The 56,717-nt window shown below is 61.1% G+C and carries 56 protein-coding genes (1 of these 56 running past the window's edge); 26 read left to right on the forward strand and 30 right to left on the reverse strand.

The genetic code is table 11. From position 1 onward, the window contains the following. The coding region (locus tag HX873_RS26180; RefSeq protein ID WP_177123416.1) for a YgcG family protein at positions 1–1,096 on the reverse strand (1,096 nt) is incomplete at its 3' end. Positions 1,097–1,223: 127 nt separating this feature from the next. Between HX873_RS26180 and HX873_RS26185 the strand changes: the two genes are divergently transcribed. Continuing rightward, the gene (locus HX873_RS26185) at positions 1,224–2,042 is read left to right on the forward strand and encodes an alpha/beta fold hydrolase (RefSeq protein WP_177123417.1); all 819 of its coding nucleotides are present in this window, start codon (positions 1,224–1,226) and stop codon (positions 2,040–2,042) included. Then, positions 2,029–3,204, forward strand: a complete 1,176-nt coding sequence (locus HX873_RS26190; RefSeq protein WP_177123418.1) for a PAS domain-containing sensor histidine kinase — start codon at positions 2,029–2,031, stop codon at positions 3,202–3,204. Before HX873_RS26185 ends, HX873_RS26190 begins: the two co-directional genes overlap by 14 nt. Here HX873_RS26190 and dapF read toward each other — a convergent pair. Further along, a complete protein-coding gene (gene dapF, locus HX873_RS26195) occupies positions 3,173–4,006 on the reverse strand; it encodes a diaminopimelate epimerase (RefSeq protein WP_177123419.1) in 834 nt (277 codons plus the stop codon). The genes HX873_RS26190 and dapF overlap by 32 nt on opposite strands. A gap of 130 nt (positions 4,007–4,136) precedes the next feature. Between dapF and HX873_RS26200 the strand changes: the two genes are divergently transcribed. Further along, positions 4,137–5,195 carry an alginate lyase family protein gene (locus tag HX873_RS26200; RefSeq protein WP_102368839.1) on the forward strand — a complete coding sequence of 353 codons (1,059 nt, stop codon included), beginning with the start codon at positions 4,137–4,139 and terminating at the stop codon, positions 5,193–5,195. Positions 5,196–5,240: 45 nt separating this feature from the next. Next, entirely contained in the window at positions 5,241–5,741 is a 501-nt protein-coding gene (locus HX873_RS26205) for an AAA family ATPase (protein ID WP_177123420.1), read from the forward strand. On the opposite strand, the gene HX873_RS26210 is transcribed toward HX873_RS26205, so the two are convergent. Beyond that, on the reverse strand, positions 5,738–7,300 hold the full coding sequence (locus tag HX873_RS26210; protein WP_003210192.1) for a murein L,D-transpeptidase: 1,563 nt from the start codon (positions 7,298–7,300) through the stop codon (positions 5,738–5,740). The two genes, HX873_RS26205 and HX873_RS26210, sit on opposite strands and share 4 nt — an antisense overlap. Positions 7,301–7,337: 37 nt before the next feature. Here HX873_RS26210 and HX873_RS26215 point away from each other — a divergent pair, with 37 nt between their 5' ends. After that, on the forward strand, positions 7,338–8,051 hold the full coding sequence (locus tag HX873_RS26215; protein ID WP_023658766.1) for a murein L,D-transpeptidase catalytic domain family protein: 714 nt from the start codon (positions 7,338–7,340) through the stop codon (positions 8,049–8,051). Positions 8,052–8,137: 86 nt separating this feature from the next. Continuing rightward, positions 8,138–8,887, forward strand: a complete 750-nt coding sequence (locus HX873_RS26220; protein ID WP_008435386.1) for a creatininase family protein — start codon at positions 8,138–8,140, stop codon at positions 8,885–8,887. A gap of 152 nt (positions 8,888–9,039) precedes the next feature. On the opposite strand, the gene HX873_RS26225 is transcribed toward HX873_RS26220, so the two are convergent. Then, complete coding sequence (locus HX873_RS26225; protein WP_003210199.1) at positions 9,040–9,381, reverse strand: hypothetical protein; 342 nt, start codon at positions 9,379–9,381, stop codon at positions 9,040–9,042. Positions 9,382–9,410: 29 nt separating this feature from the next. Next, the gene (locus HX873_RS26230) at positions 9,411–10,049 is read right to left on the reverse strand and encodes an ATPase (protein ID WP_177123421.1); all 639 of its coding nucleotides are present in this window, start codon (positions 10,047–10,049) and stop codon (positions 9,411–9,413) included. A 143-nt stretch (positions 10,050–10,192) separates the two neighbouring features. On the opposite strand from HX873_RS26230, the gene HX873_RS26235 reads away from it, so the two are divergent. Continuing rightward, positions 10,193–10,456, forward strand: coding sequence for a hypothetical protein (locus tag HX873_RS26235; protein WP_008435390.1), 264 nt, complete (start codon positions 10,193–10,195; stop codon positions 10,454–10,456). Positions 10,457–10,471: 15 nt separating this feature from the next. On the opposite strand, the gene HX873_RS26240 is transcribed toward HX873_RS26235, so the two are convergent. Together HX873_RS26240 and yfcF are read right to left on the reverse strand one after the other, a co-directional pair. Continuing rightward, on the reverse strand, positions 10,472–11,203 hold the full coding sequence (locus HX873_RS26240) for a GntR family transcriptional regulator (protein ID WP_003210205.1): 732 nt from the start codon (positions 11,201–11,203) through the stop codon (positions 10,472–10,474). 33 nt (positions 11,204–11,236) lie between these two features. Continuing rightward, the gene (gene yfcF, locus HX873_RS26245) at positions 11,237–11,869 is read right to left on the reverse strand and encodes a glutathione transferase (protein WP_177081444.1); all 633 of its coding nucleotides are present in this window, start codon (positions 11,867–11,869) and stop codon (positions 11,237–11,239) included. Between the two features lie 171 nt (positions 11,870–12,040). Between yfcF and HX873_RS26250 the strand changes: the two genes are divergently transcribed. Then, on the forward strand, positions 12,041–13,471 hold the full coding sequence (locus HX873_RS26250; protein WP_003210208.1) for a hypothetical protein: 1,431 nt from the start codon (positions 12,041–12,043) through the stop codon (positions 13,469–13,471). On the opposite strand, the gene HX873_RS26255 is transcribed toward HX873_RS26250, so the two are convergent. Then, on the reverse strand, positions 13,468–13,992 hold the full coding sequence (locus HX873_RS26255) for a DUF924 family protein (RefSeq protein ID WP_008435398.1): 525 nt from the start codon (positions 13,990–13,992) through the stop codon (positions 13,468–13,470). The two genes, HX873_RS26250 and HX873_RS26255, sit on opposite strands and share 4 nt — an antisense overlap. Before the next feature lie 127 nt (positions 13,993–14,119). Here HX873_RS26255 and HX873_RS26260 point away from each other — a divergent pair, with 127 nt between their 5' ends. Next, entirely contained in the window at positions 14,120–15,178 is a 1,059-nt protein-coding gene (locus HX873_RS26260; protein ID WP_177123422.1) for a HoxN/HupN/NixA family nickel/cobalt transporter, read from the forward strand. Between the two features lie 187 nt (positions 15,179–15,365). Here the strand turns inward: HX873_RS26260 and HX873_RS26265 are convergent, their stop codons facing one another. From HX873_RS26265 to HX873_RS26290, 6 genes are all read right to left on the reverse strand, one after another. After that, on the reverse strand, positions 15,366–17,807 hold the full coding sequence (locus HX873_RS26265; RefSeq protein ID WP_177123423.1) for a TonB-dependent receptor: 2,442 nt from the start codon (positions 17,805–17,807) through the stop codon (positions 15,366–15,368). Positions 17,808–17,895: 88 nt separating this feature from the next. Next, the gene (locus HX873_RS26270) at positions 17,896–18,843 is read right to left on the reverse strand and encodes a FecR domain-containing protein (protein ID WP_177081442.1); all 948 of its coding nucleotides are present in this window, start codon (positions 18,841–18,843) and stop codon (positions 17,896–17,898) included. Then, the gene (locus tag HX873_RS26275; protein WP_177123424.1) at positions 18,840–19,337 is read right to left on the reverse strand and encodes a sigma-70 family RNA polymerase sigma factor; all 498 of its coding nucleotides are present in this window, start codon (positions 19,335–19,337) and stop codon (positions 18,840–18,842) included. The genes HX873_RS26270 and HX873_RS26275 overlap by 4 nt, the downstream gene beginning before the upstream one ends. 248 nt (positions 19,338–19,585) lie before the next feature. Further along, entirely contained in the window at positions 19,586–21,874 is a 2,289-nt protein-coding gene (gene metE, locus HX873_RS26280) for a 5-methyltetrahydropteroyltriglutamate--homocysteine S-methyltransferase (protein WP_177123425.1), read from the reverse strand. 388 nt (positions 21,875–22,262) lie between these two features. Then, entirely contained in the window at positions 22,263–23,108 is an 846-nt protein-coding gene (locus HX873_RS26285) for a LysR family transcriptional regulator (protein WP_003210222.1), read from the reverse strand. 21 nt (positions 23,109–23,129) lie between these two features. Beyond that, positions 23,130–24,020 (reverse strand): LysR substrate-binding domain-containing protein, encoded by an 891-nt coding sequence (locus HX873_RS26290; RefSeq protein WP_003210225.1) that lies wholly within the window; start codon positions 24,018–24,020, stop codon positions 23,130–23,132. A 117-nt stretch (positions 24,021–24,137) separates the two neighbouring features. Between HX873_RS26290 and HX873_RS26295 the strand changes: the two genes are divergently transcribed. The 4 genes from HX873_RS26295 to HX873_RS26310 all read left to right on the forward strand — a co-directional run bounded on the left by HX873_RS26295 (position 24,138) and on the right by HX873_RS26310 (position 27,491). Then, positions 24,138–25,439, forward strand: a complete 1,302-nt coding sequence (locus HX873_RS26295) for an FAD-binding oxidoreductase (protein WP_003210227.1) — start codon at positions 24,138–24,140, stop codon at positions 25,437–25,439. 29 nt (positions 25,440–25,468) lie between these two features. Beyond that, positions 25,469–26,557, forward strand: a complete 1,089-nt coding sequence (locus HX873_RS26300; protein WP_003210229.1) for a polyamine ABC transporter substrate-binding protein — start codon at positions 25,469–25,471, stop codon at positions 26,555–26,557. A 75-nt stretch (positions 26,558–26,632) separates the two neighbouring features. After that, positions 26,633–27,025: a GFA family protein gene (locus HX873_RS26305; protein WP_003210231.1), complete on the forward strand. Its 393-nt coding sequence runs from the start codon at positions 26,633–26,635 to the stop codon at positions 27,023–27,025. Continuing rightward, positions 27,018–27,491 (forward strand): GNAT family N-acetyltransferase, encoded by a 474-nt coding sequence (locus HX873_RS26310; RefSeq protein ID WP_003210233.1) that lies wholly within the window; start codon positions 27,018–27,020, stop codon positions 27,489–27,491. Before HX873_RS26305 ends, HX873_RS26310 begins: the two co-directional genes overlap by 8 nt. A gap of 220 nt (positions 27,492–27,711) precedes the next feature. Here HX873_RS26310 and HX873_RS26315 read toward each other — a convergent pair whose 3' ends face one another. After that, the gene (locus HX873_RS26315) at positions 27,712–28,374 is read right to left on the reverse strand and encodes a DUF2268 domain-containing putative Zn-dependent protease (RefSeq protein ID WP_177067510.1); all 663 of its coding nucleotides are present in this window, start codon (positions 28,372–28,374) and stop codon (positions 27,712–27,714) included. Between the two features lie 184 nt (positions 28,375–28,558). Between HX873_RS26315 and HX873_RS26320 the strand changes: the two genes are divergently transcribed. Beyond that, the gene (locus HX873_RS26320; RefSeq protein ID WP_003211413.1) at positions 28,559–29,656 is read left to right on the forward strand and encodes a carboxynorspermidine decarboxylase; all 1,098 of its coding nucleotides are present in this window, start codon (positions 28,559–28,561) and stop codon (positions 29,654–29,656) included. Positions 29,657–29,685: 29 nt separating this feature from the next. Then, positions 29,686–30,930 carry a saccharopine dehydrogenase family protein gene (locus HX873_RS26325; protein WP_003211412.1) on the forward strand — a complete coding sequence of 415 codons (1,245 nt, stop codon included), beginning with the start codon at positions 29,686–29,688 and terminating at the stop codon, positions 30,928–30,930. Positions 30,931–31,143: 213 nt separating this feature from the next. Here HX873_RS26325 and HX873_RS26330 read toward each other — a convergent pair whose 3' ends face one another. Beyond that, complete coding sequence (locus HX873_RS26330) at positions 31,144–31,923, reverse strand: IclR family transcriptional regulator (protein ID WP_008435411.1); 780 nt, start codon at positions 31,921–31,923, stop codon at positions 31,144–31,146. Positions 31,924–32,138: 215 nt separating this feature from the next. Here HX873_RS26330 and HX873_RS26335 point away from each other — a divergent pair, with 215 nt between their 5' ends. From HX873_RS26335 to HX873_RS26350, 4 genes are read left to right on the forward strand one after another with little or no spacing between them, the layout of a single operon-like run. Further along, positions 32,139–32,921: an ABC transporter substrate-binding protein gene (locus HX873_RS26335; RefSeq protein WP_102605802.1), complete on the forward strand. Its 783-nt coding sequence runs from the start codon at positions 32,139–32,141 to the stop codon at positions 32,919–32,921. After that, complete coding sequence (ehuD, locus tag HX873_RS26340; RefSeq protein ID WP_003211406.1) at positions 32,918–33,586, forward strand: ectoine/hydroxyectoine ABC transporter permease subunit EhuD; 669 nt, start codon at positions 32,918–32,920, stop codon at positions 33,584–33,586. Before HX873_RS26335 ends, ehuD begins: the two co-directional genes overlap by 4 nt. Continuing rightward, positions 33,583–34,335, forward strand: a complete 753-nt coding sequence (locus HX873_RS26345) for an amino acid ABC transporter ATP-binding protein (protein ID WP_177019934.1) — start codon at positions 33,583–33,585, stop codon at positions 34,333–34,335. The genes ehuD and HX873_RS26345 overlap by 4 nt, the downstream gene beginning before the upstream one ends. Beyond that, entirely contained in the window at positions 34,332–35,597 is a 1,266-nt protein-coding gene (locus HX873_RS26350) for an FAD-binding oxidoreductase (RefSeq protein ID WP_177123426.1), read from the forward strand. Before HX873_RS26345 ends, HX873_RS26350 begins: the two co-directional genes overlap by 4 nt. 62 nt (positions 35,598–35,659) lie before the next feature. On the opposite strand, the gene HX873_RS26355 is transcribed toward HX873_RS26350, so the two are convergent. After that, positions 35,660–36,346: a M24 family metallopeptidase gene (locus tag HX873_RS26355; protein WP_087694233.1), complete on the reverse strand. Its 687-nt coding sequence runs from the start codon at positions 36,344–36,346 to the stop codon at positions 35,660–35,662. A gap of 563 nt (positions 36,347–36,909) precedes the next feature. Between HX873_RS26355 and HX873_RS26360 the strand changes: the two genes are divergently transcribed. After that, positions 36,910–37,257 (forward strand): DUF6124 family protein, encoded by a 348-nt coding sequence (locus HX873_RS26360; RefSeq protein ID WP_003211399.1) that lies wholly within the window; start codon positions 36,910–36,912, stop codon positions 37,255–37,257. A 115-nt stretch (positions 37,258–37,372) separates the two neighbouring features. Here the strand turns inward: HX873_RS26360 and glsB are convergent, their stop codons facing one another. The 5 genes from glsB to HX873_RS26385 all read right to left on the reverse strand — a co-directional run bounded on the left by glsB (position 37,373) and on the right by HX873_RS26385 (position 42,525). Beyond that, positions 37,373–38,281: a glutaminase B gene (glsB, locus tag HX873_RS26365; RefSeq protein ID WP_003211397.1), complete on the reverse strand. Its 909-nt coding sequence runs from the start codon at positions 38,279–38,281 to the stop codon at positions 37,373–37,375. A gap of 187 nt (positions 38,282–38,468) precedes the next feature. Further along, a complete protein-coding gene (locus HX873_RS26370; RefSeq protein ID WP_177022014.1) occupies positions 38,469–38,954 on the reverse strand; it encodes a DUF2199 domain-containing protein in 486 nt (161 codons plus the stop codon). 104 nt (positions 38,955–39,058) lie between these two features. Further along, positions 39,059–40,285: a nucleoside permease gene (locus HX873_RS26375; RefSeq protein WP_177123427.1), complete on the reverse strand. Its 1,227-nt coding sequence runs from the start codon at positions 40,283–40,285 to the stop codon at positions 39,059–39,061. Positions 40,286–40,327: 42 nt separating this feature from the next. Beyond that, a complete protein-coding gene (locus tag HX873_RS26380) occupies positions 40,328–41,380 on the reverse strand; it encodes a sugar phosphate isomerase/epimerase (protein ID WP_177123428.1) in 1,053 nt (350 codons plus the stop codon). 14 nt (positions 41,381–41,394) lie between these two features. Further along, a complete protein-coding gene (locus HX873_RS26385) occupies positions 41,395–42,525 on the reverse strand; it encodes a Gfo/Idh/MocA family protein (protein ID WP_177123438.1) in 1,131 nt (376 codons plus the stop codon). 167 nt (positions 42,526–42,692) lie between these two features. Between HX873_RS26385 and HX873_RS26390 the strand changes: the two genes are divergently transcribed. After that, on the forward strand, positions 42,693–43,688 hold the full coding sequence (locus HX873_RS26390; RefSeq protein ID WP_177123429.1) for a LacI family DNA-binding transcriptional regulator: 996 nt from the start codon (positions 42,693–42,695) through the stop codon (positions 43,686–43,688). Here the strand turns inward: HX873_RS26390 and HX873_RS26395 are convergent. Next, the gene (locus HX873_RS26395) at positions 43,682–44,092 is read right to left on the reverse strand and encodes a hypothetical protein (RefSeq protein WP_003211385.1); all 411 of its coding nucleotides are present in this window, start codon (positions 44,090–44,092) and stop codon (positions 43,682–43,684) included. The two genes, HX873_RS26390 and HX873_RS26395, sit on opposite strands and share 7 nt — an antisense overlap. A gap of 109 nt (positions 44,093–44,201) precedes the next feature. On the opposite strand from HX873_RS26395, the gene HX873_RS26400 reads away from it, so the two are divergent. The 5 genes from HX873_RS26400 (at position 44,202) to HX873_RS26420 (ending at position 49,157) form a co-directional block, all read left to right on the forward strand. Continuing rightward, entirely contained in the window at positions 44,202–45,053 is an 852-nt protein-coding gene (locus HX873_RS26400; protein ID WP_008435424.1) for a helix-turn-helix domain-containing protein, read from the forward strand. Positions 45,054–45,343: 290 nt separating this feature from the next. Continuing rightward, entirely contained in the window at positions 45,344–46,072 is a 729-nt protein-coding gene (locus tag HX873_RS26405; RefSeq protein WP_003211381.1) for a winged helix-turn-helix domain-containing protein, read from the forward strand. Beyond that, positions 46,065–46,820: a hypothetical protein gene (locus tag HX873_RS31645; RefSeq protein WP_177123430.1), complete on the forward strand. Its 756-nt coding sequence runs from the start codon at positions 46,065–46,067 to the stop codon at positions 46,818–46,820. Before HX873_RS26405 ends, HX873_RS31645 begins: the two co-directional genes overlap by 8 nt. Positions 46,821–46,852: 32 nt before the next feature. Beyond that, entirely contained in the window at positions 46,853–47,542 is a 690-nt protein-coding gene (locus HX873_RS26415) for a winged helix-turn-helix domain-containing protein (RefSeq protein ID WP_177008622.1), read from the forward strand. 220 nt (positions 47,543–47,762) lie between these two features. Continuing rightward, positions 47,763–49,157 carry an undecaprenyl-phosphate glucose phosphotransferase gene (locus HX873_RS26420; protein ID WP_256344726.1) on the forward strand — a complete coding sequence of 465 codons (1,395 nt, stop codon included), beginning with the start codon at positions 47,763–47,765 and terminating at the stop codon, positions 49,155–49,157. A gap of 263 nt (positions 49,158–49,420) precedes the next feature. Here HX873_RS26420 and HX873_RS26425 read toward each other — a convergent pair whose 3' ends face one another. From HX873_RS26425 to HX873_RS26455, 7 genes are all read right to left on the reverse strand, one after another. Next, on the reverse strand, positions 49,421–51,511 hold the full coding sequence (locus tag HX873_RS26425; protein ID WP_177039864.1) for a YjbH domain-containing protein: 2,091 nt from the start codon (positions 51,509–51,511) through the stop codon (positions 49,421–49,423). Then, positions 51,508–52,275: a capsule biosynthesis GfcC family protein gene (locus HX873_RS26430; RefSeq protein ID WP_134326352.1), complete on the reverse strand. Its 768-nt coding sequence runs from the start codon at positions 52,273–52,275 to the stop codon at positions 51,508–51,510. Before HX873_RS26430 ends, HX873_RS26425 begins: the two co-directional genes overlap by 4 nt. After that, complete coding sequence (locus tag HX873_RS26435) at positions 52,272–52,931, reverse strand: YjbF family lipoprotein (protein WP_032899416.1); 660 nt, start codon at positions 52,929–52,931, stop codon at positions 52,272–52,274. Before HX873_RS26435 ends, HX873_RS26430 begins: the two co-directional genes overlap by 4 nt. Before the next feature lie 14 nt (positions 52,932–52,945). Beyond that, a complete protein-coding gene (locus HX873_RS26440) occupies positions 52,946–54,058 on the reverse strand; it encodes a polysaccharide export protein (RefSeq protein WP_134326351.1) in 1,113 nt (370 codons plus the stop codon). An 85-nt stretch (positions 54,059–54,143) separates the two neighbouring features. Next, a complete protein-coding gene (locus HX873_RS26445; protein WP_003211359.1) occupies positions 54,144–54,428 on the reverse strand; it encodes a hypothetical protein in 285 nt (94 codons plus the stop codon). Positions 54,429–54,607: 179 nt separating this feature from the next. Next, complete coding sequence (locus HX873_RS26450; RefSeq protein WP_003211357.1) at positions 54,608–55,951, reverse strand: UDP-glucose/GDP-mannose dehydrogenase family protein; 1,344 nt, start codon at positions 55,949–55,951, stop codon at positions 54,608–54,610. Positions 55,952–55,963: 12 nt separating this feature from the next. After that, positions 55,964–56,717: the 3' portion of a mannose-1-phosphate guanylyltransferase/mannose-6-phosphate isomerase gene (locus HX873_RS26455; protein ID WP_032899404.1), read on the reverse strand. 674 nt of this gene lie beyond the right edge of the window; 754 of the gene's 1,428 nt are visible here — the last part of the coding sequence; its start codon lies off the right edge, out of view; its stop codon occupies positions 55,964–55,966.

Genomic DNA, 56,717 nt, shown 5'->3' on the forward strand with positions numbered 1-56,717 from the left:
ACCCCGACCCGCCGCTGATACCGTGGGCAAAGATGAACAGCGCCGCGAACGAAGCGAAGGGAAACGCCAGCAGCCATCCCGTGGCGCCCTTGTCAATCAATGCCCCCACGATCCCGTACACCACCAGCACCGCCACCAGCCGCGCGATAAAGCCCACCTGGCTCTCTTGCCACATGCTCTTCATCACTAGGAACAGGCCCAGATACAGGCCCAGGACCAGCAACCCTGCGAATGGATAAGCCAGCCAGTGAATAAGGGATATCTCCCGCACGAAGTTATCGGTCAGCAGCACGCCGGCGATGTAGCCCAACAGCACCAGCACGGTGTAAAACGCCGCCCTCGCCTGCCACAACGCGCCGAAAGTAGCGCCACCGATCAACATGCACAGGGGCAGCAACAGCAAATAGACCGGCCAGTCCTTGCCGCCCGCAACCGCAACCAGCACCACGGTGACAACAACCACCGCCATCAGGGCCCGGCGCCAAGGGAGTTTTTCGGCGCCCATCAATACCCCGACCACCCCGCCAAACATAAATGCCAGGAGTACCGCATACGCTTCAGGCGGAAAACCGGCCTTGGCCACCTCGGGCAAGTTGCCGCCGTCCACCAATAGCGTCAGGTCGTCCACCGCCTGCTGCACGCCGCCGGCGTAATCGCCCTGGCGAAAGGCCGGGGTGATGTGTTCTTCGATGATGCGGTGGGCCAGCAGGTCGGTGACCACGCCTTCCAGGCCGTAACCGACTTCGATCCTAACCTTGCGATCGTCCTTCGCCACCAGCAGCAGGATGCCGTCGTTGACGTCCTTGCGCCCCAGTTTCCAGGCACGGAACAGTTGGTTGGCGAAGTCCTCGATGCCAACGCCCTGGGTGCTCGGCAGCAGCATCACCGCCACCTGTGCGCCCTTGCGTTGTTCGAGACCGGCGAGTTGCGTGGTCATACGCAATTGAGTGGCGGCGTCGAGGGTGTGGGTCAGGTCGATCACGCGCTGGTCCAGCGCAACCGTGACCGGCGCCGGGGGAACGGTATCGGCCCACACCTGCGAGCCGGAAACGATCAGTAGCAAGCCCAAGACACATTGCCGTAGGAACACCATCATGTTTTGTTACCTGAAGTTTCATCCTGAATCGGCCGACTTTACCCTATCGACGCTATAAACAGGTGACCCGACGCCACCGACTATCTAGACTTACGCCACCCCCACACACGCCCTACACGAGAACGCCATGGACCTTCAGCAGCGCAACAACGTCAGGGTGTATGGCAGCGGTCCCACGACCCTGGTTTTCTCCCATGGCTTCGGGTGTGATCAAACCATGTGGAATTATCTGTTTCCTCACTTCACCGGCCGTTTCCGCGTCGTGCTGTATGACCTGGCGGGGGCTGGCCAGTCCGATCTGGGCGCGTACGACAGCGAAAAATACAGCTCACTCGCCGGCTATGCCCATGACCTGGGCGAGATTGTTGATGAATACGCCGCGGGCCCGGTGGTGCTGGTGGGGCACTCCGTCAGCGCCATGATCGGCGCCCTGGCCGATCGCCAGGCGCCCGGAACAATCGCCGCCCATGTGATGATCGGTCCTTCGCCCTGCTATATCGATTCCGGTGACTACACGGGCGGGTTCACCCTCGACGATATCCATTCGTTGCTCGATACCCTCGACAGCAATTACCTCGGCTGGTCCAGCACCATGGCCCCGGTAATCATGGGCGCACCCGGGCAACCTGCACTCGGCGAAGAACTGACCAACAGCTTCTGCCGCACCGAGCCCGACATCGCCAAGCGCTTCGCACGGGTGACGTTCCTGTCGGACAACCGCCAGGACATCGCCGGCCTGATGACCCCCACCCTGATTCTGCAATCCACCGACGACTTGATCGCACCGGTCTGCGTGGGTGAATACCTGCACGCGGCGTTGCCCGCCAGCACGTATTGCCTGGTCGATAACGTGGGGCATTGCCCGCACATGAGCGCACCCGGCGCCTGTTCAGCGGCCATGGACAGTTTCCTGTTGCCATGGGTGGGTGCCGATGCCAGCCGATAACCTGTCGTTGCCGGACTCTCAACGTTTGTTCGACGGTGCGCCCTGCGCCTTGGTAGTCACCCGGGAAGACGGCACCATCGTGCAGGCCAACCAGTGCTTCAGCGACTGGACCGGCTTCAGCATCGATGAGTTGAAAGAACGACGGTTCCAGGACTTGCTGACGATGGGCGGGCGGATCTTCCATCAGACGCACTTGGGGCCACTGATGAAAATGCAGGGCTCCATCGCCGAAGTGAAACTCGACCTGCTGCACCGTGACCGGCGCACCGTCACGGTATTGCTCAACGGCGTCAGGCACGAACATGCCGGTATTGCCTACAACGAACTGGCCCTTTTCGGCACCACCGACCGCGACAAGTACGAGCGCGAGCTGCTCAACGCCCGCAAACTGGCTGAAGCCTTGCTGCAGGAAAAGACCGCCGCTGAAGTCGCGCTGCATCAGGCCCAGGCCGAACTGAGCAGCGCCTATGAAATCGCCCAGCGCCGGGCGCTGTTTGCCGAGCAGATGGTCGCGATTGTCAGCCATGACCTGAAGAATCCCCTTACCGCGATCAAGATGGCCTCGGAGTTCCTCGCCCGTGGCGAGCGCAGCCCCAAGGAGCGCCAACTCCTGGGGCATATCGGCCTGTCCACCGAACGGGCGCAGCGGATGATCGCCGACTTGCTGGACTTCACCCAGGCCAGAGTCGGCCAGGGCATCAGCATCAATCCCGTAGCACTCGACCTGCACGCCGTCACCCGTGACAGTCTCGACGAGTTGCGGGTGGCGTTCCCCACGGCGACCCTCGAACATCACGCCACGGGCAGCGCCCGCACGTTCCTGGATGCCGACCGCATACAACAAATCATCGGCAACCTGGTGGCCAACAGCGTGGCGTACGGCGACCTGCAACAGCCGATTACCGTCACCTCGCACCAGGACGCGCAAGAGAGCCGGCTCTCGGTGCATAACCACGGCCCGGCCATTCCCGAAGCGTTGATGGCTGGCTTGTTTGAGCCCATGACCCGAGGCACGGAGCAGGACAGTGAGGTGCGTAGCGTTGGCCTGGGGCTGTTTATCGTGCGGGAAATTGCCAAGGCCCATGATGGAGGTGTTTCGGTGAGCTCAAGCCCGGACCGGGGCACCACCTTCAGTGTGCACTTTCCATTGCGCCACCCATGAGCGCGGCAGCCACAGTGCCGTGAACAACGGTTTGGACAGCCCCCGTCAACACCACGCCGCCACGCCCATCCCAATGCACCGTCACGGTACCGCCATCGCATTGCACGTCGACGGTGTCATCCAGCAGCCCACGACGAATCCCGTTGACCACCGCGCCACAACAGCACGAGCCCGAGCCTTGCGGGACACCGCCGCCCCGTTCCCAGATGCGCAGGCGGATATGACCCCGGTCGAGTACCTGCACGAAATGCACGTTGGTCTTGTTGGGGAACAGCGGGTGGGTTTCCAACGACGGCCCAAGCGTCGCGATATCGACCGCCGCCAGGTCGTCGACAAAGAAGGTGCAATGCGGGTTGCCCATGCTGCACGCCGCCGGGTCGCCCTCCAGCGGCAAGCGTTCGGTGTCCATCGCCTGCGCCAGCGGAATTTTTTCCCAGCCCAATGAAGGCAGCCCCATGTCCACCGACACCCGCTGTCCCGATTCGCGCACGCACGTCAGCAGCCCCCGGTTGGTTCGCAGCACGAGGGTGGCAGTGCCGGCTTCGCGCATCAGCATGTCTGCAACCCCGCGGGTGGCGCTGCCGCAGGTGTCGAGCGGGGTGCCGTTGGGGTTCCAGAATGTGATACGGGCGGCCGCGTCAGTGCAGTCGAGCACCACGGCCAATTGATTGAAGCCGATGCCGCGATGACGGTCACCCAGGCGGCGGGCGATTTCAGCGGTGATCGGGTCATCCTGGCCGCGCCGGTCGATCACGATGAAATCATCACCGTGGGCGTGCATCTTCACGAACTGCAAAGTCATGGGGCGTCCTGTTCTCGACCGGGCAAGGCCTGCAAGGATAGAGGGCTGGCGGGTATTTCATCAAATTTCCATCACGGGCATGGTAGCGTGGCTGCGCCCCGATCGGGTCAATCCATCCCTGAGGAACAGCATGCTCCAACGCCCTCTGCACACCGTGGCCCTCGCCGCGCTGCTCGCCGCGTTCGCCAACGCCGCCTTTGCCGCGCCCCAGGTGCTGAGTGCCTGCCAGCCCGCCACCTCGAATCCGACCTCCAAATCACTGCTGGCTGCCGCCCAGCGCCACCTCGGCGACCAGCCCGACGCCCTGCCCCATCTGCACACCGAAGGTACCCTGCCGAACCACGGCATCCGCGAGCAAAGCATCGCCGCAGAGAAGGATTGGCCAGTCATGCGCCAAGCGGCCCTGGCCTGGCGCCTGAGCCGTGACACGCGCTACCTCAAGCAAGTGGATGACTACCTGAGCGCGTGGGCCAGCACCTACCAGCCGGACTTCAACCCGATCGACGAAACCAACCTCGACATGCTGATCAGCGCCTACGCCCTTACCGTCAGCGACCTTCGCCCCCAGACCCGCGACGCCACCCGCGCGCTGCTGACCAACCTGGGCAATGGCTATATCGAGCGCATCAAGCAGTTCCACGGCGAAAAGAAAGCCACCAACACCAATAACTGGCAGAGCCACCGCGTAAAACTGGTCACGGTGGCCGCCGCCGCACTGGGCGACCGCGAGATGCTCGAACAGGCCTTCCAGCTGTTCCGGCAACAGATCAACGACAACGTACTGCCCGACGGCTCGGTGAGCGACTTCCAGGACCGTGACGCCCTGCACTATGTGGTCTACGACCTGGAGCCGCTGGTGCAGGCCGCGCTGGCGGCCAAGCCCTACGGCATTGGCGGCAACTGGCTGGACGTCACCGCGCCCCACGGTGGCTCGCTGAGCGAAGCACTGGACTGGCTGGCGCCGTATGCCAAAGGCCAGCGCAGCCACGAAGAGTTCGTGCATACCCACGTGCAGTTTGACCGGGACCGGGCCCGCGTAGGTGAGCCTGGCTACAGCGGCGAATGGAACCCGAAAAGCAGCAATACGCTGTACTGGCTGGCGGCGCAGTTGGACGCCCGGTATCTGCCAGTGGCCGAACAACTCGCGCCCAAGCCTTCGGACTGGATCAGCGCCTGTTATTTGAAGTGAGTCGCCCCGTAGACTGAGCCGACTCACCCCTTCGAAGGATCGACCATGCTTATTGTGTTCAGCGGCCTGCCCGGCACCGGGAAGACCACGATTGCCAAGGCCCTTGCCGGCCAATCCGTCGCCGTGTATCTGCGCATCGACACCATCGAGCAGGCCATCCGCGACGCAGGGGTCCTGGAGCAAGGTGTGGGCAGCAGCGGTTACCAGGTGGCCAATGCGCTGGCGTTGAGCAACCTGTTGCTGGGCCGCACGGTTGTCGTCGATTGCGTTAACCCGGTGGCTGAAAGTCGTCAGGCGTGGAGCGACACCGCGCTAAGCGCCGATACGCCGCTGGTGAATATCCAGGTGGTGTGCTCCGACCCACACGAACACCAACGTCGCGTGGAGTCACGCACCAGCGATATTCCGGGGCTCACGCCGCCCACCTGGCAGTCCGTCCTGGCCCATGAATATGAGCCATGGGCCGAGTCGCCATTGACCGTCGATACGGCGCGCTTGCCTCCCCATGAGGCGCTGACGATGATCAACGCACAGCTAAGCGCCTAGAGCGCACTCTCCATCGCCTTCATCAACACCGGGTCGCGCCCGTAAATGTCCGGCGCGTAGAGCAACGCGCCCTTGCCATCGACCTGCACCGTCCAATACCCCAGCAGCACCGGTACCGGCGTCGCGAGCCGGAACTCGTGGGTGGTTTCCGTCGCCAGCAATTCTTCGGTGCGGATCTTCTCCGCCGGGCTCACCAGCAAGTCGCGCAACAGCAGCGGCTGCTCAACCCTCACACATCCCGAACTGAAGGCCCGCGGGCCCTTGGAGAACAGCGGCTGGCTCGGCGTGTCGTGCAAGTACACCGAATACGGGTTGGGAAAGCGCAGCACGATCCGGCCCAGCGGGTTGCGCGGGCCGGCGCCCTGGCGCAGCAGGATGTTGCCGGGGTGCGACCAGTCGACCTGTTCCGGTGCCAGCGGGTTGCCCTGGCTGTCGAGCACTTGCAGGTTCTGCTGGCGCAGGTATTCGGGGTTCAGGCGGATCGCCGGCAGCTTGTCCTCGCGCATGATGGTGGGCGGGATGGTCCAGGTGGGGTTCAGGGTCAGCCGGGTGATGCGCGACTTCAGCAGCGGCGTCTGGCGGTCGGCGCGGCCGACTTGCAGGCGGGTTTGCCACACGGGCACGCCGCCCTGGTAGAAGCTCAGTTGCGCTGCTGCCACGTTCACCAGCACGCCCTCGGGTTCCAGGTCCCGGGACAGCCAGCGAAACCGTTCAAGGTTGATGCGCAATTGTTCGCGGCGAATCGCCGGGCTGATGTTCAGCTCGGTGACCGTGCCGGGGCCGATCACGCCGTCGGCTTGCAGGGAATGGCTTTGCTGGAAGGTCTTGACCGCGTTGACCAACTCGCCACGGTATTGCGTCCCCGCGGAGGTGGCGCTCAGGTAGCCGCCATTGACCATTCGCCGCGCCAGTTGCGGCACCCGCGAATCGTCCATGCCCGGGCGCAACAACGGGCCGCTGGCCACGGCTTCCCAATGCTGCAACGGTTGCTGGCGCAAGGCGGCGTAGGCACTGCGCAGGCCAAGGTATAGCGGCGCGCTCGGGCGGGCCTGGTCGAAGGCTTGGGCGACGTTCTGCATGCCGGCCTCGGCCATGGCCAGCAATTGGGTGTCGGGGTCCGGGGCAGGTTGCGAATGCCAGACGGGCTCGAAGCGCGACTGCTGCAAGCGGCCGAAATGCAGGTCCTGCAGGGCTTGCAGGTACTGCTGGCTGGTACCGATGTCGATGCACAGCACGTTCCCCGTGGCATCCGCCGGGGGCAGTCTATAGTGAGTCGGGTCAAGGCCATCGTCGGCCAGCAACTGCAGTTGGGCTAGCAATGCGGCGCGGCGATCCCCCTCGGACCACAGCACCACGTCGCCCTGCTGCTGATAAAACGCCTGCAGACGCGCCAGGGAAGGCGCATCGACCTGCCCGGCCGGGCCTGGGCAAACGGTCGACAATTGCGAGAGCGCCAATTGCACCGGGGCCGGCGACACCACCAACAGGTCTTCGGCTGTCGCGACCAGCGGTGCAACGAGCAGGCAAATGCTCAAGTAACATGCGTGTTTTTTGAACAATCGCTTAGCTCCCATCCACGGCGGAGATGCTTTATACATGCTGACCTTTTGCTGCCGACTCGGCCTGATCATCTCGACCTTTGCCTCGCTGAGCACCGTTGCGCTCGCAGACACGGGTAAACCTCTTACTCTGTATAGCAGCCTCGCCCACGCCGCTCCAGAACTCAACCCCGATGTACTGAAAAGAGCCTTGAGCGCCATGCAATGCGCGGTGGGCAATGGCATCGAACAGTCCGACCGGCTGGCGGTGATCGACTATTCCCAACCTTCGACCGCTCGTCGCCTATGGATCTTCGACCTGCGCAAGAAGACATTAGTGCTGCGGGATTTGGTGGCCCACGGACAAAAATCCGGGGAAAACTTCGCCACCCAGTTCTCCAACCGTGAAGGCAGTTACCAGTCCAGCATTGGCTTGTTCCGCACCCAGGAGAGCTACGAAGGCGCCCACGGCTACTCGCTGCGCATGGACGGCCTGGAGCCGGGTTTCAATGACCGTGCACGGGACCGCGCCATCGTGATCCATGCCGCCGACTATGTAAGCCCGTTGTGGAGCAAGCGCGAAGGCCGTATCGGCCGCAGCCAGGGCTGCCCCGCCGTACGCCCGCAGGTAGCGCGCCAAGTGGTGGACAAACTCAAGGACGGCCAGTTCATGTTTTCATGGTACCCCGACCAGCGCTGGCTGAAGTCCTCGGCTTACCTCAACTGCAAGCCGCGCCAGATGGCGAGTGCCGGTACGGTCAAAGGCGGTTGATGCTCTCGCTGTTGCCGTGCACCATGCGGCTCACGCCACCAGGAACTCCACCGTGTTCCTGGGCTTGATGAGAGAGAGAACCTGAGATGCTTTTACATCAATCCACCTGGATCGAGATTGGCCAGTTTCTGGAACGCAGCCGCAGCATCGTGATTCCCATCGGCTCCAACGAACAACACGGCCCCACCGGCCTGTTGGGCACCGACTGGATGTGCCCGGAAATCATTGCCCATGAAGCGCAGAAGAACGCCGACATCCTGATCGGCCCGACCTTCAACATCGGCATGGCCCAGCACCACCTGGGCTTCCCGGGCACCATTTCCCTGCGCCCTTCGACCTTTATCGCGGCGATTGGCGATTGGGTACGTTCGTTGGCAGGCCATGGTTTCGAGAAGATCCTGTTTCTCAATGGCCACGGCGGCAATATTGCCTCGATCGAAGCGGCGTTCTCCGAGCTGTATGCCGAGGCCAGCTTCAGCGGGCGCCCGTCGGGTTATGCGCTGAAACTGTGCAACTGGTGGGACCTGGAAGGCGTGAACGAACTGGCGCACCAGCAGTTCCCGGTGGGCCACGGCAGCCATGCCACGCCGTCGGAGATCGCCGTGACCCAATGGGCCTACCCGGACGCAATCAAGTCGGCAGACTACTCGCCGCAAATCGCCAACACCGGCCCGATTCGCGAAGCCCGCGACTTCCGCGCGCGTTTCCCGGATGGGCGCATGGGTTCAGACCCGGCGCTGGCCACCCCGCAAAAAGGCGGTGAGTTGGTGGCGTTGGCGGCCAAGGGGTTGGTGAAAGCGGTCGAGACGTTCAGCAGCGAGCCAAAGCCGAGCTGAATCATTCGCTCAAGACAATGAAGATCAACTGTGGGAGCTGTCGAGCTTTAGCGAGGCTGCGATGGGATCACCTCGGTGTCACTGTCAGACCGCAGTGATGCTATCGCAGCCTCGCTGGGGCTCGACAGCTCCCACAGACTGGCCCCAGTCGATTACAGGCAATCCTGCGCCGCATGCTCGAACCGCGACGGCTTGAACGTCGATGCCAACGGCTTGCGCTCGTACAGGAACACCTTGCCGCCGTCCTGGGACTTGTAGACTTCGAGGATGTTGTCCGCGGCGATCTTGCTGCTCACCACGATCCGGGCATGCCGCGAATTCTGCGTGACCGTGGAGGTCATGCCGTTTTTCTCGAACTTGGGCACCACGCACTGCACGTAGGCTTCAGGGTCCTTGGCGGTTTGCAGGGTGAGGGTTGGGGCATTGGGGGCGGATGCACAGCCCGTCATCAATAAAGAAGCAGAAGCCATCGCTGGCACTAACAACACGCGCATAAAAATTCCTGAAAAATAAACGAAGTGGGCTAACCGGCAGCGACCAACGCCTTGAGCGAGGCATCGAACTGCTTTAATGCGTTCAACTGAACGTCGCGCTGCTGCCCAATCTGTGCAGCGATCTGGGGCGCCGTTTTGTCATGTACCCACACATTAGGCAAGTGCATTTGCATCGAACCCTCGGCTTTGGCGATGTATTGCAGGTCAAGGTCATAGAACTTGGCAACAAACCGCGCTTCCACCCGATCATTACGCTGGGTCAGCAATTGGTTGTAGGTATCTAGCATCACCACCACATCCGGGTGCGCCTGCAACAGCGCATCAAGGTTGTCGTAACGGGTGACCGAGGCAAAGGTGTGCCGCAACGAAGCCATCAGCCAGTCAATCGCCAGGTCCGGGTCGGAACTGTCGACGAAGGCCTGGCGAATCTGCTCGTCCAGCTGGCCCTTGGCACCATTGACCGCCATGGCGTGGTAGCGCGCCAGGTACTCAAGGTTGTCGAGGGTGTTGTCGCTGTAGAGCACGCCGACCGATTGCGAATGCTGCAACCCGACCGGGCTGGCGACGATTGGCGCCAGGTGGCTGGCTTGAACCCCCCCGGCCGACGCAGAGCCAACCATTGTGCTCATCAGCAGCGCCACCAGGGCCAAACCGGTAAAAGTCCTCATCGCAGGGTCCTTGCACATCATGTTCAATGATGGCAATTGTCCTCCTTTTTCAGAAAAACAGAACTCGCAATACTTGATGGTGACTATTATCTAGAGCAATAGTGTCGTGCAGGCCGCCTCACACAAAATGATAAGGAACGCCTATGAAGCCCCACCAGAAAACCTTCGATCGCATCCGTGAAGCTGTGCTTCCGGAGTTTCGCGAGCGGGTTGCCGATTACCTGGTCGACTATGAGGAAGTGCTGCTGGACAACGCCGCCGAACCGGAAGTGGTCTACGCGATTGCCCAGCAATTGCGTGGCTACTTGCGCGGCTTGAACACCACCCGGGTGCTGGGCATGGCCGACTGGGAAGACCTTGACCGCCGGGTGGTGCAAAGCTGGCTGGTGCTGCTCAAAGCCGAATAGCACCGCGCCTCAAGCTCAGCGTATATCCACGCGATAACGGAAATGTTCGGCGTGGCCACGGCCGCGTCGCAACTCCAGGGGTTGGCCGGCGTAATCCCGGGCCAGCCGCTCGATCACCATCACCGGGCTGCCCACCGGCACCTGCAACCAGCGGGCCCACACGTCATCGATGGACTCGGCGGTGAGGGCTTCCTCGGCAGAAGCGACTACTTGCCCGCAGACTTCTTCGTAAGTGGGGTACAACAGCAATCCCTGCCGGGTCAGATCCACGTCCAGCAGCGCCTGGAACCGCTCGCGCGGCAGCCAGATTTCCTCGGCCAGCACTGGCCCGGTGTCCAGCACATGTACCCGCACGATGCAGATTACCGGCGCATCCGCTGCCAGCCCCAGCACCTCGCTCACCGACAACGGCGCCTTCACCGGCTTGACCGACAGGATCCGGCTCTGCGGCAGCTGACATTCACCGCCCGGGCCCTGGAAGCGGAAACACCGGAACAACGACGACTGAAACTTCGGGCGGCGCACAAACGTACCACGGCCCTGCTGGCGCTCCAGAATGCCCTCGCCCACCAATGCCTCGATCGCTTTACGCACGGTGCCGGTAGACAACTGGTACTGGGTGGACAACACCGCTTCAGGGGGAATAGCCGCACCGGCACGCCAGTGATTATTGGCAATCTGCTCAATCAGATGATCCCGAAAACGCTGATACAACGGCAGGCGGGAGTCACTCGACAGTATATTCATGGATCAGGATTCACTTAGTAATTAAGGAGGTGACTACAGCGACGGTCGTGCCTGCTTGACCCATTCCTGGACCGAAGGCCGTTGCCATTGGTGCTGGGCATACGCCACCAGGTTGGCGGGCACGCTGTCACCGTTGAGGATCAGCCGATTGAGCATCACGGCCAGGTCCACGTCGGCAATCGACCACGCGCCGAACAGGTAGTCGCGGCCGTCGGCCAACAGCGCCTGCGCCGCGTTGATCAGCGTGTGGGCCGCTGCTTCAGCAACCGGCGACAGCGGGTCGCCCTTGAGCCCGTAAAACACCACCAGGGTCGAACGTTCCTGCCGAATCGGCATCAAGTCACTGCGCAACCACGCCTGCACCTGCCGCGCCCTCGCCCGCTGGCGGGGTTCGGCCGGGTACACCGGCACCTGCGGGAACACATCCTCCAGGTACTCGGTAATCGCCGATGACTCGGACAGCGCAAACTCACCCTGCACCAGGGTCGGCACGCGCCCCGTCAGCGACAAGTGCGTGTACGCGTCAGTCTGGTTCTCGGCCGTGTCGAGGTTCAACGTGAGCAGTTCAAATTCAAGGCCCTTTTCCCGCAGGGTCACAAACACCGACATCGCGTAGGGACTGGTGAAATGGGCGTCAACGTACAGGCTCAGCGGGCGATGGTTCACGGCGACATCTCCTTGGTGGGAGCACCACACTACGAGATCGCGCCGCGCAAATGAAATGCGCGGTTTTTATGGGGGCATTCCTGGCTGGAATACCATCGATAATGGCAATACTATGGCCCCTTGAACCCCACCCGTAACGCCCCGAAAAGCGGATCAAGGAACGATCACTAGATGAAACAAGCGGTTGTCGTCATCCACGGAATCGGCGAGCAGCGCCCGATGGATACCCTGCGTGGCTTCGTCGAAGCGGCGATCCCGGCGGACACCCCCGAGGCGACGCCTTTCTACTGGAGCAAACCCGACCGGTTTTCGCGCAACTTCGATTTGCGCGTGTTGAAGTCGGCGGGTCGCAACACCACCGATTTCTACGAGTACTACTGGGCCCACAAGATGCAGGGCACCAAGGTCGGGCACCTGCTCAGTTGGCTATGGGACATTTTCAAGCGCCCGCGCCGGGATATCCCGACGGCCATCGTGCCGATCTGGCGCGCCACGCGCTGGGCCTTGCTGGCCCTGCTCGTGCTGCTGGTCAGCGGAACCCTGGCGACGCTGTATGGCCGATTCCCCCACAGCGACAACCCCTTCGCCCTGATCCCGGTGCTGCTGGCGGTGATCGGCCTGGCCCTGAAGTACTCGGCACTGTCATACCTTGGCGATGCCGCCCGCTACCTGAGCCCCAACCCGCAGAACGTGGTGGTGCGCGAACAGATCCGCGCCGATGGCGTCGACCTGCTGCGCGCCCTGCATGACAAGGGTGATTACGACCGCATCATCGTCGTCGGCCACAGTTTGGGCAGCGTGATTGCCTACGACATCGTCGGCTACCTGTGGCACGAGCATCACGATCAGTTACGCCCCGGCGGCCCGGAACTCGCCGCCCGCTACGCCAATCACGAGCGACTGCAACCGGTGGTCCAGGACACCCTGCCAAAGGCTGGAAACGCCCTCGACGGCCGCCTGCAAAGCCTCCTCAGGTTCCGCGAACAGCAAGCCGAAGCGTTTATCGAACAACGCAACCTCGGCAACCCGTGGCGCATCACCGACCTCGTCACCCTCGGCAGCCCGATGGCCCACGCCAGCCTGTTGCTGGGCCGCAGCGTGAGCGACTTCCAGCGCCGCATCGAACGCCGCGAAGCCCCCGCCTGCCCGCCGACGCTCGACGATAAGGGCTACGGCTACAGCGGCCGGCTGCCCGTCACCGTGGGCGGTCGCCCATTTTCACCCCTGTATTTGCACCATGCCGCGGCCTTCGCCGTGACCCGTTGGACCAACCTCTACTTCCCCGCGCCCCTGGGCCTGTTTGGCGACATCGTCGGCGGCCCGGTCAGCCCGGTGATGGGCCCCGGCGTACTGGACCTGCCGGTCAGCGTGGGCAAATGGAAAGGCTGGCTCGCCAGCTCCTGGCTCAGCCACACCCATTACTGGAGCGAACGCGGCGGCGCCAAGGGCTACCTGAATAAACTGACCACCGATGACGCGGCGATTACCCAAGGCGAACGTCCGTCGGCGACTGAAGCGTTGCGTTGGGCGATTGATCTCAAGGGTGTGCGGCGTTTTCGCCAGGCGGGCGTCAGAGACTTAGTGGCTGAACCCGAGGCCTAGCCCGAAAAGCCACCGTCCTCCAGGAACGCCCGCTCCTCCTCTGTCGTGACCCTGGCCAACACCTCATTACGATGAGGAAAGCGTCCGAACCGCTCGATGATGCGGGCGTGCTCCTTGGCCCAGCGGTAGGTATTGGCATCAAGGTCCTTGTTCAGGGCCACCGACAGCTGTTGATCCCCGGGATCTTCAGAATGCTCGAAGGGCAAATAACAAAACGCCCGCAACGGGGTTTCGATCGACTTGTCCATCCCCGCCTCGACCATCTGCCGCGCGTACAAACGCGCCAGCGGGTCGGTGGCGAACATATGCGCCGTGCCACGGAAGGTATTGCGCGGGAACTGGTCCAGCAGCAACAGCAACGCCAGCGCGCCTTCCGGCGTTTGCATCCAGCTCTCCAGTTCGCGCCGGGCCGCCTGCAAATGCGTGGTGTAGAAAGCCTCGCGAAAACGCCGGTCAAACCCTTCATCCTTGGCAAACCAGAGCTTGGGCCCCGCCTGTTTCCAGAACTCAATAACCGCCATTGCTGCATTTTCGATCGTCGTCACAATCCTCTCCTCACTCACTCCACAAATTTCATCATCACTCTAAACAAAATCTATAAAGTTTCGGAACGTGTCTGAATGTTTCCACCGCACACAGGTAGTGTTGATGATCCTACGCCTTGCCCAGATTTTCAGTGACTCCAGCACCCGGGTTCGCGCCAAGCTGTTTGGCATCTACGGGCTGTTGATCGGCATTAACGTGGTCGCCTGGATCTGGGCGCTGGTGGCGTTCCATGAGCACCCGGTGCTGCTCGGCACCGCGCTCCTGGCCTACGGTTTCGGGCTGCGGCATGCGGTGGATGCCGACCATATCGCCGCCATCGACAACGTGACCCGCAAGCTGATGCAGGAAAAGAAACGTCCGGTGGCGGTGGGCTTCTTTTTCTCCCTGGGACATTCTTCGGTGGTGGTCCTGGCATCCATTGGCGTCGCGTTTGCGGCCTCGGTGATGCAGGCGCGGTTTGAAGGGTTCAAGGCCATCGGCGAGGTGATCGGCACGTCGGTCTCGGCCTCGTTCCTGTTGGTCATCGCCTTGATGAACCTGGTGATCCTGCACGCGATCTACAAGGCCTGGCGCCATGTGCGCCAGGGCGGTGCGTATGTGGAGGACGACTTCGACCTGCTGCTGGCGGACCGGGGTTTCATGGCGCGGATTTTCCGCCCGGTGTTTCGCCTGATCAGCCGCAGCTGGCATATGTACCCGTTGGGTTTCCTGTTCGGCCTGGGCTTTGATACGGCCACCGAGATCGGCCTGTTGGGGATTTCTGCGACCCAGGCCTCTCAAGGGCTGTCGCCGTGGGCGATCATGGTGTTCCCGCTGCTGTTCAGCGCCGGCATGTCCCTGGTGGACACCCTCGACGGTCATCTGATGCTGGGGGCATACGGCTGGGCGTACATGAAGCCGATCCGCAAGATCTACTACAACATGACCATTACCCTGGTATCGGTGGTGGTTGCGGTGGTGATCGGCAGTATCGAGGCATTGGGGTTGATGGGTGACCAGTTGGACCTGAAGGGATCGTTCTGGAGTTTTATCGGCTCGCTGAACGACAGTTTCGGGATGCTGGGCTACATGATCATCGGGATCTTCGTGGCCAGTTGGGCGATCTCGGTGATGCTGTATCGCCTCAAGGGCTTTGACCGGATTGAAGTGAACGCGGGTTGACCGAGGGACATTCAGCCTTGTTGTGGCGAGGGAGCTTGCTCCCGCTGGGTCGCGAAGCGGCCCCAATAAGGCAATCGAGAGCCACCTGAAAGAACACCGTGTCCTTTTTTTGGGGCAGCTTCGCAGCCCAGCGGGAGCAAGCTCCCTCGCCACAGGTTGTTCATTCACCCGATAGGGTTTTCCAGGCTCAGAAATCCACCGTCGCCGACAATTTCACTGTCCGCGGCTCACCCTGGGTCAGGTAGTTATTGGCCGTCGACGCCGACGACCAGTACGCCTTGTTCGCTACGTTTTCGACGTTGGCGCGCAGGGTGATGTATTTGTCATCCGCTTTGAAACCATAACGCGCCCCCAGGTCGACGCGGGTCCAGGCCGGGATGCTCAGGCTGTTGGCGGCGTTGACGTATTCGCCACCGGTGCGCAGCATCCGTGCGCTGACCGCCGCACCCTGGATGCCCGGCACATCCCAATCCGCACCGACGTTGTACTGGAAGCGCGGCACACCCGCGGCGCGGTTGCCGTCGGTGGCGCCGTTGGAAGTGCTCTTCTGTTCGGTGTCCATCCAGGTGGCACCGGCCAGCAGGCGCAGGCCGTCGATGGGCTCGCCGAACACGTTGAGTTCCACGCCTTTGTTGATCTGTTCACCGTCGACAGTGAAGGTGTCGAACTTCTGGCCCGGGAACCGGGTGGTCGCGTTGTTCGGCTGTTCGATGCGGTACACACCCAGCGTGGCGCCATAGTTTTCCCAGTCCAGCTTCACCCCGGCTTCCGTCTGCTTGCTGCGCTTGGGCGGGAAGACTTCGCCGGGGTTGGTCACGTTCGTGAGTGGCGCCGTCGGGCCCTGGGCCAGGCCTTCGATACGGTTGGCGTAGAACGATACGTGCTCCCATGGCTTGATCACCAGGCCATAGACCGGTGTGGTGATGGACTCGGAGTACGGTGTACCCCGTGCCCCCGTGGCCGTGTTCCAACTGTCCACCTCGATGGTCTGGCGCCGCACGCCCAGGGTCAACAGCACCCGATCATCCAAAAAGCCCAGGGTGTCGGACACCGCCGCACTCTTGATGCGGTTCTTGCCGACAACCCGCGGGTCGTGAATATCACTGCCGAAATAGGTGTTGGTAGGTCGCGGCGTTTGCGTCGGGTCGTACAGGTTGCCGGGCTGGCGGTTGGCTTGCAGGATCGCCTCGTAGGACGAGCGCTGCTCGCCCCAGATCCCCGACAGCCCGAAGTTCATCTGATGGGTCACCGGCCCCGTCGCAAAGTGCCCGTTCAAGCCGGCCATGGCGCTTTTGTTGTCTTCGTCATGGGGTGAATAGAGGAAGCCCACCTTGGCGCTGCCATCGTTGGCGACATACAGCGACGAATACTGGCCGTTCTCCCGAGTGTGCTTGGCGCCACCTGCCGCGTAGGCCGTCCAGTTATCGTTCAAGTCATATTCGGCGTTGACCATGCCGTAGGTGTCTTCCAGCTGCGACCAGCTCCAGTCCTGGGCGTAGTTGTCCTTGGCCGACGGCGGGCTGGGCACTTTGGTGCCGGTCAGGTAGACCACCGAGCGGCCGTTATTGATGCGTTCTTTCTGGTAGCCAAAGTCGGTGGAGACCCGCAAGCGCTCGCCGCGATAATCCAGGGCGACGGCGATCAACTGCGAGCTTTTGTTTTCGTCATCCACAGCGGTTTCGCCGCCGTGCCGCGCCAGGTTGACCCGGGCGCCAAAGCGGTTGTCTTCGCCAAAGCGTTGGCCGAGGTCGATGTGGCCGCCGGCCTGGCTGTCGCTGGCGTAATCGAGGGTGACGCTGCGGGTGGGCGTGTCTTCAGCGCGCTTGGGCACCAGGTTGACGCTGCCACCGATCCCGCTGCCCGAGGGCGACACGCCGTTGACGAAGGCATTCGGGCCCTTGAACAACTCCACCCGTTCCAGGGCTTCGGTAGTGATGATCTGCCGGGGCAGCACGCCGTACAGGCCATTGAATGCGATGTCATCGGTGCTCAGCGGCAGCCCGCGAATGGTGAACACCTGGGAGAAGTTGCCAAACCCGGACGACTGGCGCACCGACGCGTCGTTGAGCAATACGTCGCCGACGGTTCGCGCTTGTTGATCGGCGATGGTTTTCGAGGTGTAGCTGACCACGCTGAATGGCACGTCGTTGATGGACCGATTGCCCAACACGCCCAGGCGTGCAGAACGTGCCACCTGGCCACCGGCATACGTGTCTGCCTGCGCCCCGCTCGCTTCACCGCTGACGGTGGTGGCGCCCAACTCCAACGCACCGCCGCTGGCCTGGGGCACCACGGTATAACCGTTGGTGCCGGTGCCTTGCAGGGTGTAGCCGCTGCCTTGCAGCAACTGGGCAAAACCCGATTGTGCGCTGTAGCTGCCTTGCAGCCCCGGGCTTTGTTGATCGTTGAGCAACGTGGAATCGAACGACAACGGCACCCCGGACAACGCCGCAAACTGCGCCAGCACATTCCCCAGCGGCCCCGCCGCGATGTTATAGCTGCGCGCCGCACTGCTTGGCGCAGCATCTTCTGCCTGGGCGTTCTGCAGCGGTGCGACGGCGGCAAGGGCGACCGCCAGGCTCAGAGCCTTCAACGGACGGGGGCAGTACGGGAGCGGTCTGGCGGTCATGGGCATTCCTGTCGGCGCGGAGCAATGTTGAGGGTTCTCCCCTACACCGGGCGACAACGAAAAAGGTATCAGCGAAAGTTGAAAAAGATCAGCGCGGCTCGACCGTCACCCAATATCCCGTCAGGCTGCTGACCTTGACCGGCAAGGTTTCCTGCAACAGGTGCAGGCTGGCATCGGTGTCGCGCAGGGGAAACGCACCCGACACCGTGAGGTCGGCAACCGAGGCATGGCAGCGCAATACGCCGGCGCGATAACGCCCCAGCTCATCCAGCAGGTCCGCCAGGCGCATATGCTGGGCCAGCAGCATGCCGTTCTCCCAGGTCAGGGTGCTGACGTCCAGCGGCTCGACGGCGGCTACCCGGTCAACACTGAAGGCGCCCTGCTCGCCCGCCTTGACGATCACCCCCTGGCCGGCATGCGCCGCCAGCAACTCCACCGCGCCTTCGGTCACGGCCACTCGGCTTGCCTGCTCACCCACCCGCACGCTGAATCGGGTGCCCAAGGCCCTGGCGGTACCGTGGCGGGTCTGGACGATGAACGGGCGATGGGCCGAATCCTTGGCGGTGGTGATCAGCACTTCGCCCTTGAGCAGCTCGATACGCCGCACCTGCTCGGAGAACGCGATATTCAGCGAGCTGCCGGTGTTGATCAGCATGCGTGTGCCGTCGGGCAAGGTGAGATTCCTTTGTTCGCCGATGGCCGTGTGCTGGTCGGCGGTCCACTGCTGCCACGGCACCTGCCGATACGCCAGCCAGGCCGCCGGGCCGGCCGCCAGCAACAACCCGAGCGCCTGGCGTCGGCCGAGGGATTTTTTGCGCCCGATGCGCTTCAAGGTATCGCCGGCAATCGCCGCCGGCACGCTGTTGAAGTCCCCCAGAATCGCCTGCGCCCGTTGCCAGGCCTGGGCATGCTGGGCGCTGCGGCCCTGCCATTGGGCGATGGCGCGGCGGTCCTCATCGGTGGCGCTGCCGGACTGCAACTGCACCATCCAGTCGGCGGCTTCACCGAGGATCAACGGATCAATCGACTGGCTCATGCCACGCTCAGGCAGGCCAGGAAGGCATCGCGCATGTAGCGTTTGACCGAAATCAGCGACACACCCAGGGCATCGGCAATCTGGTGATAGGTCAGGCCGTCGATCTGCGACATCAGGAAGGCCTGGCGGGTTTTTTCCGGCAGATCCCGCAGCATCGCCTCAATGCGGTACAGCGCTTCGAGGATCAGCCAGCGGGTTTCCGGCGAAGGTACATGCTGTTCGGGCAGGTGGGCGATGGTTTCCAGGTAGGCGCGTTCCACTTCCTGGCGGCGCCAGCTGTCGATCATCAGGCCCTTGGCGATATGGGTCAGCAATGCCCGTGGCTCGGCGCCCAGGTTGCCGGTGGTTTGCCGGGTGAGCAGGCGCATGAACGTGTCATGGGCCAGGTCGGCGGCATCGCTGGCGTTGCCCAGCTTGCGGTCCAGCCAACGGTGCAACCATCCATGGTGTTCGCAGTACAGGTCCTGGATATGCAGATTGAGGGGAGACGACATGCCGATCACCGGGGCGCGCCGGGCGGTGAGACCCAAGCGTAATTAAGAATTGATCGCATTCTAGTCTGCGCGGGGTAATGCTGGCAATTTCATGATTTTGATAACGCCGGTGACCCAATGTGGGAGCGGGCTTGCTCGCGAATGCGGTGGGTCAGTCGACATCTCCAGCGGCTGATACTCCGTATTCGCGAGCAAGCCCGCTCCCACATTTTTGATCTTCACCCGGCGTTTGATTCCGGGTGTCTGGATCAGGCCAGTTCGGCCCGCAGTTGACGCGCCGCAGTCACCATGTGAATCAGCGCCGCTTCAGTCTCCGGCCAGCCACGGGTTTTCAGGCCGCAATCCGGGTTGACCCACAGGCGTTCGGCCGGGATGCGTTTGGCTGCCTTGCGCAGCAGGCTGGCCATTTCCGAGGCATCCGGCACCCGTGGCGAGTGGATGTCATACACACCTGGGCCAATGTCGTTCGGGTAAGCGAAGGCTTCGAATGCCTCCAGCAGTTCCATGTCCGAGCGCGAGGTTTCGATGGTGATCACGTCGGCATCCATCGCCGCGATAGACTCGATCACATCGTTGAATTCGCTGTAGCACATGTGGGTGTGGATCTGGGTTTCGTCACGCACGCCGGAGGCGCACAGGCGGAACACTTCAGTGGCCCAATCCAGGTATTCCTTCCACTGCGCCTGGCGCAACGGCAAGCCTTCGCGGAACGCGGCTTCGTCGATCTGCACGATCTTGATCCCGGCGGCTTCCAGGTCCACCACTTCGTCACGAATCGCCAGGGCGAGTTGCCGCGCCTGTTCTTCGCGGCTCACGTCTTCACGGGGGAACGACCACATCAGCATGGTCACCGGGCCGGTCAGCATGCCCTTCATCACCTTGTTGGTGAGGCCCTGGGCGTAGCGGATCCACTCCACGGTCATGGCTTTCGGACGACTCAGGTCACCGAAAATCACCGCCGGTTTCACACAACGGGAACCGTAGCTCTGCACCCAGCCGAAGCGGGTAAATACATAACCGTCCAACTGTTCGGCGAAGTATTCGACCATGTCGTTACGCTCGGCCTCACCATGCACCAGCACGTCCAGGCCAAGGTTTTCCTGCACTTCGACAGCGTGGCGGATCTCGCTGTGCATGGCTTCGACGTATTCGGCTTCGCTCAACTTGCCGGCCTTGTAGGACTGGCGAGCCAGGCGGATCGAAGCGGTTTGCGGGAACGAACCGATGGTGGTGGTCGGAAACAGCGGCAGGTTCAGGCCGGCACGCTGTTTCTCGATACGTTGGGCAAACAGCGAGTCACGCTGGCTGTCCTTGGCGGTGATCGCCGCCACACGGGCTTGCACCGCCGGCTTGTGGATACGCGGCGAAGCGGCACGGGCCGCCTGCACGGCATGGCTTTCGGCCAGGGCAGCGATCACGTTCGACGCTTCAGGCTGGTTCACGGCCTGGGCCAGCACCGCCACCTCTTCGCACTTCTGCACGGCAAACGCCAGCCAGCTTTTCAGCTCGGCATCCAGCTTGTCTTCACGGCACAGGTCTACCGGGCTGTGCAGCAACGAGCAGGATGGCGCCACCCACAGGCGATCACCCAGGCGCTCATGAGCATGCTGCAAGGTGGCCAGGGCTTTTTCCAGGTCGCAGCGCCATACGTTACGGCCGTTGACCACGCCCAGGGACAGCACCTTATAAGCCGGCAGGCGATCGAGGATGGTCGGGTACTGATCCGGTGCACGCACCAGGTCGATGTGCAGGCCGTCCACCGGCAGGTTGGCTGCCAGGCCGAGGTTCTCTTCCAGGCCGCCAAAATAGGTGGCCACCAGCTTCTTCAGCGGGTCGCGCTGGATCAGGTTGTAGGCACGCTCGAAGGCGTTTTTCCAATCCTGCGGCAGGTCCAGCACCAGGATCGGCTCGTCGATCTGCACCCATTCCACGCCCAGGTCCGCCAGGCGCTGGAAGATCTGGCCGTACAGCGGCAGGAGGCGGTCCAGCAGGTCGAGTTTGTCGAAATCACCACCCTTGGCCTTGCCCAGCCACAGATAAGTCAGCGGGCCGATGACGACCGGCTTGACGGTGTGGCCGAGGTCGCGGGCTTCCTTGACCTCTTCGAACAGTTGCTCCCAACCCAGCTGGAATTGCTGGTCGGCGCTGAATTCAGGGACCAGGTAGTGATAGTTGGTGTCGAACCACTTGGTCATTTCCTGGGCGTGGGCACCGCCGCAGCAGTTGTCACTGACGCCACGGGCCATGCCGAACAGGGTGTGCAGGGTGGCTTTGCCGTCGGCCGGGCGGAAACGCTCGGGGATCACACCGAACATCAGCGAGTGAGTCAGTACCTGGTCGTACCAGGCGAAGTCGCCGGCGGGCAACAGTTCGATGCCGGCCTTCTTTTGCAGGTCCCAGTGCGTCTTGCGCAGTTCACGACCTACGGCGCGCAGGCCGGCTTCGTCGAGCTCGCCCTTCCAAAACGCTTCCTGCGCTTTTTTCAGTTCACGATCGCGACCAATGCGCGGGAATCCAAGGGAATGGGCAACAGCCATGACGTAAAGCTCCAATGTGTTTGTATGGGAGCCATTGTCGGGATCGAGTGATAGTGAGACAAACTCATTTTATTTTAGATGATCACAAGTTCCACTCATGATGAAATGCACCGCCCAGGCTTGAGTGATCGCGCGGCGCTCACGCTCCATGCGCACGGGAGTGGGTGGGCCTTGGTTTTGCTTATCACTGAAATAGCTGGCGGCGTCTGTTTCGGTGCACGGCCGCTCAGCATACTTTTGCTTCCCAAGCCCCAAGGAAGCCCCCACATGGAACAGCAGCCGCCACTGACCACCCTCCTCGTTCACTTCGTAGCCCTTGGGCTCACACTCCTCGGCATCGGCAGCCTGGCGCTGCTGATGGCCTGGGCCGGGCGTCTGATTTTCTAGTTCAATCGGCGGGAATATCGGCGCTCAACGTGCGGATCAACGCTTGCGCCTGAGAGTCCCGCTGCGCCGTATACAGCACCACTTCGCGACTGGGCAGCGGCGGCAGGTCGAAACGCTGCTCCACGTCGACGCAGCCACTGGGCGCCATTCGCCCAACCATCGCGCCGATGCCAATTCCCGCCACCACTGCAGCGCCGATCGCCAGGATCCCGCTGCCCACGAACGCCTCTTCCCAGGCACGGTTCTGCTCGGCCAGCGCCGCCATCACCATGCTGCGCATGCCGCAGGGTTCCGGCTGGATCGCCAGGGGCAACGCCCCGCCCTGGCGCAATTCGAAGTCGTGGGAAGCCATCCAGCCAAAGCGTTCGATGCCCACCACTTCGCCGTCCTGGCGACGGTTGTCGTGCCGCAGGATCATCGCCACATCCAGCTTGCCCTGCTCGTAGTTCATCAACATATCCCGCGAGGTGCCGAGGCTGAACGCCACGATCACGTCCGGGTCGGTGGTCGCCAAACGTCGCAGCCACAGGCTGAGATCGGCGCCGACAATGTGGTGGCTGACGCCCACGCGCAAGGTGCGTTTCTGCGGGCCAAAACAATTCATCGCATCCTGGTAGTTGTCCAGCAAGCGGCGGGCGCTGGCCAAAAACATCTGGCCATGGGCCGACAGCGTGACCCGTCGCGGCGTGCGCTCCAGCAGCTTGCGGCCAAGGCTTTCTTCGAGGCGTTTTATCTTCAGGCTGATAGCCGCCTGGGTGCCGCCGATGGCATCGGCAGCGCGGGTAAAGCTCTTGAGTTCGGCGACCAGGACGAACGCCTGGATGGCGTCGATATCGGGCATTTTCATGGATGGGCTGGCGATAGAGAGTCAAGACGTGACGTTAGCATGCCGCGCCTGCTGACCAAACCACTGCATGATGAGCACGCAGCCTGGGTGTGACGCCGCCGATGACTGCAAGCACAATGCATACACCCCGCCGGTCACCAGCGGCTGACCAAACGGCACCACCAACACACCCCGTTCGATCGACTCGGCCGCCAGCGTCAGATCCGTCATCGCCACCCCAAGCCCGCGCGCGGCGGCATCCAGCGCCAATTCGTCAAGGTTGAACGGGATATGCCGGTAGTCGTCCAGCGACCGCGCGCCATTGGCCGCCAGCCAGGTCATCCAGTCCTGCTTGTCGGCTGAACGATGCAGCAGCGCAAAGTGTTCGAGCTGTTCCACGGAAGCCAGTGGCCCCAAACCCGGCGCGCAGACCGGCACCAATGATTCGTGGAACAAGGTCAGCCGCGCAGGATCGTTGTCGGGCTTGGGCAGGTAAAGGATGTAGGCATCGCTGTCACTCGCCGGCTCGACCACCTCGGTGGCGACGGTCTCGATTGCCAGGGAAATATCGGGATGGTTGCGATAGAAATCGCTGAGCTTGGGCAGCAGCCAGCGCACCGCCAGCGACACATGCAGGCGGATGCGAAACGGACGTTTACGAGGCGAGAGCCGATCCTCCAGCCCCTTCAGTTGCGCCAGGATGCTCCGGGCACTGGCCAGCACCTGCTCACCTTCGGAGGTCAGGCGCAGGCTGCGGCTGGTCCGGGTGAACATCGGCACGCCGAAATGGCTTTCCAGTTGCTGGATTTTGCGGCTGACCGCGCTTTGGGTCAGGCACAGCTTCTGCGCAGCCACGGTGAAGCTCGCGCAGTCGCTGACTTCAACCAACGCCTGAAGGCCCTGCAGCGAAGGCACGTGACGGATGTTATCCATGCGTTTTCCGAATGGCTGGATGATTTTATAACGTTGGTTGTATCACCGCAGGCCCTATAGATTCCAGCTGCAGCCCGAACTTATTTATGCCAGCAACGCATACAGCCGAGGATCTTCATGGAAAACACATGTGGCTGGATTGCCCAGACTGAAAGCCTCCCCGCCCGGGACCGACTCACCGGCCTACAAAAAGCCGACTGGCTGGTGATCGGCGCCGGCATCACCGGTTTGTGTGCGGCGCACAACCTGGCCGAGATGCACCCCGAGGCGCGCATCGTGATCGTCGACCGCCAGCGCGCCGCCCAAGGTGCCTCAGCGCGTAATTCCGGTTTTGTGGTGGCCCATGAGCATCCCGCTGCAAGTGAACTGATGGGCAACGCAGGCTTCGCTGACTTTGAGGTGGACACCGCGATCTCCCGCGCAGCCAGCGATGAAGTGCGCGAGCGCATCGCCCGCCATGCCATCGACTGCGACTTTCGGGACAGCGGCTACTACTTCGCCGTGCACGATCGCGACAAGCTTGCGCATGTGGATGCCAAGTTGGCGACCTTGCGTGCCGCGGGTGCTTCAGCGCAGTTCCTGCAAGGTGCCGCACTCGCGCAGACACTCGGCACCGAGCATTACCAGGCCGCCATCTGGTGCGGCCACGGCAACGCCTTGCTGCAACCGGCGAAGTATGTGAAGGGTTTGCTCGAAGCGCTGCCGGACAACGTGACGCTTTATGAGAACACCGACATCACCGGCCTTGAGCGCATGGCCAATGGCGGCATTCGCGCCAACGGCCTGGACGCCTGCATTGAAGCCGGCCAGGTGCTGGTGTGCCTCAACGCCTTTATTCCACGGGTGGGCCTTGAGGCCAGTGCGACGTTCCCGATGGAACTCAGCGCCAGCCTCACCCGCCCTCTCAGCGATGAGGAATACCGCCGGATCGGCGCAGTGGAACCGTGGGGCGTGCTGTCCACGCGGCCACTGGGTGCCACGGTGCGCCTGACACCGGACCATCGGGTGATGATCCGCAACACAGCGGAGTACCGCACCCGGGACTTGTCCAACGGCGACCTGTTGCACCGGCGCCAACACCATGTAAAGGGCATGCAGCGACGCTTCCCGTGGCTGACCGAACAAGACATCCACTACACCTGGACCGGCCACTTGAGCGCCTCCCGCAGCGGTCAACCGTATTTCGCGCGGGTCGAAAGCAACCTGTATGCCGTCGCGGGCTGCAACGGTTCAGGCGTGGCCCGCGGCACGCTGTGGGGTCGACTGCTGGCCGAGTGGGCGTCGGGCCAGACTTCCTCGCTCCTGCACTCTGTGATGCACAGGGCACAGCCCGGCTGGCTGCCACCCCGGCCGTTGTTCGACATCGGTGCCATGCTGCGTATGGGCGTGGAAACGGTTCGAGCACGGACAGAAATCTAGAACAAGAAACCTCGATAAAGGTGATTCACATGCACATCAACAGTCTGTCCCTGGCGGTCATCCTCAGCGCGCTCCCGGCGGCTGTGTACGCCGCAGAAGAAGTGAACATTTCCAACTGGAACGGCTACATCGCCGATGACACCTTGACCAGTTTTACCAAAGCGACCGGGATCAAGGCGACCTACGACATTCACGACAGCAATGAAGTGCTGGAATCCAAGCTGATGACCGGCAATACCGGTTATGACGTGGTGAGCCCGTCCAACCACTTCCTCTCGCGGCTGATCAAGGCCGGGGCGATCCAGAAGCTCGACCGAAGCCAACTGCCCAACTGGAAAAACCTCGACCCGTTGCTGATGAAAAAGCTGGAGACCAACGACCCGGGCAACCAGTACGGCTTCCCGTATATGTGGGGCACGGCGGGGATTGGCTACAACGTCGAGAAGATCAAGGCGATCTTCGGCACCACCGACGTCACCCATTCCTGGAGCCTGTTCTTTGATGAAAACAACATCAAGAAACTCAGCGCCTGCGGCGTGGCGATTATCGACAACCCCACGCAGATCCTGCCGATCACCCTCAACTACCTGGGCCTGCCGCACCACAGCCACGAACCGGCCGACTACAAAAAGGCCGAGCAGGCGCTGTTGAAAATCCGCCCCTACATCCAGTACTTCCATGCCTCCAAGTACATCAGCGACCTGGCGAACGGCAATATCTGCGCAGTGATCGGCTTTAACGGCGACGTGGTACAGGCTGCCGCCAGCGCCAGGGAAGCGAAAAACGGTATCAGCATCGCCTACTCGATCCCGGACGAAGGCTCGACATTGTGGCTGGACATGGTGGTGATGCCCAAGGGTGCACCGCACGAGAAAAACGGCTATGCCTATATGAATTACCTGCTGGAGCCCAAGGTGATTGCCAACATTAGCAACAGCATCCACTACGCCAACCCCAACAGCGCGGCGGATGAGCTGGTGACCCCTGAGGTGAAGCAAGACCTGGCGATCTACCCGCCGAAAAGCGTGATGGACAAGCTGTTTATCGTGGAGGACCTGCCGCCAGCGATTGCGCGGCTGGCCACTCGGTTGTGGACCAAGTTGAAGACCAATACGTGATACCGAAAACCGGACTTGCTCAAGGCTCATGGGAGAGCGGTATAGTCACTCCATTGAGCTTGGGATTGAATCAACATGGAAGGACTTCACCAGGGTAGCTGCCTGTGCGGCGCGGTCAGCTACCGAGTATCGACACCGCTGAAAGCTGTGACGCATTGCCACTGCAAAAAATGCCAAAAGAGTCACGGCTCCGCCTTCGCGACATACGCGAGTGCTCCGAAATCGTCGGTGCACATCGAGTCTTCGCTGCAAACGCTCAAGGCTTATGAATCTTCCGAGGGTGTGTTTCGTGAGTTTTGCTCACGCTGCGGCTCGTCGATGTTCTGGTCCGATATCAATGGTGTTTACCCAGACTGGGTCTCGATAGCAATCGCTACACTCGATACGCCGCTCTTGCCTGGCAAGCAGGAGCACTCCTGCGTTGACTCCAAGGCCGCTTGGCTGGATCTGGAGAATCGCAGTGGCTGAATCAGAGGACGGTTTGTCGATACGCACCCTCTCGGCGTTGCCCGAAGAGATCCTGGTATTGGAAGCAGAAGCCGTCGCCGAAGGATTCAGGTTTCTCACGCGACTCGTTGCAGAGTGGTCCAGCGGCGCCAACCGTTTTGACCAGCCAGGCGAATGTCTTTTGGGTGTATTCAGCAACGGGCAGTTGATCGCCGTTGGCGGTTTGTCCCATGACCCTTACGCCGGTCCGGAGGTTGGCAGGCTGCGCCGGGTGTACGTCGCACAGGCATCAAGGGGACGCCAGGTGGGCAAAGCGTTGGTAGGCCAGCTTTTGGCACGCGCTGCGCAATCCTTCCATGTCGTGCGCCTGTCTACCGACACCCACGAGGGCGCAAGCTTTTATCTGCGCTGCGGGTTTGAGCCGGTACAAGACGAACATGCAACCCACGCTAAATCATTAATTGATCAGGAGGCTTCATGCAGGTGATCAACGACAACCGGCCTGAATACGTTCGGGGGGAGATGACGGTTTGATGTCAGTGTGGGTGCGTTTTTGTCATGTGGGAGCTGTCGAGCTTTAGCGAGGCTGCGATAGCGGTGTGTCAGGCAGCTTATTTTATCGGCTGTGCCGCCGCCTTCGCAGCCTCGCTGAGGCTCGACAGCTCCCACAGGGGATAGGGGTTGTTTGGTGGGCTTGTGTTTCAAAGTCAGGCCACCAACCCCGCTTTGGCGGCGTTGGCGAGTATGTCTTGGGCGGGTACATTGACCCATGTGGCGGCGTCCACGTCGCCCTGCGTTGCCAGCCAGGTTTCCACCATCTGGTAGCCCAGCGTGTACCCCAGCCATCTTGGCCGCGCGCCGGTACCAAAGAACCATTCGCTGTGGTCGTAATACGTGGCCTCGAGAAGCTGGCGGTCTACCGGGGAACTCAGCAGTTCCTGGGGTGCAAGCGCCCTCTCCCACTGCTCCGGCTCACTGCCCAGCACCTGCCGCACAAACTGCCCGGCCAGGCCTTCACTGACCATCGCCTCCCCCAGCGTCCAGCCATAACCGGGGCCCGCCATGCGCAGGCAATGGTGCACCTCATGCACCACGTGTCGACGCAATGCACCGCTTCGCAGGCTGGTGAGGAAATTCGGGTTATCGGGATCAAGGGTCATGCTGAACATCGTGCTGCGATAAGCACGGCCCATCAGGCCGAGTTCCGGAAGGGTCTCCCCCGGCAACCGCTGGATCAGAATGTCCAGCCGCGGCGGCGGCAGCAATTGCGCGATTGCCTCGTAGGCAACCTCAAACTCTCGGATCAACTCCGGGCGAAACTGCGCCAGGCTCCCCGAAGCTTCCAGCCAATGCAGCGTCCATGCGTCCACTCTCACCTCTCGTCGCCCAAGCCGTGGTCCGTTATCAAAGCGGCTCATCATACCTACGGGCTGTCATATTCACAGGCCAGCTTATAACCGGGCCAGCAAATTCCGCTGACTAACCTTTCGATCTGTCCCAAGTGCGGGCACAATGCGTGTCCTTTTTTGGCAGGCACCGCCGCAGGCTCTGAAAATGATCAAAACGCCGTACTACCTCATCGACAAACAGAAGCTTCTGGTCAACATGCAGAAGATCGCCTACGTGCGCGAACAGTCCGGCGCCAAGGCTCTTCTGGCCCTCAAATGCTTCGCCACCTGGTCGGTGTTCGACCTGATGCAGGAATACATGGACGGCACCACCTCGTCGTCGCTGTACGAGCTCAAGCTGGGTCGCCAGAAGTTCGAAGGTGAAGCCCACGCCTACAGCGTGGCCTGGGCCGACGATGAAATCGAGGAGATGCTCGACAACTGCGACAAGATCATCTTCAACTCCATCAGCCAGCTGCAGCGCTTTGCCGAGCGCAGCGAAGGCAAGACCCGCGGCCTGCGCGTCAACCCGCAAGTGAGCAGCTCCGACTACCTGCTGGCCGACCCGGCGCGCCCGTTCAGCCGCCTGGGCGAGTGGGACCCGGTGAAGATCGAAGGTGTGATCGAGCAAATCTCCGGCTTCATGTTCCACAACAACTGCGAGAACGGTGATTTCAACCTGTTCGACCAGATGCTCAACACCATCGAAGAACGCTTCGGCGCGCTGCTGCACAAGGTCAACTGGGTCAGCCTCGGCGGCGGCATCCACTTCACCGGTGAAGGCTATGCCATCGACGCCTTCTGCCAGCGCCTCAAGGCGTTCTCGCAGAAGTACGACGTGCAGGTGTACCTGGAACCCGGCGAAGCGGCGATCACCAACAGCGCGTCCCTGGAAGTGACCGTGCTCGACACCCTCTACAACGGCAAGAACCTCGCCGTGGTAGACAGCTCCATCGAAGCCCACCTGCTGGACCTGCTGATCTATCGCCTGAACGCCAAGCTGGCGCCAAGCAATGGCGAACACACCTACATGGTGTGCGGCAAGTCGTGCCTGGCCGGGGACATCTTCGGTGAGTACCAATTTGATCAGCCGCTGGCCATCGGCGATCGACTGTCGTTCATCGACACGGCAGGCTACACCATGGTCAAGAAAAACTGGTTCAACGGCCTGAAAATGCCGTCCATCGTAGTGAAACAACTCGACGGTACAGTCGAAGTGGTTCGTGAATTTGGTTACGACGACTACCTGTCCAGCCTTTCGTAAAGCGGACAGATAAAGGAGAGATAAAGCAATTGAAAAAGAACGTTCTTATCATTGGTGCAGGAGGTGTCGCCAAGGTGGTGGCCCACAAGTGCGCGCAGCACAACGACGAACTCGGTCGTATTGCTATCGCGTCGCGCAACATCTCCAAATGCCAGGCCATCATCGACAGCGTCAAGGCCAAGGGTAGCCTCAAGGTACCCGCCGACATCCAGGCCTTCGCGCTGAACGCTTTGGACGTGGAAGCGACCAAGGCACTGATCCGCGAGACTGAATCGCAGATCGTCATCAACGTCGGTTCCGCGTTCCTCAACATGTCGGTATTGCGTGCCTGCATCGACACCGGCGTTGCGTACCTCGACACCGCCATCCACGAAGAGCCGGGCAAGGTCTGCGAGACCCCGCCGTGGTACGGCAACTACGAATGGAACCACCTGGAAGAGTGCAAACAGAAGAACATCACGGCCATCCTTGGCGTGGGCTTCGACCCGGGTGTGGTCAACGCTTATGCAGCGCTGGCGCAACAAAAGCATTTCGACCGCATTGATTCGATCGACATTCTCGACGTCAATGCCGGCTCCCATGGCAAATATTTCGCCACCAATTTCGACCCGGAAATCAACTTCCGCGAATTCACCGGACAGGTGTGGAGCTGGCAGAACAGCCAGTGGACCAGCAACACCATGTTCGAAGTCAAACGCACCGACGACCTGCCTGTGGTCGGTTCGCAGAACCTGTACCTGACCGGCCACGATGAAGTGCACTCGCTGTCGAAAAACCTCGACGTGCCCAATGTGCGTTTCTGGATGAGCTTCGGCGAACACTACATCAACGTGTTCACCGTGCTGAAAAACCTCGGCCTGCTCTCCGAAAAACCGGTCACCACCGCCGAAGGCCTGGAAGTCGTGCCGCTGAAACTGGTCAAGGCCGTGCTGCCCGACCCGTCGTCGCTGGCGCCTGGCTACACCGGCAAGACCTGCATCGGCGACCTGGTCAAGGGCACCAAGGATGGCCAGCCACGCGAGCTGTTCATCTACAACGTGGCCTGCCACGAAGAAGCCTTCGCCGAGACCGACAGCCAGGGCATCTCCTACACCGCCGGCGTACCGCCTGTAGCCGCAGCGCTGCTGGTTGCCCGTGGCGAGTGGGACGTGAAGCACATGGCCAACGTCGAGGAACTGCCGGCTGAGCCGTTCCTGAAGGCGCTGGACGTGATGGGCTTGCCGACTCGGATCAAAGACGAGAACGGTGACCGTGCCTGGGATGCGATTGCCTGACAGGCGATAGTTGACCGAACAAAAAAATGCGCCCTCAGGGGCGCATTTTTTGTTGGGGCTCACATAAATATCAAAGAACAATGAAGATCAAAATGTGGGAGCGGGCTTGCTCGCGAATGCGGTGTGCCAGTCACTGCATCTGGCGACTGATACACCGCATTCGCGAGCAAGCCCGCTCCCACATTTTGGATTTGCTGTGTTCTTGAGAGCGGGTTACTCCAGGTTGCGGGCCGAATTGCTCAACGCCCTTGAGCACTGCAACAACGCCGGCGCCAACTGCTTCTCTGCATCCGCCCTGCTCCAGCGACTGGTCGGCGCCACCACATGCACCGCCGCCACCGGCCGACCGTTCGCCCCCAGCACCGGCGCGCCGATGGTCATGTCCCCCAGGAACAGTTCCTGGCCATTCACCGCATAGCCCTGCTCGCGCACCTGCTGCAACGACTCCATGATCCTGTCGACCTCAGTCAACGTCTGGCTGGTGTGCGCCACCCGCTGGCTGTGCTCGATCAATGCCAGCGCCTCATCCTGCGGCAACGCACTCAGATACGCGCGCCCCGACGCCGTGCAATACATCGGCACCCGCGAGCCAATCGGCATGTGTACCGGCACGAAGCCGGAGCTGACAAACCGCGCGATATACGTCATGTCGTAACCCGCAGGCTCGGTCAGGCACGAGGTTTCTCCCGTCAGGCGGGTCAATTCCGAGAGGAACGGGTTGGCCACTTCAATCAGCGAATGCGCATCCAGATAACTGAAGCCCAACTCCAGCACCCGTGGTGTGAGTTGGTAATGACGGGTGCGCGAGTGTTTCCGAAGGTAACCCAGGCTCTCGAGGGTAAACACCATGCGCTGGGCCGAGCTTTTGGTCATGCCGGCGGCCTCGGCCACCTCTGCAAGGCTCATGCTGCGGCGCTGGGCGCTGAATGCCTTGAGCACCGACAGGCCTTTTTCCAGGGATTGGTTGTGCAAGCTGTTGCGTTCTTCGGACATGGCGAACTCGCGGTCAGGTCGATCAAGCGTGGCGATATTTCTACACCAAACTGCCAAATTCGACTACTTAAAATCGCATACCGATACGAATGGTTCATTTTGTAGATTTTCTATAGCGCAAAACGATTTTATTTAATCGAAATGGCACAGAGCTTGCGGTTTGCTCGGTAACCGCTCGCGGTACTGACGATCCGTTTTCCTTCTGGAGTAACCCGATGAACAGTCTTTCGCCCTTGTTTCGCCGCCTCGCCTTCGGTCTTTGCGCCACCTTTTGCGTGGCCACCGTGCACGCCGCCGGTGCAGCCTCGTACAAAGTCGGTGCAACGGCCAGCGGTTCGCCGTTCACCTTCCTCGACATCAAGAGCAACAGCATCCAGGGCGTGATGGTCGACGTCGCCAACGCAGTGGGCAAGGCCGGTGGTTTCACCAGCGAAATCGAGCAGACCAACTTTGCCGCGCTGATCCCGTCCCTCACCTCGGGCAAGCTCGACTTCATCGCCGCCGGCATGCTCAAGACCCCGGAGCGTGCCCAGGTGGTGGACTTCAGCGCGCCGGTGTACGCCTACGGTGAAGGGCTGATCGTGAGTGCCGACGACAACGCGACCTATACCGACCTCAGCTCCTTGAAGGACCAGGTAGTGGGTGTACAAGCCGGCACGATCTTCTACGACATGCTCAACAAGCTGGGAATCTTCAAGGAAATCCGCACCTACGACTCCATCGGCGAAATGGTCCGCGACCTGAGCCTGGGCCGCATCAAGGCCGCCGTGGGTGACCAGCCGGTGGTGGCGTACCAGATCCGCCAGAAGCTGTTCAAGGGCGTGAAGCTCGCCGCCGACTACAAGCCGGTCAACGTCGGCGAGGTGTGCCTGGTGGTGCGCAAAGGCGACAGCGAAACCCTCGAACGCCTGAACCAGGCCATCGCCAGCATCAAGGCCGACGGCACCCTGGACGCGATCCTGAAGAAGTGGGGGCTTGATGCCCAGGTGCAGCCATGAACCCGGCTGAATTCCTGCAAAATGCCCGGGACTTCCTGCCGATCCTGCTGCAAGGCGCCTGGGTGACGATCCAGATCACCGTGCTGTCGTTCCTGCTCAGCAGCGCGATCGGCCTGGTGCTGGCGCTGCTCAAGCTGTCGCCGATCAAGGCGCTGTCGTGGGCGGCGAGCACCGTGATCAATGTGATTCGCGGCCTGCCGATCATCGTGCAGCTGTTCTACATCTACTTCGTGTTGCCGGACATGGGCGTGCACCTCAGTGCATTCCAGGCGGGTGTGATCGGCATGGGCATCGCCTACTCGGCGTATCAGGCGGAGAACTTCCGTACCGGCATCATCGCCGTCGAACAGGGCCAGCGTGAAGCCGCCGAAGCCCTGGGCATGCGCTCGGTGCTGATGATGCGCCGGGTGATCCTGCCTCAGGCGTTTCGCATCGCCTTGCCGCCCTACGGCAACACCCTGGTGATGATGCTCAAGGACTCATCGCTGGTGTCGACCATCACCGTGGCCGAGATGACGCGCCAGGGCCAACTGATCGCCTCGTCCACCTTCCAGAACATGACCGTCTACACCCTGGTCGCCCTGCTCTACCTGCTGATGAGCCTGCCGCTGGTGTATGGCCTGCGCCGCATGGAACAGCACCTGGGCCGGAGGAAAAAAGCATGATCGAGATTCGCCAACTGCAAAAACACTACGGCACCCATCGCGTGCTGCACGGCGTCGACCTGGACGTGGCCAAGGGCGAAGTGGTGTGCCTGATCGGCCCGTCCGGCTCGGGCAAATCCACCCTGCTGCGCTGCATCAATGCCCTGGAAGCCTACGACGGCGGCACCATCCGCGTATTCGGTGAAACCGTGCAGCGCAGCAGCAAGACCGTGCATGCCCTGCGCAGCCGCATGGGCATGGTGTTCCAGCGCTTCAACCTGTTCCCCCATCGCACCGTGCTGGAAAACGTGATGGAAGGCCCGGTGTACGTCAAGGGCGAACCGCTGCAACAGGCCCGGGAAGAAGCCTTGGCGCTGCTGGATAAAGTCGGCCTGTCGGCCAAGGCCGATGCCTACCCGGAACAACTCTCCGGCGGCCAGCAACAGCGGGTGGCCATCGCCCGCGCACTGGCGATGAAACCCGACGCCATGCTGTTCGACGAACCCACTTCGGCCCTCGACCCGGAACTGGTGGGCGATGTGCTGGAGGTCATGCGCACCCTCGCCGACGAAGGCATGACCATGATCGTGGTGACCCACGAAATGGGCTTTGCCCGGGAAGTGGCCGACCGCGTGTGCTTCCTGCACGGCGGCTACATCGTGGAGAGCGGGCCGGCCGAGCAGGTGCTGGGCAACCCGCAACAACCGCGCACCCAGGACTTCCTGCGCCGCGTGCTGCACCCGACGGCCAACACCCGGAGCCTGCCATGAAGTCACTCTGGGCCGCGACGGCGCCCGCTGCACCGCAAACACCCGCGTTGGCTGAGTCATTGAAGGTGGACGTGGCCATCGTCGGCGCCGGGTATACCGGTTTGTCGACAGCCCTGCACCTCGCGGAGCGCGGCGTCAGCGTGTGCGTGCTGGAGGCCAACGAACCTGGCTGGGGCGCGTCGGGGCGCAATGGCGGGCAGGTCAACCCGACACTCAAATACGACCCGGATCAACTGGTGCAGATGTACGGTGCCGAGCGCGCCGAGCCACTGATCAACACCGTGTCCAACTCGGCAGACCTGGTGTTCAACCTGATCGAGCGCCATGGCATTGACTGTGCGCCCACACGCAAGGGCTGGATGCAGGTTTCCTATTCCGAAAAAGGCGTGGCGGGCCTGCACGCCCGGGCCGAACAGTGGGCACGTCGCGGGGTGCCGGTGCAGCGCCTGGATGCCAGCGCGGTGTCCGCCCGCATGGGCAGCCAGGCGTTTGCCGGTGGCTGGCTGGACGGTCGCGCGGGTGCCATCCAACCCTTGGCCTATGCTCGGGGCCTGGTGCGTGCAGCCCAGGCGGCGGGCGTGCGCATTCATGGGCAGAGCGCAGTGACCGCGATGCAACAGGCGGGCGCGGGCTGGAAGTTGCAGACCGCGAGCGGCGCGCAGGTGTCGGCCGGCCAGGTGGTACTGGCCACCAACGGCTACAGCGGCGACTTGTGGCCCGGCATGGCCCAGAGTGTGCTCGCGGCCAACAGTTTTATCGTCGCCACCCGGCCCTTGAGCGGGCCTGCGGCCGAGAGCATTTTGCCGGGGCAGGAAACCGTCTCAACCGCACAGCGCCTGTTGCTTTACTTTCGCAAGGATGCCCATGGCCGCCTGCTGATGGGCGGGCGCGGGTTGTTCGAAGATCCCACCGGGCCCGCGGATTTTGCGCACCTGGAACGTTCGCTGGCACTGTTGTTTCCCCAGTTGGGCAAGCTGGACTTCGAGTACCGCTGGGCGGGCCGGATCGCGATCACCCGGGACTTTATGCCTCACGTCCACGAACCCGCACCCGGCCTGACCCTGGCATTGGGCTGTAACGGACGCGGGATTGCCTTGTGCACCAGCCTCGGCCAGCAATTGGCCGGGCGCCTGTGTGACAGCCGCTCCGACTTCGCTTACCCGGTAACGCCTTTGCAGCGGTTGCCACTGCATGGCTTGCAACGCTTCTACATCGGCGCGGGCGTGGCGTGGTACAGCCTGCTGGATCGCCTCTCCCTGTAGGAGCGAGCTTGCTCGCGAAAAAACCGAAGGCGCCGCGTGTCCTCAGGAGACCGGCGCCTTCGTCAAAGCTCGCAGACCTTTCCCTCATCACTGAAGAAATAGATATTTTCATGCTTGTAGCCCCAGCGACCGCCTCGCTCGCGAGCATGCGGCTCGAAGGTAAAGCACGTCACCTCCTCCAGGCGCCGATGATTGCCCGCCTCGATGTAGAGCCTTTGGTCACGCTGCTCGCAGATGCTGTGGCCGACGTTGCCGGCGAAATCGAGGTTCTCGAAACCCTCGGATGCGATCAGGTCATTGGCGAACGCGTGGAGATCGTTGAACGTGGTTTCAGGCCGGGCGAATGTGCGCATCATCGCGTGTAGCAGGTGCTCGACTTCATAACCCCTGCTGAACTCGGCCCCCACCGGCACCGCCCGGCACACGCCCTCCTCCACATAGAAAGAGCGGGCACAGTCGCCCCACACATTGCCTGCTCTCGGGCTCAAATCCACCGTGATCAGATTGTGTAAACCAACGGCTTCATCACTGGGCCGATAGTCGCGTCCCGACACCGAAAGCGCACTGCGCGAACCCAGCAATACGAAGGCCGGGCAGTCGTAATACCAGGTCTGCGGATAGCCGGAATCCGCGAGCATCTGCGTCGCCATTTCGGCGATGGAGGCTTCGGTGGACTGTGGCGTGATCCGCGTAACGAGCTGCTGCAGCACCGACTTGGCGGCGGCCTGGACCACGCGATTAGGCAACATGGATTGTCTCTGACTGATGAGGGATTGCGTCGATGGTAGCAGCACTCTCCTCGACAGGGAGACGCACTCGGATTTTAAGCTCGTTCCCACGCTCCGCGTGGGAATGCCTACGGTGACGCTCCGCGTCACAAAGGCAGACGCAGAGCGTCCAGGGCTGCGCTCCCACGCAGAGCGTGGGAGCGATCAATAGCCGGAGCACCGACTTGGCGGTGGCCTGGACCACACGATTGTGCAACATGGACCGTCTCTGACTGAGGGAGACATGCTCGGATTTTTCCGACAACTGTTTCAGGTTGTCGGTCGGACCCGGGCTGACTAACCTCCCGCAGTCGCTGCCAATTCAGCGACCGGATTTGACCGTCCGCAACCATAGAACAACTGCGCCAAAACCGATCTTGGGCGTTTTTTTTACGCCTGATGTATTGTGTCGCGGCAGCTGTACGCGGGATACCTTCGGGTATGCCGGTTTTGTTCTTTGGGCCGGTCGGTCAACCCGCGTATAGCTGCCACCCTAATCGTTTGACCGCGAATCGTGGCAGCTCCATTCACAAAGGAGCTTCACCATGATTAAAGACAGCCCAAATCCCCCACCGCATACCGACCGGCTTCAAGAAGCCGCTTACCGCGCCATTCACCACTATCTGAAACCTGACGCCCAACCCCAACCGCCTGAACCCACCGAGCTACCGTTCGATGGATTATTTACCGTGCGTACGGACCTGGACACGGAAACCTTGCTGGCCAATGCCTCGCAAGACCTGGCGTCGATCAATGTCATCGCCGCTCACCTGGCCTTCGAAGTCGATGGTACCCAGCGCAACGTGGCGCTGGGCATTTGCCGGATGCTGGAAGGTGTGCAGATGCTGGTCGACAAAGCGCTGGATCGATGCGCGCAAACCAGCCCGCGCTGAGCTCGTTCCCACGCTCCGCGTGGGAATGCCTACGGTGACGCTCCGCGTCACAAAGGCAGACGCAGAGCGTCCAGGGCTGCGCTCCCACGCAGAGCGTGGGAGCGATCAAGTCTCTTCAAAAAACCGACCATCCGATCCGCTCGCTCAACAACTCCAACGCCTTCATCCCCGCCAGCGAATTGCCTGCCGCATTCAACTCCGGCGACCACACGCACACCGTAAACTGCCCCGGCACCACCGCGAGAATCCCGCCGCCTACCCCGCTCTTTCCCGGCAACCCGACGCGATACGCAAAATTCCCCGCCTCGTCATACAGCCCGCTGGTGGCCATGATCGAGTTCACTTGCTTGGTCTGGCGCGCCGTCAGAATCTGCTCGCCGCTGTGGGTGCACACCCCCTCATTCGCCAGGAAGCAAAATGCCTTGGCCAGGTCCAGGCAGCTCATCTGCAATGCGCAATAGTTGAAGTAGCTGTGCAGCACTGCATCCACGTCATTGTGGAAGTTGCCGAAGGACTTCATCAGGTACGCCATGGCCGCATTACGCGCACCGTGCTGGGCTTCGGATTCGGCCACCACGCTGTTGACCAGAATCTGCGGGTTGCCCGAAAGCCGCCGCACAAAATCACGCATGGACAAAATAGGCACGGCAAAGCGCGATTGGTTGATGTCGCAGATCACCAGCGCACCGGCGTTGATAAACGGGTTACGTGGCCGCCCACGCTCGAACTCCAGCTGCACCATGGAGTTGAACGGCTGCCCCGAAGGTTCGTGGCCCAGGCGTTCCCAGATGCTTTCGCCGCCATGGTCGATGGCCTGCACCAGGCTGAATACCTTGGAGATGCTCTGTACGGAGAACAAGGTGTGAGCATCACCCGCGCAGTAGGACGAGCCGTCATTGCCATACACGGCAATGCCCAGTTGCTGGGCCGGCACGTCGGCGAGCGCGGGGATGTAGTCGGCGACCTTGCCGAGGCCGATCAGTGGACGGACTTCGTCGAGGATCGACTCCAACAGGGCCTGCATGTTGTGTTCTGGCATGGTTTGGAAAATAGTGATTGGCGGGCGCGGAGGATACCTGAAACCCAGGGGGTAGAAACGCGCAGGCGCGCATAACGAGGTCTTCGTTTATTCAGACTTTAACTGTTGGTCGATCCATGAAGAGTCGGGCATTCGGTCGCAGCGTTTCTTATGGTCTCTACTGGCAGTGGCGTCAACGTGTCCACACCACATATTCGTGTGCACGATGCGCCGTAATGCCTCGGCATTGCTCAAGCGACAGCGGATGGTTACTCGCGATCAGCGTCACCTTTGGCCGGTTAGCCGGGTCAGTCAGGTTCAGCATGGCGGGGAGCCCACATGTTGCAGGCAGACCCGGGATGTCATTGGCAATCGTCACCGAAAACGGTGGTTCGCTTGATTGCTGCGGGTCATCCCAGAGTTCGTAAACCCGCTCAAAATCCAACTGCTCGATCCTGACCCAAATACCGATGTGAAAAACCTCCTCGCGACCCAGCACCGGCAATGGCAGCAACGCACGAATGAAAAATTGCTTACCGCCGATGATGGCCAGGTCATTATTCTCCTGGACCCCACTCTCTCTGTCGTCTTGCGATAGCGCCATAACGGCATCAGGACGTCGAAACGCCAGCTCCATCTCGTCAATCCGGTGTTCTTCTTCGCACTGGTTGCACAGCAATTAGCGTCTCCTTCAAACATTCTGGCCGCACAGTCGACTCGCTGCGCCGGGCCATTCTAGCGCGATACCAACGCTGCGCAACGCCGCTTTGCGGGCGCCATGCGTCAATCAGCCGGCTCTGCTGCCACCCGCTCCCGCCCCTTGAACGCCAGCGAAAAACAAAAAAAGATCACCAGCGCAAACCCCGCCGGAAACAGCCAGATGCTGCGCCAGTCATGGCTGCTACCCGCCGCCACATAGTGGTCGGTCACCTGCCCTGCCACCCAGAACCCAATCAACATGCCCACACCGTACGTAGCCAGGGTAATCAGCCCCTGCGCCGAACTCCTGAAGCGCTCCGGGGCCTTGGCGTCGGTGTAGATCTGCCCCGAGACAAAGAAGAAGTCATAGCAGATGCCATGCAGCGCAATCCCGGTAAACAGCATGAAGGCCAGCTCGCCATTATTGCCGTAGGCGAACAGCGCATAGCGCAGCGCCCACGCCAGCATGCCCACCAACAGCGCGACCTTGATGCCAAAACGCTGGATGAACAGCGGCAATAGCAGCATGAACAGCACCTCGGACACTTGCCCAATGGCCATTTTTGCCGTGGGGTTGGTCACGCCGATTTCCGCGAGAAACGGGTTGGCGTTCTGGTAGTAGAACGCCAGGGGAATGCAGATCAGGATCGAGGCGATGAAGAACACCAGGTAGCTGCGATCCTTGAGCAACCCCAGCGCATCCAGCCCGAGCAGTTGCTTGATATCACCCTTGCCCGCCTCGGCTTTCAAGGGCGCGGTACGCGGCAAGGTGAAGCTGTAGAAACCCAGCACCACTGACGCGATGGCAGACATCAGGAAGGTGTTGCGCAACGCGCCCGTGGTGATCGACTGCTGCGAATCCCAGGCGAACACAAAGCTGATCACCAGCCCCGCAACAATCCAGCCCAGGGTGCCCCACACACGGATGCGCGAAAACTCCTGGGCCGGGTCGCTCATTTGCCGGAAGGCCACCGAGTTCACCAGTGCCAGGGTCGGCATGTAGATGACCATGTATGCCAGCACGTAGGGATAAAAGCCGACGAAGTCCGGCGCGCGGTACAGCTGGTACAGCAGCACCGCGCCGATCAGGTGCAGCACCGCCAGGATGCGCTCGGCGTTGAAGTAGCGGTCGGCGATCAGGCCGATGATAAACGGGGCGATGATCGCCCCCCACGACTGGGTGGAAAACGCCATGCCGATCTGCCCGCCGCTGGCCCCCAGGTTGCTGGCGAGGAAGGTGCCGAGGGTGACGAACCAGCCGCCCCAGATGAAGAATTGCAGGAACATCATGACGCTCAGTCGCGCTTTCATTGTGGTCACCGTTTTATTGTTATTTTGGGGCAGAAGCGCTGTTCAGGCGTCGGGCAGGCCCAGCAGCCGTCGGTTGGATTGCTCGTCGGATGTCACGCCGGCGAAGTCATCGAATGCCTTGCTGGTCTTGCGGATCATGTGCTGGCGGATGAACTCCGCCCCTTCTGCCGCGCCTTGTTGCGCGTCCTTCAGGCAGCACTCCCACTCCAGCACGGCCCAGCCGTGGAAGTCGTACTGGGTGAGCTTGCTGAAGATCGATTTGAAGTCGATCTGGCCATCGCCCAATGAGCGAAAACGGCCAGGGCGGTCGACCCATCCTTGGTAGCCGCCATACACGCCGGAGCGCGCGTCGGGGCGAAACTCGGCGTCCTTGACGTGGAACATGCGAATGCGCGCGTGGTAGCGGTCGATGAAGCCCAGGTAATCCATTTGCTGCAGCAGCAGGTGGCTGGGGTCGTAGAGAATGTTGGCCCGGGGATGGTGGTCGACGGCTTCGAGGAAGCGCTCGAAAGAGGCGCCGTCGTGAAGGTCTTCGCCGGGGTGGATTTCGTAGCACAGGTCGACGCCGGCCGCCTCGAAGCAATCGAGAATCGGCAGCCAGCGCTTGGCCAACTCGGCAAAGCCTTGCTCCACCAGGCCGCCGGGGCGTTGTGGCCAGGGGTAGATGTACGGCCAGAGCAGCGCGCCGGAGAAGGTCGCGTGGGCCGTCAAGCCAAGGCGCTGGCTGGCGCGGGCGGCGAGTTTCAATTGGTCGATGGCCCACTCGGTCCGTGCCTGGGGCTGGCCGCGCAGATGGGCCGGGGCGAAGTCGTCGAACAGCGTGTCGAATGCCGGGTGCACGGCCACAAGTTGGCCCTGCAGGTGGGTCGATAGCTCGCTGATTTCGACGCCGGCATGGGCGCAGGTCGCCTTGAGTTCATCGCAGTAGGCCTGGCTTTCTGCAGCGCGGGCCAGGTCAATGTAGCGGGTGCCGAGTGTGGGCAACTGGATCGCCTTGTAGCCCTGGGACGCCGCCCATTGGGCGATGTTGGCCAGGGTGTCGAAAGGCGCTTCGTCCGAGATGAACTGGGCGAGAAAAATGCCTGGGCCGCGCATGTCTGTAGTCTCCTTCATGGGTGGTTCGCCAAGGTGGTCCACTTCGCCTCGCCGTGATGGTTGGCGATCACGGCTTCGATAAAGGCCATGCCGCGCACGCCGACTTCGATGCCGGGTACGCCAACGGCCTCGGTGCCTTGGCGAATGGCCTTGGCGAAGTCGCGGTAGAGGTTGGCCATGGCTTCCAGGTAACCCTCGGGATGCCCGGCCGGCAGGCGCATGCGCTGCAATGCCGCGTCGCACAGCCAGGGCTGGCCGACGCCGGAACGCAGGATGCGCAGCGGTTGGTCGAGGGAACGATGGATCAGACTGGCGGGTTCTTCCTGGCGCCATTCCAGGCCGCCCTTGTCGCCATAGAGGCGGATCTTCAGCGGGTTCTCTTCACCGGCACACACTTGGCTGGCGATCAGCACGCCGCTGGCGCCGGAGGCCATCTTGAACAGCATGGCGGCATCGTCATCCAGTTGCCGGCCGGGTACATGGATGCCCAGGTTCGCGCAAAGCTGTTCGATCGGTTGGTCGGCGATGAACTCGGCCAGGGAAAAGGCGTGGGTGCCGATGTCGCCGATGCAGCCGCCCAGTCCCGAGAGTTCGGGCCGGCTGCGCCAGTCCGCCTGTTTGTTGCCCTGCCCGGCCACGTCCTGGCTGAGCCAGCCTTGTGGGTACTCGACGATCACTTTGCGCAACGCGCCGATCACGCCATTGCGCACCATGTCGCGGGCCTGCCACACCATCGGGTAACCCAGGTAGGTGTGTGCCAGCCCATAAAGCCCGGAACCGTTTTTGACAACGTCTGCCAGCGCCTGCACTTCAGCAAGATTGAGCGCGGCCGGCTTCTCGCTGAACACGTGGAAGCCCGCCTGCAGCGCCTGGGTCGCAATCGGTGCATGCAGATGATTGGGGGTGACGATCACCAGCAGCTGCATGCGCTGCTCGGCCGGGAGCGCCTGTTCGCCGGCGAGCATCTGCTGCCATTCGCTGTAACAGCGGGACGCGGGCAGGCCCAGCGCATTGCCGGTGCTCCGGTTGTTCTCGGGCTCACGGCTGAAGGCACCGCACACCAGTTCATAACACCCATCCAGCCCCGCCGCCTGGCGGTGAGCCTGGCCGATGAAGGCGCCTTCGCCGCCGCCAACAAAGCCCATTCTTATTTTTTGCACAGCAACCGTCATCGCAAGTCTTCTCTTTATGGGCAATTACCGATCATGATGTAACCGGTTACATCGTGCCGGAAATTTAGGCCTGGTTGCTCGCGGTGTCAAACCCCGACTGCGGTAAACTTGCAGGCTGCTGTTCTGATAACGAGGTGGTCTTGTCCAATATTCGTGAAGTCGCCCGGCTGGCCGGGGTCTCGGTGGCCACCGTGTCCAGAACCCTGGCCAGCCCTGAACGCGTGTTGCCCGAGACCCGCGACAAGGTCAACGCCGCCGTGGAACAGACCGGTTACCGGCCGAACCGCATGGCGGTGCAATTCCGTTCGCGGCGCACCGGCAACCTGGTGATCCTGGTGCCGGCGATTGCCAACACGTTCTTCGCCCGGGTCATCAGCGGTGCACAGCAAGCGGCGCAGGCATCGGGTTATCGATTGCTGTTGTGCGACACCCGGGGCCAGGCAGAAATCGAAAAACAGTTCGCCGAACTGGTCCACGCCCATCAGGCCGATGGTGTGATTCAGTTGCGGGCCTCGGACCCGTTCAGCGACTGCAGCGACTCACCGCCACTGGTGAACGCCTGCGAGGTGATCCAGGACGGTCGCCACCCCACCATCAGCCTCGACAACCGTGGCGCCGCCCGGGCCATGACCCAGCACTTGATCGACCTCGGCCACCGCCGCATCGGCTTGATCAAAGGCCCGAAAAGCAGCCCACTGACCCGTGACCGCGTGGCCGGTTATGAAGATGCCTTGCTCGCGGCGGGCATCCCCCGCGACCCGGCGCTTATCTGCCACGGCGACTTCACCCTGCACGCCGGTTTCGAGGGCGCAGGCAACATGCTCGCCCTGCCCAAGCGGCCCACTGCGCTGTTCTGCGAGAACGACGAAATGGCCATCGGCGCCTTGAAGCGCATCAAGCAACAGGGCCTGCGCGTGCCCCAGGATATTTCCCTGGTGGGCTTTGATGACATCCCCTTCGCGGCCTACTGCGACCCGCCGCTGACCACTATTGCCCAGCCTGCCGAAATCTTCGGCCGCAAGGCCGTCGAGATGCTCATCGCACTGATCGAGAAAACGCCGCTGCCGGAGCGTCAGGTAGTGGTGCCGTTCGAACTCACAGTACGCGACAGCACGGCAGCGCCCCACACTCAATAGTGCGCCACATCCGACACCTGGGTATCCAGCACGTCCCGCGCCAATGCCCAGGCCTGATCCGTGGATTCCACCACCAGCAACGGGTAGCCCCACGCCTTGCCGAACATCACGGCAAACGGCTTGAGCGCCAGGCGCTTGGCTGCGCTGGGCTCCACCTGAATCATGCCTTTGACGAAAGTACGCAGGGCCACCTTGTGCTTCTTCATCCAGATCGAGGCCTGTTTGCGTTCTTCGTGGGAGTGCTCGTGAGTGCTTTCATCCACGGCTTTCTCGTGCAGCAGGACGAAGGGTTCCTCGCGCTGCAACAAGGCCTCGAATGCGCCAAAGGTATCTTGCGGGGGAGTGTCGCTAGGGGCGTCAAACACGATTTTCACCACGGGGAATGTTGAACTGTCGAGTTGCATGGGAAGCTCCTTTAACGAGAATGTTTCTCATGATAGCCACGCCATCACTGGACGCCATTGCACAGAATGGCCAGAATGTTTCGCATTCCAGCCAAGACGCCGCGCCGCCATGTACAACCACCGCCTCGAAACCCGTGACCCCTTGCGCCCGGCCCTCGCCGATGCGATCCCCCGTGCGGTGGTTGCAGTGAGCGCCTCAAGCACCTCTGCGAGTTGGGAGCACGCACCGCACCAGCACCGCAAAGGCCAGTTGATGTACACGTTGCGCGGGGTGATTCATTGCGTCATCGAAGAAGGTATCTGGATCGTGCCCCCCCAGTGCGCGTTGTGGATTCCGGGCGGCCTTTCCCATGCCGCGCGCGGGTCGGGGGCAGCGGATGTCTACTGTCTGTTGGTCGACCCCGACGCTGCCGGCGCCCTGCCCCGGCAATGCTGCACCCTGGCGGTATCGCCGTTGTTACACGAATTGATCAGCAAGGCCGTCAGCTTCCCGCCGCTGTACGACACCGAGGGCGCCCAGGGCCGGTTGGTGGCCACGCTGCTGGACGAACTGGCACTGGCACCGGTGGAGGCCCTGCACCTGCCCATGCCCCGGGACACTCGGCTGCGGCGCCTGGCTGACAGTTTGCTGGCCAACCCCAGCGACAAGGCCACCCTGGGCGAATGGGCCGTACGCATCGGCATGAGCGAACGCAGCATGACGCGCTTGTTGCTGGAGGAGATCGGCCTGAGTTTCGGCCGCTGGCGCAGGCAACTGCATGTGATCCTGTCACTGCAGCGCCTGGCGAAAGGCGAAAGTGTGCAGACGGTGGCACTGGACCTCGGCTATGAAAACGCCAGCGGCTTTATCACCATGTTCCGCAAGGCCATCGGCCAACCGCCGGCGCGCTACCTGGCTGACCGCGCGAGCATACCCCAGCACACGACGCCCGCTATCGCCTTGCTGGATTATTATAAATAGTCACGTATAAGCATTTTTAGAGCTAGGGACTAGAAGGCTTAAATCATTCCAGCCAAAAAAAATCAACCCGCCTAAAATACTTATCGCACACTAAAAAATTTGCACTAGCATATGAGTACTCCCGTCCACAAACCCGCTCTCAACACCCGCCTGAAATCCGCCTTACCCCCCGCAAATAAAGTGCCGAATGTTAAAATTTGTCACGTTTTGGCGTATTCAATTCGATTAACATCTAAACGCCTGCAGCGATTGAATTGACGGCCTCGCATGCCGGAAAAGGGAGCAACGTGATGCATTTTTCCAACGTCCTCGCTATTGCACGGACCCCATCGAAATCCGAGGACTTCAGCGAGCTTATAGTTCGTACTGTACCGAAAAATCTAAAAGTCGATACACGCTCCTACGGCCAACTAATCGGTCCCTATGCAAGCCATGGACATTACCGTGCCATCATCATAGAGATCGACACCCCCTCTGCCAGCACCCAAACGCTGGACATCATTAAAAAAACCAGATCGGAAAATCCTGGCAGCACCATTTTCCTGGTTGTCACCTTCGCCACTACACTAAGCAAAACCAAATATTATCTCGCAGGCGCCGATTACTGCATAAAGGTCGTCGAGAGCTCGCCCGAGAAAAAACTTGCCCTGTTTGCCGCGTTCCTCAGCGAGACATACTGGCTAAGTAATACTGATTTGCTACTCGATCAGGACCGCATGTGCATCTACGGGGGTGGCAAAAAGCTCGAAGTGTCCTTTGTCGAAATGAAAGTACTGGAAGCGCTCATTCATAATCGATTGCTCAGCCATGATGAAATCGCCGTGGTAATGGGGCTGAATCCCCGATTTTATGATTCAAGGGCCCTCGAAAAATCGATTAGCCGGTTACGTGGCAAAATAAAATCACATTACGGAAGCAATATAATTCAGAGCATTCGCGGTTACGGCTACAAACTAAGCAGAGGGCTGGCTTCGGTTAATCATATCCACCCCGTCAGGGAGCGGTCGAACCGTGAATAGCGGAATCTTATTACGTGAGGCGTCAGCCTGCTTCACCTTTTCGCGGCAAGCGATACTTGAACGAAGTTGCACGTTGTGGGGCAGTGAGATCCGCGTCCACGCCGAGCCTGCGCTCGACAGCCCGCGTGATGACGCCTGCCCGTTTTATTCCGAACAACTTAAAGACGCCTACAGCGAAGCCCTGCAACATGCCAGGCCGAGTTCATTTGCCCGCACAAGTAAACGTTTGCGCGCGGACAAAAGCCCGGGCCTCCACAAGTTTTTCCGAGTTGAGCAATCGCTGTTGATGAATGAGGACCTGCTCAAGGAAATTATCGATACTTCACACACGCTGGAAAAAAACAGACAACAACTCATTGTCAGCGTTGAAAACACACTGGACACCCTTCCGGGCCCGCTGGAACGCCGGAGCATGATCCGTCAACTGTATAGCCTGAAAGACCAGAGCAACCTGAAGCTTGCCTATAACAATTACACATTAAATACAAAAAACACCGACCTGCTGATCGACTTGAGTCTTTATGACTATATAAAAATGCCTTTTCCAGACTCGGCCCTCAGGCTCAGTCTGAACACCCGCTCGGGCCTGTTCGACCGGCTTTACGACCAGATGCTGGGGCTGATGAGCACCACCCGGGTCTCCTTCATCGCCGACAACGTCGAGCACGCCGACAGCGCACTTCTCGCCAGACGCTTGCCTTTTGACTATTTTCAGGGCCCCTACTTCTCCCCTGCTGATAGTTTATGAACCCCCGTACTTTCCTGGAATCGGTGAATGCCATGAGTTCTCTCAAGAAACACACATTTACATCGACGTACCCGTCAATCGCACTGCACGATTTCACGCCAAATGTGGCATTTTTACATTACGACGTCGACAGCGGGCCGCTGATCGAAACCGTGGAAAAAACATCGGACGCTTCGACCAGTTCCTACGCCGTTACCAAAGAGCAGAATTTCAATCTGTGGCTCAGTAACTATGTCGCCGCCAAAAGACTTTACGAAGCCAGTAATCGGCTGACCCGACAACTTTACGACGCATCAAAAAAACCTAGCATCACGGCTCTAAAATCAGACGTCACACACACGGACCTGAATAACACCACCGCGGAAACAGTTAACTCATCCTCTGCATTACGCGGCCCCGATGTCTGGCTACTTACCCAGCAAGATCGTGCGCTGGTGAAAGGTGGGCTACGCATTTCCTTGACCACTATTGAGTCGGCATTGATCAAGAAAATGTTGAACCATGAAGAACGTGTGGTCAGCAAGGAAGAACTTATCCGCAACATCGGACGTGAGCCCGACCTCTATCGCGGGCTTGAAATGTGTCTTAGCCGATTGCAGGACAAGTTCAAGCGCGTGAATGATGGCGAACGCCTGTTCCGCGCGGTGCGTAACCGTGGCTACTGCCTGACACAAAAAATAAAAAGCCCGCTGAGCAGTCGCGCAAACGTCACAGAACAATAATTATTTCATAAAAATTACAATTCACCCTGCCTATTAGAACGCCTTTCTATCTGCCATTTTATAACAACATGACCGCGTTATAAGTCGTCAGCCATTGCTCCCTGCCATTTATTACTATCAATACGCACGCCTACGCGTGCGCCTGCCATTTGATAGTCATTAAAACCACGCCTCGCTTTAACCTGCCAGCACGTGAGTGGATACCACAGGGAGCAGAAGTATGCTTAACAACAGAAGAATGCATCGTAACCTTACACCCAAAGGCCTGACCTTTTGGGGACAGTGGGCAATTGCCCTGAGTGTGGTCGTTGTACTTTTGTTTTCACTGGTACTTTTCAAGACCGGGCAATTGGAATCCCACTACCGGATATTGGCAGCCATTACAATACTGGCCTCTATACCGGCCTACATGTTATGTGACGTCTATAGCAAAAAAGATGACTTTTTTGTTGGGCTGGGACGATTATTCACCGGCTGGTTATTGACCCTGGGCATATTGTTCGCGGTCGGCATAGCCTGTAATGCCAGTTCGCTGTTTCCCTTCGAGATCCTGCTACTCTGGGCTGCTGTCAGCTATCCAATACTAGCCCTTTGCTACATTCCCATTCACAGTCTATCCAGGTACTACCACCGGCAACTACATGAGCGCCAGAAATCGCTGATTATTGGTACAGGAAAACTTGCAACCGACTTGGCCAATACTCTCGCCAGGCAAAAACGCTCCCCTCTGGTCGGTCTCGTAGGTCCCCGCACCACCGCCCCCCAGGCCGGCACCCAGCCTCAGATCCTCGGTGACTTGCCCGATCTTCCCGCGCTGATCCGCCAGCACGGTATCCGCCGCCTGTACATCACTCACTCTCTCCAGGAAGCGACCCACATCGAGGCGCTGTACCTCAACCTGCTGGAGATCAGCGTGGACGTGATCTGGGTCCCCGACCTCAACAACATGCTGCTGCTCAACCACAGCGTGGCCGAGGTGGATGGATTACCCGCGATCTTCCTCAATGAAAGCCCGCTGACCAGCCGGCCGACCGCAGCACTGAGCAAGTCGCTGCTGGACAAGAGCCTGGCCCTGTTGGCGATCATCCTGCTCAGCCCGTTGCTGCTGCTGTTCGCCCTGCTGATCAAACTTACCTCTCCCGGCCCGGTAATTTTCAAGCAGGATCGTCACGGCTGGAACGGCGAGGTGATCAAGGTCTGGAAGTTCCGCTCGATGCGCGTGCATGACGACCACGAAGTGCGCCAGGCGAGCCGCAACGACTCACGCATTACCCCCGTAGGGCGATTTATCCGCCGCACCTCCATCGACGAGCTGCCCCAGCTGTTCAACGTGCTGCAAGGGCATATGGCACTGGTCGGCCCACGCCCGCATGCCGTCGCCCACAATGACTACTACTCGGGCAAGATTCGCGCGTACATGGCGCGGCATCGCATCAAGCCCGGCATCACCGGCCTGGCGCAGGTCAATGGCTGCCGGGGTGAAACCGAGACCCTGGAGAAGATGCAGCAACGCGTCGATATCGACCTGCGCTATATCAACAACTGGTCGCTGTGGCTGGACATCAAGATCCTGTTCAAGACGCCGTTTACCCTGCTGTCCAAAGACATCTACTGACCCCGCCCTTCCCCGTGCCGCTGCATCGGCGGCGCGGGGCACCAGGCGCGCTTTGCGCCCTCCCCGCCACCACTCCCCGCAAGGCGCAACGATAGCGCCCACAGCAACGCCCGGGCCCGGGCCATTCGCATAGTCATCAAAGAGGAAAGTCAGGCAAGTGTTGCGCGCCGGCATTGCACCTGGCGCTGTAGCGTTCGGCGTGGCGACTGCCCGGCGCATTCAACGCCGGGCAGTCGACAACCTGGTCGGCAGATGCCGCACCGTCACTCAGTGATCTTCTCGAAGTTGTTGTAGAACAACTCGCTGTCACGCCCGTCGGTCATGGTCTGCAGCGAATAGCCGCGGTTCAGGCGTGCGCCGCCGTCACGGGTCAGTGGCGCCCATACGACGTTGGCCCGACGCATCGTCGAGGTGCTCATCAATTCGTCGAAGGGGACGGAAATATAGATACCCTTGTCGAAGCTGCCTTCGCCATATTCTTCCTTCGAGGCGGTGGTCAGCGTCACCCAGCCACCAAACTTCACGCCGTTCTTGAACTGGCGCGAGATGTCGACAGTGGTGCCCCAGTCCCGCGCCAGGTAACGCCCCACACTGACGGCGGCCAGGGTGTCATAGGGCAGCTCGGTATAGCTGGTGACATGGCCGGTGATGGTCTGGTAATCCCGCAGGCCGAAGCCCTGGTTGAAATCACGCTGGCGCACGAAGTTCAGGTCTGCGCCCACTGACCAGTGCTTGCCCGCCGGCCGGAACAACACCTCGCCGCCCACCCCGGCGTACATGGACTCCAGGTAGCCGCCGTAGACCATGCCATACAGGTCGCGGTCCAGGCGCTGCGCATGGTTGACCTGGAAGTTCGGCATCGTCACATCGGACGTGGTCATGTATTGGCGCAGGTCGGTGCGTACTCGCGGCAACCCGCTGGGTGCGTCGTAGGTGAACTTGTCGTAGTTGTTCAGCAGGTTGGCGCTGAGCAAGCCGCTCCACCAGGTATTGCGGGTAAAACGGTACTCCGCGTCGGCGTCGGCAGTGAACTGATAAAGCAAGCCGTCGGGGCCACCGATGTTCTGTTTGTAACCCAGGCCAAGGCCATAGTTGAACGGCTCGGATTGTCTGCTGTAGAGCGTGGTTTCCCGATGGGCAACCGCCGGGTTGACCTCGGTATTACGGTGCAGGTCCGTCAACGGTTGCTGGTTGTTCACCACGGCCCGGAAGGTGTCACGGGGCACGCTGGTTTCTTCGATGGGCATGTCATAGCGCTTGTTCACCAGGGTGAACCAGTCGATATCCTGATTGGCGCTGTTGTCGAGAATCCGGCTGGCGCGTCCCACGGCCTTGGCTGAATAGAAGTAGCGTTGCTGCTCGCCATACACCATCAATTCCGAGCCGCGCCGGGCAATGCGCTCCACCTTGTAGCCGGCATTCTGCTGCAGCCTGTCGGCGACGTTGGCCCAGTTGACCTGGTCGGCCGGGGTGGTGGGCATGCGCGCCGGCAACGGTTCGGCGGGCGGGTCATAGGTCTTGACCGGTGCCTTGCGGCTGACAAAGTTGGTGTGCAGGGTGATGCCGAACATCGCGGTATTCCCGCGTTCCCAGGCCGCACTCAGGTCGACGCTGTCAGCCAGCTTATAGACCACGCCAATGTTTACCGGCGAGTCCTGCTTGATCGGGTTGTCCAACGGCTCGTGCTTGTAGTCATTGCCCTCGTATTCGAGTTTCAGGCTCAGGGGTTCCCAGGGCGTTTGATAGGCGATCCCGCCGAACAACGAAGGGCGGCCCCTGAAATAGGCGTTGGAGTTCACGTCCCCTGCCCTGGCGACGACCGCAGTGCTCTTGGGCCGGTCGTTGAACTTGCTGCCGAACACCGACAGCGGGTTGCCGAAGTCGCCTCGGTTTCCCAGGTAGCCCCAGGCGATGCCTAGGCTGAAATCCAGGTTGCCGTGGCGCTTGTTGGCGACAAAGTATTCGCTGGAAAACAGCCCGGTACCGCCGATGTCCCGGGCACCGAAAGCCACCTGCGGTGCCCACCGGCTTTCCTCCCAGAGCCGCGCCTTGAAGTCGATGGCCTTGTCCTTGAAGCTCTGGCTTCCGCTCAACGCCTCGGCGCCGTACCTGCGGTTGCTGATGGCGGTATAACGAAACGAACCCTCCAGCCAATCAAACGGTTGCAGGGAAAAACTGTAGCGTGAGTAGGGATCGGTGCGGTTGGCGTTGGCGCTCAACTCTCCCGCCGGGGCCATGCGTGCGGTGGGGGTCTGTAGCAGGCCCACGCCGCCGAAATCATTTTGGGTGTAACGGGGGTCACCGTGAGCCAACCCGCAAGGCAACAGCAGTACAGCCGCAAAACGTAAATTCAAGGGTTCACCTCAGCCAACGGTTGAGTGGCGAAAAACTCGGCCAGTTGTTGGTTGAGATCAGGGGTCGGCGTCTCAAGGTCGTCGCTGCGGATCGGCACCAGGATCCTGCTGCCGGGGGCCGCCACCACGCCGTCCTCGCGATTCCACGCCGCCACGCCCACGCGCCGTACCTGGCCGTCGGGCTGGATCAGCCACAGGTCATCGCGCTCGGCGTCATCGAGGACCGTGCAGTCGCCAACATAATCCCGCACCTCGCGCATGGCCCGGTACGGCACATCACAGGACTGCGCGACCGCCCCGAGCACCTGCACGGTGGACGGCCTCACGGGGTAGACCAGCCGGTCCCCGTCATCCAGCAATGCGTTGCGCGCGAACCCCGTCTCCACGGCGATCGGGTCCAGCACTTGCACCTGGCGGCCGGTGACCGGCAACTGTTCGACCTGTCGATACAGACGCGCACTCAAGTCCGCCCGGGAGCCACGGTCATCCAGCAAGGCCCCTCGTTGCAGCAGTTTCAGATCGAACAAAACCCCTGCCTTCAAGCGTTCCTGCGTGCTCACCAACGACTGGTGCAGCCACGCGGCGCCCAACCAGTAGCTTTCTGCATTGGGTTGGGCCACACGAATAACGTCCAGCAAACGCGCCCCCGGCTTGACCTCGAAGGCGCCAGGGCTGCGCACATCGCCACTGACTGTAACGGCCGCCTGGCCAGTGCCGGGGCCGATCAGCAACAGGCCCAGCCATAAAAGCTTCGAACACTTCATCGGGCTGCCTCCCGGTCGGGACGCAACTGCACGATTTTCAGAGCCAACCGGGGCGTCAAATGCTGCTCGCTGCGCCAGATGAAACCATCCTGCGGGTCGACCCAATAATGGTTGGTGGCGCGGAAATTCAAGGTGGGAGCGTCCACCTGCTCGTCGATGCGCAGCAAGGCGTAATCCTTGTCCAGAATGCGGAGGGTCTCGATACCGTGGCTGCTGAAACGGCTGTTGACCGCGATACCGATTCGGTTGCCGTCGTAGAGGTCGATCCAGCGTGTGCCGGTGTAGCCGTCGGGCAGATGCTGGAGCCCGCGCTTGAACGGCGATTCGCCACTGAAACGCGTGCCATCCAGGGAAACACCCAGCCCGACAGTGCGTACCACCAGGCCGTCACGCATCATCACCACTTGCTTGCCGGAAGCGACCCAAAACTGCAGGTCGCCCCGGCGCCGGGCCATGGCCATCACGCCCTCGCTGACGGCGGTGGTCACCAGGATCTGCGGGTATGGCACCGCGTCGACCTGGGCGCGGGTCACGTTGATCGGGGCCGGGCCCGTCACAGAGGTTTCGAGGGTGTACCACGACGCCCTCATCAACGGGTTACACCCGCACAACAAGAGCGCCATCGACAGGCAGGCGCTGGTAGGCAACATTTTCACCACGGGATAACGCCTTATCTGCTGTTGACTTCACTGAGGTCATTGGCCGATCGGGCACCAATCCCAATGGCACTGGCGGTCGGCAGCAACTGGCTGATCAGGCGGTTCCAGCGCGTCACGCCGGCCGGCCCGACGTACACGATGTCCTGGGGTTGCAAGTCGAACCGGGTGGCCAGCACCAGCGCGGAAGGTGATTGGGCATCGAGTTGGAACACCTTGGCCGGTTCGGCTTCCAGGTTGTCCACGCCGCGAATCACATAGACCGCATTGCCATTGGAAGTGGTCTGGTTCAAGCCGCCTACGGTACCCAGGGCATCGGTCAGGTTGATCGACTTGCCCTTGAAGCTCAGGGCCCGGGGCTGATTGACTTCGCCCATCAGATAGACACGTTTCTGGTCGTTATAGGGCAGGTACAACCGGTCGCCGCCCTTGAGGTAGATGCCCTGCAGTTGCGAGCCCTGGCGATTGAGGCTGTCCAGGTCAAGCGTGTACTCACGGCCATCGCGCGTCAGGGTCAGGCTCGAGAGGTCGGCATTCGTGGGGTCGACACCGGCAGCGCCAATGGCCTCGACAGCGCTCAATGGCGTGGTAGTGATCGGCTGTTGCCCGGCCTTGATCACCGCCCCGGTCACCACCACTGTCTGGCTGGCAAACCGCAGGACGCTGACGTCGACCTGTGGGCTTTCAATAAATTGCGACAAGCGCCCGGCGATAAAGGCCCGCAGCTCTTCGATGGTCTTGCCGGCCACCGGGACGTTGCCGATATACGGATAAAACAACGTGCCATCGGGGCGAACCAGGCGCCCGTTGGCGTCGATCTGCTGTTGCGGCCCGGACGGTGCCGTCAACTCGGGATGGTCCCAAACCGTGATAAACAACAGGTCATTGGCACCGACGCGATAGCCACCGGGCACATAAGACAACAGTTCTGCCGGCACCGATTCACGAACATGCGTGGCGGCATCCATGGCAATCAATTTGGGGGTGATGGGAATCAACTCTACCCGAGTACTTTCGGGAGAACCCTCACTGGACATTTGACTGGTGTCCATATGTTGACCAGGCGAAAACATGCAGCCGTGCAAGCTGAAACTTGCCAGCAAAAGAACAGGTAACCTACGAATCATAATGGCACTACGCTAGTCGAGGGCGAGTCTAAAAAAGATCACCCAGAAGTTCCGGGTGATCTTGAACAACACACATTGCGGGTTATTAGTTGGTACCGGTGGTACCGCCTGTACCGGTGGTGCCGCCGGTGCCGGAAGTACCGCCATTGGAACTGCCGCCCGAGTTGGAAGCCGCCGCCGCAGCGCCGACTACCGCGGTACCGACCCCGACGGTTTCACCGAGCGTCACGCCGCCCACGAGCGGGGTGCTCAACGACAGGGGCTCGCTCGCGCCGGCCGCATCGCTCAAGGCCTCGCTCGCGACTTCACCTGCCGCCAATGCCGCAGTACTGCTAAAGGCCAGCACGCCGGCCAACAGTATTTTCCTCATATCAGACTCCTTCTCGATATTTACCCCTTATCAAATAATGCAATAAGGGCGTAGTGATGGAACGGAGATAAACAGGCTATGCAAACTGCGCAAAGATCCTGTTGGATCACGCACTTAACCTCCTCGAAATCATCTCACTTGTGGATAGCTCAAACCACCAATGTTAATAATCGTCAGGATTAAACAACGGGGCGTACCGATAACCCGCGACCAATACCGTAATACTCGAAACCATTGGCTTTCATACGCTGCGGATCAAATATATTGCGGCCGTCAAAGATCACCGGCGTGCTCAGTTTTTCTTTTATCAAGTCCAGGTCCGGGGCCTTGAACTCCCGCCATTCGGTCACGATCACCAGCGCATCGGCACCTTGCAACGCCGCTTCCTTGGTGCCCATCAGCAACAGGTCTTCGTTCATCCCGTAAATGCGCTGGGTCTCGGCCATCGCTTCGGGGTCGAATGCCTGTACCCTGGCACCCACGCTGCGCAGTTGTTCGATCAACACGCGGCTCGAGGCTTCGCGCATGTCATCCGTATTGGGCTTGAAGGCCAGGCCCCAGATGGCGAAGGTCTTGCCCTCCAGCTGGCCGCCGAAGTGGTGGTGAATATGCCCGAACAGGTGCTGCTTCTGGCGCTTGTTGACTTCCTCGACGGCAGACAACAGCGTTGCCTGATAGCCGATCGACGACGCGGTGCGCTCCAGCGCCTGCACATCTTTCGGGAAGCACGAGCCGCCATAACCGCAGCCTGGGTAGATAAAGTCGTAGCCGATCCGTGGATCGGAGCCAATGCCTTTACGAACCGCCTCAATGTCGGCGCCCAAGCGTTCGGCGAAATTGGCCATTTCATTCATGAAGGAAATCTTGGTGGCCAGCAGGCAGTTGGCCGCGTACTTGGTCAGCTCGGCACTCCTGATGTCCATCGTGATGATCTTTTCGTGGTTGCGGTTGAAGGGTTCATACAGCTCCCGCATGCGGTCCACGGCGTAACTGCTGTCGCTGCCGATGATGATCCGGTCGGGCCGGGTGCAGTCGGCGACCGCCGAACCTTCCTTGAGGAACTCGGGGTTCGAGATCACGTGGAACTCCACCTCAAGCCCCCGCGACGTCAACACCTCGGACACCTTCGCCCGGACCTTGTCCGCCGTCCCCACCGGCACCGTGGACTTGTTAACGATAATCTTCGGCTCGGTCATGTTGAGCGCAATGGTCGCGGCAACGGAGAGCACGTACTTGATGTCGGCGCTGCCATCGTCATCAGGCGGGGTGCCCACGGCGATGAACTGCACCTCTCCATGCCGCACGCCTTGCGCGGCGTCGGTGGTGAAGTGCAAGCGTCCGGCATCATGGTTCTTCTGGACGAGCGCACTCAGCCCGGGCTCAAAGATCGGAATAATGCCGGCCTTGAGGTTCTCGACTTTAGTCGCGTCCACGTCGACACAACACACCTCATGCCCCGCGTCGGCCAGCACCGCTGCCTGCACCAGACCCACATAGCCGATTCCAAATACAGTTACATTCATTTCAATCTTCCTTTAAACAAGCTCGAGGCGGCCATAGCGGTCTTCAAAGCGGATGATGTCGTCCTCGCCCAGGTACGAGCCCGATTGGACTTCAATCAGCTCCAGCGGGATTCGCCCCGGGTTTTCGAGGGAGTGCACAACGCCAATGGGGATGTAGGTGGACTGGTTCTCGGTCAGCAGCACTTGCTTGTCGGCGATTTGCACATTCGCGGTGCCGGACACCACGATCCAGTGCTCGGCCCGGTGGTGGTGCAGTTGCACCGACAGCTTGTGCCCCGGCTTCACCGTGATCCGCTTCACCTGGTACCGATAGCCCTGGTCCACCGAGTCATATTTGCCCCACGGCCGATAGACTTCGCGGTGGCTGGTGCTCTCGATCCGGTGCTTTTCAGTCAGCTGCGCAACTATTTTCTTGACGTCTTGCGCGTGGTCCTTGGTGGTCACCAAAATCGCGTCGGCGGTCTCGACGACCACCACATCATTGATCCCTGCAACCGTGACCAGGCGGTGGCTGGCATGCACATAGCTGTTGGTGACGTCCTGCAGCAGCACGTCGCCCTGGGTGCAGTTCTGGTTCTGATCCTTGAGGCCCGCTTCCCACACTGAGTCCCAGGCACCCAGGTCGCTCCACGGCGAATCGAGGATGACCACCGACGCGATGTCGGTCTTTTCCATCACCGCGTAATCGATCGACACATTGGGTGCGTTCACAAAATCCACCTGGCTGAGCCGGGTGAAATCCTGGTCATGGGCCGCGTTGGAGAGG

It is taken from the genome of Pseudomonas sp. P7758 (assembly GCF_013386485.1).
In the GTDB taxonomy this organism is placed as follows: Bacteria; Pseudomonadota; Gammaproteobacteria; order Pseudomonadales; family Pseudomonadaceae; genus Aquipseudomonas.

What these genes read in the sequence shown, in the direction of transcription:
- HX873_RS26430 (WP_134326352.1), bottom strand. Translation starts at nt 52,275, where the DNA reads ATGAAGTGTTCGAAGCTTTTATGGCTGGGCCTGTTGCTGATCGGCCCC.
- HX873_RS26405 (WP_003211381.1), top strand. Translation starts at nt 45,344, where the DNA reads ATGCATTTTTCCAACGTCCTCGCTATTGCACGGACCCCATCGAAATCC.
- HX873_RS26380 (WP_177123428.1), bottom strand. Translation starts at nt 41,380, where the DNA reads ATGCGCGGCCCAGGCATTTTTCTCGCCCAGTTCATCTCGGACGAAGCG.
- HX873_RS26450 (WP_003211357.1), bottom strand. Translation starts at nt 55,951, where the DNA reads ATGAATGTAACTGTATTTGGAATCGGCTATGTGGGTCTGGTGCAGGCA.
- HX873_RS26255 (WP_008435398.1), bottom strand. Translation starts at nt 13,992, where the DNA reads ATGGCGGTTATTGAGTTCTGGAAACAGGCGGGGCCCAAGCTCTGGTTT.
- HX873_RS26295 (WP_003210227.1), top strand. Translation starts at nt 24,138, where the DNA reads ATGGAAAACACATGTGGCTGGATTGCCCAGACTGAAAGCCTCCCCGCC.
- HX873_RS26305 (WP_003210231.1), top strand. Translation starts at nt 26,633, where the DNA reads ATGGAAGGACTTCACCAGGGTAGCTGCCTGTGCGGCGCGGTCAGCTAC.
- HX873_RS26335 (WP_102605802.1), top strand. Translation starts at nt 32,139, where the DNA reads ATGAACAGTCTTTCGCCCTTGTTTCGCCGCCTCGCCTTCGGTCTTTGC.
- HX873_RS26375 (WP_177123427.1), bottom strand. Translation starts at nt 40,285, where the DNA reads ATGAAAGCGCGACTGAGCGTCATGATGTTCCTGCAATTCTTCATCTGG.
- ehuD (WP_003211406.1), top strand. Translation starts at nt 32,918, where the DNA reads ATGAACCCGGCTGAATTCCTGCAAAATGCCCGGGACTTCCTGCCGATC.
- HX873_RS26290 (WP_003210225.1), bottom strand. Translation starts at nt 24,020, where the DNA reads ATGGATAACATCCGTCACGTGCCTTCGCTGCAGGGCCTTCAGGCGTTG.
- metE (WP_177123425.1), bottom strand. Translation starts at nt 21,874, where the DNA reads ATGGCTGTTGCCCATTCCCTTGGATTCCCGCGCATTGGTCGCGATCGT.
- HX873_RS26355 (WP_087694233.1), bottom strand. Translation starts at nt 36,346, where the DNA reads ATGTTGCCTAATCGCGTGGTCCAGGCCGCCGCCAAGTCGGTGCTGCAG.
- HX873_RS26445 (WP_003211359.1), bottom strand. Translation starts at nt 54,428, where the DNA reads ATGAGGAAAATACTGTTGGCCGGCGTGCTGGCCTTTAGCAGTACTGCG.
- HX873_RS26275 (WP_177123424.1), bottom strand. Translation starts at nt 19,337, where the DNA reads ATGTCGTCTCCCCTCAATCTGCATATCCAGGACCTGTACTGCGAACAC.
- dapF (WP_177123419.1), bottom strand. Translation starts at nt 4,006, where the DNA reads ATGACTTTGCAGTTCGTGAAGATGCACGCCCACGGTGATGATTTCATC.
- HX873_RS26265 (WP_177123423.1), bottom strand. Translation starts at nt 17,807, where the DNA reads ATGACCGCCAGACCGCTCCCGTACTGCCCCCGTCCGTTGAAGGCTCTG.
- HX873_RS26440 (WP_134326351.1), bottom strand. Translation starts at nt 54,058, where the DNA reads ATGATTCGTAGGTTACCTGTTCTTTTGCTGGCAAGTTTCAGCTTGCAC.
- HX873_RS26300 (WP_003210229.1), top strand. Translation starts at nt 25,469, where the DNA reads ATGCACATCAACAGTCTGTCCCTGGCGGTCATCCTCAGCGCGCTCCCG.
- HX873_RS26320 (WP_003211413.1), top strand. Translation starts at nt 28,559, where the DNA reads ATGATCAAAACGCCGTACTACCTCATCGACAAACAGAAGCTTCTGGTC.
- HX873_RS26285 (WP_003210222.1), bottom strand. Translation starts at nt 23,108, where the DNA reads ATGAAAATGCCCGATATCGACGCCATCCAGGCGTTCGTCCTGGTCGCC.
- HX873_RS26235 (WP_008435390.1), top strand. Translation starts at nt 10,193, where the DNA reads ATGAAGCCCCACCAGAAAACCTTCGATCGCATCCGTGAAGCTGTGCTT.
- HX873_RS26220 (WP_008435386.1), top strand. Translation starts at nt 8,138, where the DNA reads ATGCTTTTACATCAATCCACCTGGATCGAGATTGGCCAGTTTCTGGAA.
- HX873_RS26395 (WP_003211385.1), bottom strand. Translation starts at nt 44,092, where the DNA reads ATGCAACTCGACAGTTCAACATTCCCCGTGGTGAAAATCGTGTTTGAC.
- HX873_RS26260 (WP_177123422.1), top strand. Translation starts at nt 14,120, where the DNA reads ATGATCCTACGCCTTGCCCAGATTTTCAGTGACTCCAGCACCCGGGTT.
- HX873_RS26270 (WP_177081442.1), bottom strand. Translation starts at nt 18,843, where the DNA reads ATGAGCCAGTCGATTGATCCGTTGATCCTCGGTGAAGCCGCCGACTGG.
- HX873_RS26385 (WP_177123438.1), bottom strand. Translation starts at nt 42,525, where the DNA reads ATGGGCTTTGTTGGCGGCGGCGAAGGCGCCTTCATCGGCCAGGCTCAC.
- HX873_RS26215 (WP_023658766.1), top strand. Translation starts at nt 7,338, where the DNA reads ATGCTGACCTTTTGCTGCCGACTCGGCCTGATCATCTCGACCTTTGCC.
- HX873_RS26345 (WP_177019934.1), top strand. Translation starts at nt 33,583, where the DNA reads ATGATCGAGATTCGCCAACTGCAAAAACACTACGGCACCCATCGCGTG.
- HX873_RS26415 (WP_177008622.1), top strand. Translation starts at nt 46,853, where the DNA reads ATGAGTTCTCTCAAGAAACACACATTTACATCGACGTACCCGTCAATC.
- HX873_RS26350 (WP_177123426.1), top strand. Translation starts at nt 34,332, where the DNA reads ATGAAGTCACTCTGGGCCGCGACGGCGCCCGCTGCACCGCAAACACCC.
- HX873_RS26190 (WP_177123418.1), top strand. Translation starts at nt 2,029, where the DNA reads ATGCCAGCCGATAACCTGTCGTTGCCGGACTCTCAACGTTTGTTCGAC.
- HX873_RS26230 (WP_177123421.1), bottom strand. Translation starts at nt 10,049, where the DNA reads ATGAGGACTTTTACCGGTTTGGCCCTGGTGGCGCTGCTGATGAGCACA.
- HX873_RS26225 (WP_003210199.1), bottom strand. Translation starts at nt 9,381, where the DNA reads ATGCGCGTGTTGTTAGTGCCAGCGATGGCTTCTGCTTCTTTATTGATG.
- HX873_RS26400 (WP_008435424.1), top strand. Translation starts at nt 44,202, where the DNA reads ATGTACAACCACCGCCTCGAAACCCGTGACCCCTTGCGCCCGGCCCTC.
- HX873_RS26330 (WP_008435411.1), bottom strand. Translation starts at nt 31,923, where the DNA reads ATGTCCGAAGAACGCAACAGCTTGCACAACCAATCCCTGGAAAAAGGC.
- HX873_RS26185 (WP_177123417.1), top strand. Translation starts at nt 1,224, where the DNA reads ATGGACCTTCAGCAGCGCAACAACGTCAGGGTGTATGGCAGCGGTCCC.
- HX873_RS26240 (WP_003210205.1), bottom strand. Translation starts at nt 11,203, where the DNA reads ATGAATATACTGTCGAGTGACTCCCGCCTGCCGTTGTATCAGCGTTTT.
- HX873_RS26200 (WP_102368839.1), top strand. Translation starts at nt 4,137, where the DNA reads ATGCTCCAACGCCCTCTGCACACCGTGGCCCTCGCCGCGCTGCTCGCC.
- HX873_RS26250 (WP_003210208.1), top strand. Translation starts at nt 12,041, where the DNA reads ATGAAACAAGCGGTTGTCGTCATCCACGGAATCGGCGAGCAGCGCCCG.
- glsB (WP_003211397.1), bottom strand. Translation starts at nt 38,281, where the DNA reads ATGCAGGCCCTGTTGGAGTCGATCCTCGACGAAGTCCGTCCACTGATC.
- HX873_RS26420 (WP_256344726.1), top strand. Translation starts at nt 47,763, where the DNA reads ATGCTTAACAACAGAAGAATGCATCGTAACCTTACACCCAAAGGCCTG.
- HX873_RS26360 (WP_003211399.1), top strand. Translation starts at nt 36,910, where the DNA reads ATGATTAAAGACAGCCCAAATCCCCCACCGCATACCGACCGGCTTCAA.
- HX873_RS26205 (WP_177123420.1), top strand. Translation starts at nt 5,241, where the DNA reads ATGCTTATTGTGTTCAGCGGCCTGCCCGGCACCGGGAAGACCACGATT.